This is a genomic window from Xylanibacter ruminicola, assembly GCF_900142525.1.
GTDB lineage: Bacteria > Bacteroidota > Bacteroidia > Bacteroidales > Bacteroidaceae > Prevotella > Prevotella ruminicola_A.
In genome coordinates this window covers 57,672-115,342 of record NZ_FRBD01000019.1, presented here as the reverse complement: position 1 = coordinate 115,342, position 57,671 = coordinate 57,672, and the positions used below count along the sequence as shown (strand labels likewise).

The window sequence follows — 57,671 nt, the reverse complement described above, 5'->3', positions numbered from 1 at the left end:
TAAGCAATTTGACAATGTATAACTATCAGTACCCTCTTTAGACAAAAATCTTAAAATATAATATGCCTCTTCTTGCGTAGGTGCTTTTCTAATTAAAATGTTGTAAAAAATCCTTTTATCTTCTACAGAAAGATTCACTATATAAACAACAGCCATTGAGAATTCATTAGCTTGACAATTCTTAAGGCACAATGAAATAATTCTTAATTCATGATCTCCTTTTTCCGCCATACCTAGTTTTTTACGTGCTTCTTCATAAATACAAAATGATGTGTAGAAACAACGTTGTACTAAAATAATTCGGGATATATACATGAGGTACAATTGTCTATTTTCGACATCGACAATACTTCCAAATTTAATAACAACTGGAATATGAGATATTAAACGTGACAACAATTGTCGTTCGTTTTCGGCGTATTTTTTACCATAAAAAAATCTAGATATTGATTTAGCTATAGCCTTTGCAGTATAAACTGACATCATATAGGAACACATTTTTTGAGCAACTGAATCAAAAAACGCCCAAAAATGATCAAAGTCTTCACTTTTTTTACATAATGAAGCTAAATCTGTGAACAAAAAATCCAAATCTCTATGGTTACAATCTTCATTTAGGAAATCATGATCCATTAAGGGCTTACACTGATTGTAACAATCTTCAAAACTTAATGTTTTATAATGAGAATCTATTTCATAATGTATTCTGCTTATATCGTCAAATGAAACACTATTGGTATTGTGATACTTATCTGTTTGTTCTACTAATAGATTATCAAAACCTTCAAACTGTTTTTCATCACCTGGATTTAAATGCCACGTCTTAGCAATTTTATAAAGTGAACGGATTGATTTCGCATCTGTTACCGGTAATAATTTTATAGATTGATCAATTTGCTTAATATTTACAGATCGTTCTGTTATTGCGGAAACAAGAGTTCGAAAATCTCTATCATTTGTATCCCACTTATGATTATTCTTCCATTTGTCAATTCTTCCAATTATATAATTTCGCATCACATCACAACGAGAATAATAATCATTTAATTCTTCATTACGATTCTTAAATGGCAAATTGTAGAATAGCATATAGTTATATGCTGGATTATCAAACAAGTCGCACTTATTAAAAATATTGCAAATAGCTTGGGTATCTTTTAAAGAATAAAGGTCATAAAGTATATTTTCATTGCCATCTAACCTTGTTTGCATCATTTCCCATGCCAAATCATCATAAATATTCACATTATAGTTATCCACACTTAAAAATAACTCGTATACAGTTAATTTCTCTGAAACCCCAAGATCTAAAATACTAATCCCATATTCGGGGAAAGAAAGGATATTTAACAATCGAACTATAACAGAATCATCAAAACGACCTGGGAAGATACCATTCAACAAGTTGCGAATTGATTCCAAATCATTTTTCTTCAATATTTCTTTAGCAATCTGGACTACCCGCAAAAATACACGCAATTGTCCATATATAGCATTTTCTTGATCATATTTATAGATATTATTTATCACTTTATTTTTATGAGCCCTTAGGAGTTCAACAAAGTCTGCAGCAATTTTCTTTTTATTATCATTGTTTTTATAACCGTAAACAAATTGGAACTCCCTAATTTCATCTTCAGTCAAGTCTTTTATATGCACTATTTTATAAGGCCAATCACTTATGTTAATTTTGTGAAGAAAAATATCATTATCATAAGGAGTATCTGTTCCTACGAATTTATATTGTTTACTATATATAACACTTAAAAATTTTAGTTGTTCCTCAGAAGTGAGGAAATTAAACACATCATTCACTTGGTCACAAACAAAATATAGCGATTTATTTGTGCTTGAAAACTCGAATGACGACGATTTAAACTTCATTAGTTTTTCATAGACAGGTCGAATAGTATGTCTATTCAGAACCACAACATTCTCATTTTCCATAGATGGGCTATGAAGCCATTCATATAATGCACGCGTTTTTCCAGAACCAGGTCTGCCAGAAATAAAAAGAAAAGAGTTCTCGTCTTGCATACTGGCAAAATTTGAAATTGAATTGTCAATACTACGCTTTACATAATATCGACTTCCTGCTTTGAATCCTTGTTCGCTAGAAGCACGTTTAGGATCATAAAACAATTCACCAGTAATTACATCTCTACTTTTTTTATAGAAGGGGAAAATACCTACATTAGATAGTTGTTTATATATGTATTCAATCAGACCTGACCTAAAGGTTGTATTTCCGTCTAGCTTACTATACGCATGCCCTTCACACTCACTTAAAGTATCAATACATTTTCTGGCTGTATTATCTCTTTTAAAAAATTCATTATAATTTCTAATTACTTGCAAAGAGTCAGTAAAAAGTGGCAAACAATAAACATTTTCATCATTTACCCGATTCGTGATAAGGTCAATTTCATGACAATAATAACTATATTTATCATTACCATCTTCATTCCATCCTTCTTGAAAACTATTTAGCGATTCTGGGGTTGTAAAAACGAAAAAGAATCTTGCATTTCTCAGTGCAACTTCTAATTGTTTATTCCACTTTTCGCCCCCTTTTAGTTTATCTTTATCCCAAAAAACGGAATAGCCTTCATCATGCAAAATATCATAGAGAGTTTTTGCTTCTTCTTTGTTTTCAGTCACTTTGTAACTAATAAAGATATCATAAGTGTCTTGAGAAAGCGTCTTTGCTAATTTCTCACTATTATTCGGGTTAATTTTTTTTTCCATATACTTATTTTTTAATAAATATCAAATGACATCAAAAGTTGATTTAACTTCTAAAAATTATTTGTCTAATATTCTACATAAACTTTTCATTTTTTCGTAGATAGAGGTTTCTACAACACCATAGTCAAAAGCCTTATAGTCTTTTATATAGGAAACTTGACTTGTTTCATTATCAAGTTTCTCCCACGGGCAAAGACAATTATGGAGCATCAAAGTCTCGTCGCAGCAACGCTCGGGTAATTTACCTATTGGTAAGAAAGAATAGCCCATAGCTTCATGTGAAGCATTCCACCTTAAATGCTCCAGTTTTGCAAGATTATCAATTAGTATTGCCTCATCATTAGACAATCCTATATACTGTTTTTTTTCATTACGTATACTATGAGCAGACTTTTCAGGATCAACATCTTCAAAATCAGGAAAAATCTTATTACCAATAGTCATCAAGCAATTGACTTCTGTAAGAATTCTAATCTTTGTTCCTTCATGCAAAGCATTTGATTTATCTTGCGACTCTTTTCTTCGCAATTTTTGAAGATTAGCAACACTTGGTTTAGTACGTTCTTCAACAGGAATATCTTCATATGTTTTTTTCTTTTTGTTTTCCTTTTTACTTCCTGTTAAAACACCTCTTCTTTCATCCCATGAACCCTCATCATTATCCGGATCAACTTTTAATGATCTATAGGTTTCATAATAATGTTTACCCTTATCTTCAAACTTATCATGTACGATGTTGTCATACTGGAATATTTCTTTTTTCTTTCCAAATATCACAATCCTAGTTTCATCTTCATTATAATGCTTTGCTATTTTTTCCATGTATGGCAGCAACTCTGGTTCATAAGAACGGACATATATTCTCATTTTGTTAAAATCACGTCCTTTTCTCATGGCATATTTCATAATGCGAACAGCTAATGTCATATTAGCCTCGTCATCACCTGTTGCAATGACAATATAGTTTAATTTACTTATCAAATCAGGAAGCAACTGAAGATAAAACTCCGGAGAATTAAAATTAATTTTGTGGAATTCAATTAAACCAGAATTATCCCCTCCAAACATTGAAGGAGCAGCATTAACAAATGGACTTTTCAACGTATCTATTTGACTATCCACGACATGACAACTAAAAGGACTGCGGAATGTAAATTTATCATTCGATTTACTATCAACAAAAGCGCCATATTCGTATAGGAACCGAAGAGCATCTTTTCCAGTCTCACCAAATCCAACAATAAGGCATGTAAAAGCAGATTTAACCGTTCCGATATTCTTTTCTTTATCTATATCTACGAAATTAACAGGATGCTGATTAACATCATGTTTGAGTAGTTCAATAGAAAGGTGAGATGGATCAACAATCCGAATATCTATCCCACTAATTGTATTTATATCCTCTATCGCACGATTTACACTATTATAACGGGCAAGACAGTGAATAGTAGTTTTTGCACGTTGTGCGCACTCAATTAACGTAACATCTTGTTGCAATTCCATTGCAGCAAATACATTCTCATCTCTTAGTTCATTATCATTTAAACAGAAAAGATGAATCTCACTATTATCGCCTCCCTTAATATTTTGGATAATTTTGCGTATATCACCCAGACCTAGAGCATTGAAAACATCTTGAGGACAATTTATCTCAGCCTTGAACTCACCATTCATGATAGCAAGGAAAGCATTCAGTTTGTTTACCGTATCGAACGTCTTTTTACGATGGGTAAATAAATTCACCATACTATCCCATCCGTTTTTCTCTTCTTCGTTTTGACCTTTTAGAGTTTTTTCAACGAAAATAATATGATAACTATCTTTGGCATTTCCTTCTTCACGCTCAATTATATCTTTAGCTAACAACACTGATTCCTCATTAATCCCAAAGAAAATAAAGAGACGATGATATACTGAACGACGCGCCCAAATGGCGAGCCACCAAAGAGAGATATATACCCTGAAACGAGAGAGAATCAACAATGATACAAATGCTACAGTACACCCCATAGCCAAGAATGAGACAAAAGCCAAATTACTTGAAAGCACCAAATGTCCTGTATCATGAAGTTTATCACAGACATTACTATCAACCCCACCAAAGAATAATTGAATAGAACTTGTGGCAGACCGGAATAACAATTCTGTAGTATTTGAGTTATCATACTTAAGAGCTAAATAATATAAAAGGTATCCAGAAGCCCACACGAAGAACATTATACTAGCCAACAATTTAATAGCCTGAGGCATTTTCTGACTAGGATAAGAGATGGAGGAATAGGAACTAATTTTCCATAACATAACTCCCATCGAAAGCAATGTAAACAAAGCAGGGATTATAATCCACAAATCTGTCGAAACAAGAGAATACAAATCTCTCCAAATGATTGCTATTTCCATATTACTTTTTTTATGTTTCTAGTTGGCGCAAAGATAATTGTTTTATCTGAATCTGCAAAATATAATATCCTTATTATAATACGATTATGCAATTTATACAAATTGGAACGGGCAGAAGGAGACTTTTGCTCTTCTGCGCTTATAATACTGTGATAGGTAGTATCTGATATTATAACTTTAAACATAATACTCTAGTTATAGATTATGTGGTGCAAATATAATAATATTTTACGAGCATACAAAAATTATTGCAAAAAAATTTGGTGGATTGGGGAATAATATCTATATTTGCCGGCGAAAAACGTAATTTTATCACGAACAATAAAAACAATTGAAGCAAAAATGAACAAGTTGACGAAGGTTTCTACCAGATGCCGAGCGGTTCTTAGGCGCCATCAGGTTGCCTTGTCGACTTGCGCGTTGACCTGACGGTCGGCTGCACGATCTTTGAGGCTTTGCCTCGAAGACCTTGGGCGCTCGAAAGAGCAAGAAAGCGAGCTTTCGCTCTTTACTCGCTACTGCGATCTTTGACTTACTGCTACAATTGTTTTTGAAAAAGTGATAGAGTATGCCTGAAGGATGACTCATTATGAACTAAGGGTGAGTGCGCAAGTGCTTGCCTGTTATCTCTTGCGCCCCAAAAACTGGGGTGTATACCATTATTATCATTTATTTTTTTTGATTTGATTTAGTTGACTATGACGAATTTGAATAGATTGATTAACGATTTTAAGCGACAGACTAAAGGTACTATCTGGAAACACATGGACGCTATGGCGGTGAACTACGCCGTCTACTCTAACAGACTGAAGGGCTTTGACCCTTACTACTACGACAATGATGTATATATTTACGCGAACTCGAATAACCTGGTGATCGTGGCTATAGACTGCTGCGATAAAGGCGAAAAGCAGATATACGAAGAATCTGAGGGTATCAACATGCTGATTTATCGTCCTGGCACTGAACTGCGCGAGAGCAAAGTGTGGAAGATGAAAGAGACGCTGGAAGTGATAAAAAACCGACTGAAACTGCACGAGGTGCATGCAGAGGTGTTGGGCATTTTGCTAACGGATGCTACCATCACAAACGCCGACGAGCTGGAGGACACATGGGAGGCCAACTGCATCAAGGTGATTGACGGATTTAAGACACTGAAACACCGAAAGGCTGAGGTGAACACAGACGACTACACAAGCGGAAAGATATATTTCGACACCGTCATGGACAAGAGCATAGATTTTAGAATGACTCCCAAGTGCGACGAGGGCATGGACCTGGACGAGGCTCTACTGAAGTTTGTGAACGATGCGCTGGATGGTGTAGATGAGACGCCACAGGAAGAGGATGAGCCACAACAGGAGCCTGAACAGGAGCCTGAGCCACAACAGGAGCCTGAGCCTGCCCCCTCGCCTACTACCAGCAGCGACACGATTGACCAGAATATGGGCCTGAGTGTGGAGGTGGAGATACTGAACCCAATAGACAATCCGCGCGAGGAGCTGGACAAGCTGATAGGCTGCGACGACATTAAGCGACGCATGGACGAGCTGGTGGCGCTGACCACCTACAACAAGACGATGCAAGAGCTGTTTCCCGACAGCAAGCAGCACGAGGTATCGCTGCACAGCGTGTTTCTGGGTCGCCCCGGGACGGGCAAGACTACCGTATGCAAGATATTCGGATCGCTGCTGCATCAGGCAGGCGCACTATCGAAAGGCCATGTGGTGGTGTGCGACAGAGGTACATTTATCGGCACCCTTTGGGGCGATGAGGAGCGCTCGGTGCGACAAGTGCTGGAAAAGGCCAAGGGCGGTGTGCTGATGATAGACGAGGCCTACTTGCTGAACAGCCGCAACGACAACGACCCGGGCCGACTGGTGATACAGCTGCTGATGAACATTCTGGCCGACGAAACGCAGCGCGACATAGCCGTGGTGCTGTGCGGATATAAGGACCAGATGCTGAAACTGCTTGAGACAAACCCCGGACTGCAATCGCGATTTCCCAATAGGTTCGAGTTCCAGGACTTTAGCGTGAACGAGCTGCTGGAGATAACCCAGACGCGCGTAAAGCACTATGAGTATCAGTTTACCGATCAGGCTTGGGACAAGTATCGCACCATGCTGAATCAGGCGTATCAGGTGCGTGATCCGCAGACATGGGGAAATGCCAGATTCGTGGCCAACCAGCTGGACCGCATCTACATACAGCATGCCACCAGATGCGTGAGGCAGAGGCCTGAGGACAAGCAGATGTGGCGCATGATTACGCCCGACGACATTGTGCCTATCGAGACACCACGACCAAAAGCCAAAATCGGTTTTTAAATCTATTGTTATTTATTCATTTAATATCGAGATGTACTCCTGGTACGGGATGTATCGTGCGCCCATGCTACGGAGATGCGGGGTTTCAAACTGGCAGTCGATCATACGTCCGCCATGAGCCTCCAGCACACGCGAAAGATGAATGAGAGCCAGCTTGGAGGCATTGGGTACCAGAGAGAACATGCTCTCGCCGAAGAACGACGAGCCGATGGTGATGCCGTAGAGTCCGCCTACCAGGCGATCGGCATCCCACACCTCGACGCTGGCCGCAAAGCCTTGGCGATGCATCTCGGTGTAAGCCTGAATCATAGCGGGGCCCAGCCAAGCGCCTTCTTCGCGGTTGCGGTTCTGAGCCGTAGCACACCCCTGGATAACGCCCTCGAAATGGCGATTGATAGTGACCTGATACTGGCCCTTGGCGATGAGCTGCTTCATAGAGTGGCTGACGTGAACCTCGCTGGGAAATATCACGAAGCGCTGTAATGGACAATACCACACGGGCTCATCCTGGTGCCGGAACGAGAACCAAGGGAAGAAACCATTAGAATAGGCGAGTAGCAGACGGTCGACCGACAGGTCGCCGCCTACAGCTATCATGCCGTCGGGCTCGCCCAAATGGGGATCGGGGAACCACAGATCATCGTCTAATTGATATACAGCCATTCTCAGTACCTATTTCAACCTTGCCACCTTGTTTCAGACTGCCGAAGAGTATCTCGCGCATCAGGAGCGGTTTGAGCCTCTGGGCTATCACACGATCCATCTCGCGTGCTCCATACTCGCGGGTGAAGCCCTCTTCGAGCAGTGCGTCGAATGCCTCGTCGCTCAGTGTCATCTCCACCTGTTTGGCATCCAGTTTCTGCTGCAGCTCGCCCAGTTTCTTCTTCAGAATGAGGCGGGCCATGGGCTCGTCCATATCGTTGAAGACCACTGTGCCCGAAAGGCGGTTGATAAACTCGGGTTTAAATGTTTTCTTGACTTGCTTAAGCATAGCCTCGCCACGCGAAACGTTGCCCGTAAAGCCCATATTGGCCTGACCGGCAAACTGCGCTCCGGCATTAGAGGTCATGATGAGGATGACGTTGCGGAAGTCGGCCTTGCGGCCCTTATTATCAGTAAGACGGGCATAGTCCATCACCTGCAGCAGGATGTTGTAGATATCCTGATGGGCCTTCTCAATCTCGTCGAGCAGCAGCACGCAGTTAGGCGTCTTGCGGATGGCATCGGTAAGCAGTCCGCCATCCTCATAGCCCACGTAACCTGCTGGTGAGCCTATGAGCTTGGCAACAGTATGTTTCTCGGTATACTCGCTCATATCGAAGCGCAGTAACTCAATACCTAATTCCTTGGCCAGAACACGGGCCACCTCGGTTTTACCAACACCTGTAGGACCAACAAAGAGCAGCGATGCCAGGGGTTTGTTGTCGTCGAGAAGACCGGCCTTCGACATCTGTACCGACTCTACCACCTGGCGAATGGCTTCGTCTTGTCCGTATATCTTCGAGAGCAGTCGTGGGGCTAGCGTTTCCAGTTCGCTGTTATCGTCGTCCTGGCTCATCGCCATCGCATCAACCTTACACGTTTTGGCAAGCACATCGGCTATGTCGTGTTTGTAAATCATGGAACCATGATTCACCTCCATCGCCGAACCCGCCTCGTCGATCAGGTCGATGGCCTTGTCGGGCAGGAAACGGTCGTTCACGTACTTGTAGCTGGCGTCGACGGCAAAGTCGAGCGCCTGTTCGTCGTAGCTCACGCCATGAAACTCCTCGTACTGATGGCGCAGCTGGCGCAGAATATGTTTGGTTTCCTCAGGCGTGGGCTCTGGAATGTCTATCTGCTGGAACCGACGCACAAGTCCCTTAGAACGCGAAAAATGACGGTTGTACTCCTCGTAGGTTGTAGAACCGATGAAACGAATGCTGCCCGACTCCAGATAGGGCTTGAGCATGTTCGAGGCATCCATCGAGCCCTCGCCTATAGCGCCTGCACCCACCAAGGTATGAATCTCGTCGATATAAACAATGTTCTTATCGCTCTCTTCCAGAATACCGTCCATGATCTGCTTGATGCGGTTTTCGAAATCGCCACGATACTGGGTGCCGGCCAGCAGCGTGCCGATGTCGAGCTGGTAAATTCGGCTGCCCTTCAATCGCTCGGGCACGTGGCCCTCTTCTATCATACGGGCCAAGCCCCATATCAGTGCAGTTTTACCCACACCCGGTTCGCCCACGTGCAGCGGGTTATTCTTGTCCTTTCGACAAAGCACCTGGATGGTTCTTTGCAACTCTGTTTCTCGGCCGATAAGCGGATTGTGCTTCTGATACAGCTCGTTCATACAGGTAACCAGCTTGCGCCAGGCTTCTTCTGATCTGCGTCTGCCGGTATCTTCCTCAAGGTGATCGTCTACATCATAGGCACTGATGAGTTGACTCACGAAGTCGGTTTCATTGCCGGCTAGAATCTTCTTCAACAGGTAGCCCGCCCACGAATCCTGGAGGTTCAGTATGCCCATCACCAGATGTGGAACATCTAATGCCTCGGCACTGCTGTTATAAACCTGGCTACAGGCAAACTCTATCACCTGCCCAAGCTGTGCAGAGGCCTCAGGCTCGTATGACTGGTCATCGGGCACAGGCTCCACATCCTTGAGTATCTCTTCCAGCTGCACGGCCAGTATATCTGAATCGCAGAATACGCTGAGCACTCTTTCGAAATCCTCATCCAGCAGCATAGCCAGAAGCAGATGCTCGGGCGAAACGAATTCGTGGCGATCCTGCTTGCAGTATTCCATCGCCAGATGCACCACGTGGGCAGCACGTTTTGTTTGTTTTATCTCAGCCATAGTCGTTATTCTTCTGGTTCAACAGTCAGGCGGAGTGGAAATCCTGCCTCGCGTGCCATATTAGTGGCCTTACGCACCTTCGATGTGGCTACATCGTAGCTGTAAATGCCCACAACGGCTTTATCAGAGTGATGCACCTGAAGCATCAAGGCTTCGGCCTCGGCCTCGCTCTTAAAGAATATCTGCTTCAGAATCATCACAACAAACTCCATGGTGGTGAAGTCGTCGTTGTATATCGTTACCGTATAGCGTCGCGGCTCACGCAAGTCAATACGCTGCCGTTCGCGAATGTTTGATTGTTCCTTTGCCATAATTATATTTCTCCGTGTGCAAAGTCAGCGCTCTTTGAGAACTGATTCGAAATATTCGATTGTCTTCTTCAGACCTTCATCCAGTTTAACCTTTGGCTCCCAATAAAGTTTCTCTTTAGCTAAAGATATGTCGGGACGGCGCATCTTCGGGTCGTCCTGAGGCAGAGGCTCGAAAACGATTTTACTCTTGGAACCTGTGAAATCAATCACTTTCTCGGCCAACTCCAGCATCGTGAACTCACCGGGGTTACCGATATTTACCGGTCCGGTAAAGTCGTCGCCGCTATCCATCATGCGTATCATACCCTCTACCAGGTCGCTCACATACTGGAAACTGCGCGTTTGTTTGCCATCGCCATAAATCGTGATATTCTCGCCACGAAGTGCCTGCATTATAAAGTTTGACACTACACGGCCATCGTGCTGAGCCATTCGAGGGCCATAGGTATTAAAGATGCGGATGACCTTGATTCGGACATTATGCTGACGGTGATAGTCGAAAAACATGGTCTCAGCACAGCGCTTACCCTCGTCGTAGCATGAGCGGATGCCGATGGTATTGACGTTTCCCCAATAGCTCTCAGGCTGCGGATGAACGGCAGGATCGCCATAGACCTCGCTGGTAGAACTCTGCAGAATCTTACACTTGGTTCTGCGGGCCAGTCCCAGCATGTAGTAAGCACCAAACACGCTGGTCTTTGTTGTCTGAATAGGGTCATATTGATAATGTATGGGCGATGCGGGGCATGCCAGATTATAGATCTCGTCGATTTCAGCCCAATAAGGCTGACAAACATCATGACGGACGATCTCAAAATTCGGCTTACCCAAGAGGTGCCACACATTTTCCTTGCTTCCAGTATAAAAATTGTCTAGACAAATAACATCGTGGCCATCGTTAACCAATCTTTCACATAAGTGCGAGCCTATGAACCCAGCTCCACCTGTTACCAAAATTCTTTTCATTGTAATAAGCTATATTAGTACTATTCTCTGCAAAGATATAAAAAAATCCGCAAACCAATCAAGATTTGCGGACTTTTTTATATAAGAGCGTATTTTTACTATTCAACAGCAGCCTGCGCGGCAGCTAACGGATACTTCGTTTCTCATTTTCGTAGAAACTCGCTGGGAGTGAGACCAAAGTGTTTTTTGAATACACGAGTAAAATGTTGCGGATATTCAAAGCCGAGGATTTCAGAAGTTTCTGAGATGGTTTTCCCGTCGTGCAGATAGGCGGTGGCTCGTTGCATCACGAAGTTGCGGATGATGGCTGTGGCTGTCTCGCCTGTAGCCTGACGGATAAGGTCGCCGAAGTAGTTAGGCGAAAGGAACAACTCCTGAGCACAATAGCGGACGGTGGGCAGGCCGAGCTTGCGCTGCCGTCCTTCGCTGTAATAGTGTTTCAGTAAATCATCGAAGCGTTTCAGAAGGTCGTTGTCGGCTGTAATCTCAGTCTTGAATTGACGCTCATAGAATCCAGCGCAATACTCCAGTATCAGTTCGAGGTAGGCGATGATGATGCGGCGCAGATGCTCGTTGTCTGGTTTAGAACGCAGTTCATTGCGAATCATCTTGAAGCAAACTTCTATCGTTCTTTGTTCTTCTGGCGTAGGATGCAACGACTCGCTTTCATAGTAGGAGAAGAAATGATAGTTATCTATGCGTCGTCCGAGGTCTGTGCCGTGAAGCAGTTCAGGCGAGAACAGTAGTACCCATCCTTTAATATGTATAATCTCACCATTGTCGCTCACACCTCCCGTCTGCCCTGGAGCCACGCAGAGCAACGAACCAGAACTGTGGCTATAGTGACCCTGCCCGTATGTAATGGTGTAAGGGCTTTCCTGCAACAAGAACACACCGTACACCTGATAGTTGTTCAGCGAATGGCGACAGTGCTCCAGCTCGTCGTAATGTATAATCGAGACGAGCGGATGCAACTCCTCTGCTCCGACGTAGCGGGCATAGTCGTTAACTGATTCAACATTCAAACTTTGCTTCATTTCGGGTACAAAGGTACACATTTTTTGCGAGACAAAGATGTAAAATTGGTAGAATCCGTAAATTTGGTAAAATCATCCGTAAATTGGTTAGGCGGTTGTCGGCAAAATCGCCGTACCTTTGCGCCCTGTAAACAGGTCGCAAATCAAAACAATTAGAAAATTATGGCAAAGATCGCATTAGGAACCTGGGCCTGGGGCGCAGGAGCATTTGGAGGAGACGCAGTATTCGGCAGCAAGACCGACGTAGAGAACTTGAAGCCCGTATTCGACGCGGCTATGAAGAACGGACTAAATCTCTGGGACACGGCTACCGTGTATGGCATGGGCGAGTCGGAGAAGATTCTTGGCTCGTTTGTGGCTGGCGAGAAGCGCGAGGATGTGGAGGTTTCAACTAAGTTTACCCCGCAGCTGGCAGAGGTTTATGAAAATAGCGTTGAGAAAATGGCTCTCGCTTCAATTGATCGCATGGGCATCGACTATATCGACATGTATTGGATTCACAACCCGATGGACGTGGAGCGTTGGACACCAGGACTGATTCCCCTGCTGCAGTCAGGCAAGGTGAAGCGCGTAGGCGTGTCGAACCATAACATCGCTGAGATACGTCGTGCCAACGAGATTCTGGGCGAGGCAGGTTTTAAGGTGAGTGCCGTGCAGAACCACTTCTCACTGCTCTACCGTTCGAGTGAGAAAGGTGGCGTGCTGGACTATTGCAAGGAGAACGGCATTGAGTTCTGGGCCTACATGGTACTGGAACAGGGTGCACTCTCAGGTAAATATAATAAGAAGAATCCGCTGCCTGCAGAGAGCGATCGCGGTAAGAAGTACAACCCCGTATTGTCGCAGCTGGAGGCGCTGACCAACGAGATGACCGCCATCGGACAGAAATATGGTGCATCGTGCTCGCAGATCGGCATCGCCTGGGCTATCGCCAAGGGAACACAGCCCATTATCGGAGCCACCAAAGAGCGTCACGTCATCGAGGCTGCCGAGGCCGCTAAGATTCAGTTGACCTCAGAGGAAGTTGCACGCCTCGAAGCTCTCGCAGATGCTACAGGTATTGATACTCGCGGAGGTTGGGAACACTCAATGGAATAATCAATTATGGTTGTTATCGACAAATGGATATGAGAAGAATTGTAATTCTGTTCGCCCTTGTGTTCTCCATCACGGCAGTAGCACAAGAAAATGAGACGATGATAGTCCGCCTAGCAGAAATCGAGGTTTATCCACAGCACCTCAAGGAGTATCTCGAATTTGCCAACGAGGTGGACCGTCTGAGTGTGGAACAAGAGCCGGGTGTTATCTGCCTCTACCCGATGCAGAGTGCCGAGGACTCCACAAAGATTCGCATCCTCGAAATCTATGCCTCCGAGAAAGCCTATCAGCAGCACTTGAAGACCGACCACTTCCAAAAATACAAGCAGGGCACGCTCCACATGGTGAAAGACCTGAAGCTACCCACGATGAAACCACTCGATCCAGAGACGATGAAACTGATATTCAAAAAGCAGAGATAATATGGACTACGTAAAACTTGGTAACTCAGACCTGCGTGTGTCGCGCATCTGCCTGGCCTTAGATCAACTATTCTTCTTATAGCTCTGCACAGTCCAACAGCCCATCAGTGTGCCGATGCCCGCAAGGGCTAAGACCTGGTGGGCTGTTTCGTGCAGTCCACCTCCACGGATAAAGACGGTGCGGATGGCATCGATGAAATAGTGCATGGGGTTGATGTAGGTGGTCAGATAGGCCCACTGGGGCATGGAGCGCGTGGGGGTGAAAAGTCCTGAGAGTAGCATAATACTTACCACAAAGAACCACATCACGAACATGGCCTGCTGCATGGTGTCGGAGTAGTTGGACACGATAAGTCCAAACGACGAGAAGAACAGCGCCAGCAACATGGCAAGCACGTAGATGAGCCACACGGGACCAGCAGGCGTGATGCCATAGACGAGCCACGCCAGCAGCAAGCACACGGTGATGACAAACAGCGCGATGAGCCAGTAAGGAATGAGTTTGGCAAGGATGAACGACCACTTGGAGACGGGTGTGACATTGATCTGTTCGATGGTACCAGCCTCCTTCTCACCAACGATATTAAGTGTGGGCAGGAAGCCCGTCATCAGCATCATCACAATGGCAAAGAGGGCCGGAATCATGAAGAGTTTGTAGTTCTGGCCCTTGTTGTAGAGGGTGGTTGTCGAGGAAGGAGGAAGGAGGGAAGAGGAAGATCCTCGAAGAATCTGACTCAGATAGGCGCTGCCCATTGAGCCCTTGGTGCCGTTGACGGCATTGGCAGCAATGAGATACTTACCATCTCGAATCTCGAGGATAACGTCGGCCCTACCCTTCTCGATGTCCTTTATTGCCTCAGCGTATGTAGCCTTCTGTCCACCGAAGATAAAGTAGTTGGAGGCAGCAATCTGCTGTACCAATCGCTGAGACTCCACAGTGTGGTCAATGTCCACCACATCCACCACGATGTTCTTCACCTCCATCTGCATCACCCACGGCATCACGCACATGATCACGATGGGGAACATGATGATGAGTTTGGGAAGAAACGCATTACGACGGATCTGCAGGAACTCCTTTTGTATGAGATATTTCAGTGTCATATCAGTTACTCCAATCTTACATTAAACTTCTTCAGCGCAATGGCGAGCAGCACCACCGTCATAACTGCCAGCACAGCTACCTCGTGAGCCACTTCGCCAATGCCCACGCCCATAATCATCAACTTGCGCATAGTCTCGATATAATAGCGTGGCGGCACGATAGCCGATATCCATTGCAGGAAAGTTGGCATCGATTCAACAGGAAACAGCATGCCCGACAGCATCACCACAGGCATCAACAGCACCATAGCTGACAGTAGCAGAGCCACAAGTTGCGTCTGTGCCACGTTGGAAATAAGCAGTCCCAGCGAGAGCGCCAGCAGAATATAGAGGGTACTCACAGCCAGAATCCAGAACAGCGAACCAGCCAGCGGTACTCCCAACACGAAACGTGCCATCAACAAGATGGTGATGAGGATGCCAAAGGCCAGTATCAGATAAGGCACTGCCTTAGCGATGATCACCATCAAGGGGCGCACGGGTGATACCAACAGCACCTCCATCGTACCTTTCTCTTTCTCACGGACAATCGAAATCGAGGTCATCATGGCACAGATGAGCATCAACAACATACCCATGATGGCAGGCACGAAATTATAAGCCGACTTCATCTGAGGGTTGTAGAGAAGTGAAGTGTGAATAGTGATAGGTGAATCATTCTTCGCAGCGTGAAGCGTCGCAGGTGCCGAGTGGTCTGCCGCTATGGTTTGCAGAGCATAGGTAGTCCATTGCTGTGCCATATTAGGATCGCTACCATCAACCATGATCTGCATGCCACGATTCTGTACAAACACCAGCGCCATATCGGCCTTCTGACTGCGGATGAGTTGTTCGGCTTCCCGTGGGGTGTTCACTGTCTGCGTGATGACAAAATATTCCGATTGTGCCAGTCGTTCTACGGCCTGCTGCGTACGGGGCGACATCTCTGACGTGACTACCACCGTGCGCACATTCTTCACATCAGTGGTGATGGCAAAGCCGAAAAGCAGCATCATCACCACAGGCATGCCGAAGAGTATCAGCATCGTACGCTTGTCGCGCAGAATATGCTTGGTTTCCTTGATTACAAATGCTATAAACTGTTTCATACACTTAATCGCTTGAACGAGTGGCCTGGCGGGCCAGATAGGTAAACACGTGATCCATATCGGGTTGGTGGAAACGTTGTTTCAGTTCGTCTGGTGTACCCAGTGCACTGATCTTGCCGTCCACCATGATTGAGATGCGGTCACAATACTCCGCCTCGTCCATATAATGGGTGGTCACAAAGACCGTGATGCCACGATGGGCTGCGTCGTAGATGAGCTCCCAGAACTGGCGGCGCGTAGCGGGATCAACACCACCCGTGGGTTCGTCGAGGAACACCACACCTGGGTCGTGGAATATCGAGACTGAGAAGGCCAACTTCTGCTTCCAACCTAAGGGCAACGAACCCACCAAGTCATCACGATGGTCTTCAAACTTCAACTGCCGCAGCACCTCGTCCATCTTACGCTTCACCTCGTCGGGTTTCATGCCGTAGATACCAGCAAAGAGACGAATATTCTCGGCAACAGTCAAGTCTTCGTAGAGCGAGAACCGCTGCGACATATAACCGATATGCTTCTTTATCTGCTCATATTCCGTGCGGATGTCAAAGCCTACCACCCTACCCGTTCCGCTGGTGGGCTGGTTCAGGCCTGTCAGCATGTGCATAGCCGTCGTCTTGCCGGCACCGTTGGCACCCAGGAATCCGAATATCTCACCCCTCTTTACACTGAATGAAATATCGTCGACGGCATGGAAATCGCCAAAGGCTTTAACCAGATGTTCTACTTCGATGACGTTATCTTCTTTCACTTCTGCAATCTTCTCGTGTTCAATGCCTGACGGATTGAAGATACTGGCAAACTGGGTGAGAATATCATCGGGAGTACCAATGCCGCGCACCTTACCCTGATCCAGAAAAGCGACACGCTCACAGCAGCGCACTTCATCAAGATAAGGCGTTGAAGCCAAGATACTTATTCCCCGTTCCTTCAACAAGAGCAGCATCTCCCATAACTCCTTGCGGCTCACAGGATCGACACCCGTGGTGGGCTCGTCGAGGAAGAGTACACTCGGCTGGTGTACCAATGCACACGAGAGCGCCAGCTTCTGCTTCATACCTCCCGAGAGAGCCCCTGCCTTACGGTCTTTGAAGCGTTCTATCTGCGAGTAGATGGCTTTGATGGAGTCGTAGCCTTCGTCAACAGTGGTGCCGAAAAGCGTGGCAAAGAAGTTCAAGTTCTCCTCGATAGTGAGATCCTGATAGAGCGAGAACTTGCCTGGCATATACCCTACCCGACTACGTACCTCACGCATCTGCTTCACCACATCGTGGCCATCTACCGCCGCCGTACCAGCATCAGGCAGCAACAGCGAACAGAGGATGCGAAACATCGACGTCTTGCCGGCTCCATCGGGGCCTATCAGTCCGAAGACCTCACCCTGGCCGACAGAAAACGACACATCGCTGAGCGCCAGCACCTTGCCGTACGATTTACTGATGTTCTTTACCTCTATTGCGTTCATAGCTTCAGTTCGCCATACATACCAATCTTCACGAAACCGTCGTTTTTAATAGCCACCTTGACAGCATACACCAGGTCGGCACGCTCATCGTCAGTGAGGATAGTCTTGGGTGTAAACTCCGAACGAGACGATATCCAACTGATGGTGCCAGCGTACGCTTTGCGCTGACCGTCACCATAGTCGGCAAACACCTTTACCTGTTGACCAATCTTGATGTTCTGCAACTGGGCAGAAGTGACGTAGGCACGCAGGTGCATTGACTCAGTATCGGCTATCTTAAACAACGGTTTACCCACACTCACAAACTCACCTCGCTCCACATATTTCTCGAGTACAGTACCCTTTGTGGGAGTCATGATGTGACACTTTCGTAACATATCCTGCAACTGTGCCTTCTGCACATCGGCAGCAGCCGTCTGCTTGTCGAGGGCTTGCGTGCTGGTGTTCAGCGATGATATCTGCGCATCCAGTTGTTTCTGCAGCACCTTCACCTGACTCGTGACATCGTCGAGCATCTTCGAGGGAGCTGCCCCATCGGCCACCAACTCACGGTAGCGCTGCTCGTCTTGCTGAGCCTTAGCCAACTGCTGACGCGTAGCTGCTATCTGGCGTTCCATATCGGGCTTCTGACTCTGATAAACCGCTTTCGTAGCATCCATCTGCTGAATCTTCAGCCACGTCTGTGTAGTGTCAATAAGCCCTACCTGACGAGCTGCCTCAATCATGTCACCTTCGTTCACATCGAACGACAGCAATGCCCCACTCTGTTCTGCGAACACGGTCGTCTCAGTAGCCTCGAACGTACCTGTTGCATCATACTCCTTCTCGCTTCCTCCGCAGGCAGCAAGAAAAGGTAAAAGGGTGAAAAGGTGAAAAGGTAAAGCACCTATCACCGACCCCAAATTCTTTAAACATTCGTTCTTTTCCATATTTATCATTTTTTACTTTCTTACTTTTCACCAATGGTGTATTTGTTATCGTATATCTCTTTCAGCATCTCAATCTCGTGTACCGACTGTTGCACACAAGCCGCATTCTCCTGATTAATCTCGCGCACTAAGTCGTTCACGTCGATGATGCCATGTGCCAGCTTCGATTCTGCCGCCTTTCTCACAGCCTGTCGCAGCGAGATAATCTCCCCGTCGTGGGCCATCAGTTTCTGGTAGCGCTCTATATTCTCGTTCTGCTGAATCTGTTCCAAGTTATTATTGAAGAGGAACACCTCCCGACTGCTCTCCGTCATATCACGCTGCAACTGCAGTTTTGCCTTGTCGTTCTTGCGGGTATAGAGGGCACCGATAGTCCATGTCACCCTTGCACCGACGAGGCCATTCAGGCTCCATTTGTGGCGCATCATGTCTTCGAACATATTCAGCCCCGGATAACCATAGAAGCCCTGTGCAAACACACTCACCTTCGGCATCAGTGCTGCGTTGAGCGCCTTCTCCTGAGCATTCAGCACACTGATCTGTGCATCCAGCACCTTCAGTTCTGGTCTCAGGTTTCCTGTCGCCAGATTTCTGCCATCAGACTTCACATGTGGCTTCTGTATGTTGTTGATCTCGATACCACAAAAAGTGCTCAGCATGCGTTGTAGCATCTGTTTCTGCGATACCAGCTCAGTGCCCTTCTGCACCGCATTCAGTCTCTCTGCCTTCACACTCTGCAGGTCGCTTTCGGCTGCTGTTCCGCGCTTGGTCATCGACTCCAGTTTGCGTTCGTTGCCTGCCAACAATGTCTGCAGGTCAGTGTTCAACTTGATTTGTTCGTCAATCAGCAACAGCCCGAAATACATCTCATTCACACGCTTGCGGACATTATAAATATTGACTTCGTTCTGTGCCGCCTGCACCTTGCCCTGTTCACGGGCTATACGCTTCTGGCTACCTATGACACCACCGTCGTAGATAGTCTGCTGCACATCGATACCCACTCGGTACTGATCCTTCGTCAGTCCTCTCATGTCGATGCCCATACCGCTCATCATCACTTTCATCTCACTGGGCCACGCCGTCACATCACTCTGATACGTGGCCTGTGCCTGAGCCGACACTTGCGGTAGCCACCCCTTCTGAATGTTGGCAACCGTCAGCTGGGTGGTCTTCTCGATGAGACCATACTGCTGTATCAACGGGTAATTCTTCTCTGCAGCCTGCTGACAATCGTCCAATGTCTGTCCCTGAGCCAGCATCGGCAACATTGTCAAAACTAAAAACAATTTCTTCATATTTTAATTATCATTGAATTCTGGGTGCAAAAGTACGATGTTATTTTCATATATGCGTTATCTACAGGAACGAAAAAATGTCCTTTTTGTTCGATTTATATAAAAAATAGAACATTATTTTGCAGAAAATGATTATCTTTGCCAACAAAAAAGGGACGTATGATAAATAAACAACCGCAACTCATGGACGTCACACGAATGCGCGACATCCTTATACCACACCTCTCGCAAATCCGCGAACATGCCTTTCTGAACAGCGAAATTGGAATGGTTCGTGGCGACCACACGGTATTCAGTCTGCTGATGCGCCAAAGGCCTCCTTTCACCATCAACGACCACCGTCTGGGCATCATCATGAGCGGCGAGGCTGAAATCAACTTCAACCTGCAAGACCGCCACCTCAAAAGCGGCACACTCGTCTATATCGGCCCAGGCACCATCATTCATCCCAAGCGTCTCTCGCCCGACCTCCGCATCTTCGGCATGGCCCTCTTCACTAATTTCCCCATGCCCTTTGCACAGGGACAGATGCCGTCGGCCTTCAATGGACAGGTGCGCGACTTCCAATTACCCGTCAGCGAAGAGGATATCGCTACTGCCACACATATTATGGACACCATCTGGCAAACGGTTCATGCCTCAGACGACTATCATCGTCCCACCGTCACGGCCCTCGTAGCAGCCCAGATGCACCACTACGACCATCTGTTTCATCAGCAGGCCGACCAGCTGGCAAGCAGCCGTTCGCGCGAGCAGACTATCTTCGACCGTTTCCTTCAACTGGTCACCCAGCATTGTGCCGAACAACACCAGATAGGCTACTATGCCGAGCGTATGTGCCTCACTGAGCGCTACCTGACCACTGTCATCCGCCAAACCAGCGGCACCACCGCCAAAGACTGGATAGACCGTGCCCTCATCACTCGCATCAAAATAGAACTGCGCCACACGGACAAATCTTCGGCACAGATAGCTGAGGAGATGCACTTTGCCAACCCCTCGTTCTTCTCCAAGTATTTCCGCCGTCTCACGGGGATGACACCTGGAGAGTATAAAAACTACGGTTGATTTTTTCCTAAGAACTCGCTGGGAGTAAGCCCCGTGATGCGCTTGAAGAGACGAGTAAAATGGTGGGGGAAATCGAATCCGAGCAGGCGGGAGGTCTCGCTGATGTTGTGACCCTGCATCAACAGAATTTTCGCCTGATTGATAACGTAGTTGTGGATGTAGCCAATAGCTGTGCCACCAGTTGCCTTGTGGACAATATCGCCAAAATAACGAGGCGAATAAGCCAGTTCGAAAGCGCACCAAGCGACGGTAGGCAAACCCTGCATCAGCTGACGGTTCTCACGAAAATAGGTTTGAAGCAAGTTGTGAAAGCGCTTCAGCAGGTCAGCCTCTCCCCTGTCCTCTTCGAAAAGCTGGCGCTGATAGATACGATTACAGTATTCCAGTATCAGGTGCAGATAGCCAAGCAGCACATTTCTCAAAGACGGGGAGTCCTCGTGTGTCTGCAACTCTTGTCGCATCTGGGTCACCAGTTGCGTGATACAGAGCCATTCGTCGGGCTCCATGCGCAGCGAACCATCAAAGAAATACGAGAAGAACTGATAGCGGTCTATCTGGCGTTCCAGTTCAGTGCCGTGCAACAGTTCAGGCGACCACAGCAATACCCAACCACACAACGAGATACGCTCGCCATTGTCTTCCAATCCGCCTATCTGTCCTGGTTCTACAGCTATGATGGAGGCATCGCTTACCTGCAGCGTCTTCATACCGTAAGAGAGCGTATTGGGAAACTGTCGCTGGATGAACAGACCATACACGCCATAGTTGTTCAGGCTATGACGGAAGGGCGCCAACTCGTCATAATGGATAATACTGATCAATGGGTGCAATACGGGTGCATCCACAAAACGGGCGTAGTCGTTAGGACAATCAACCTTCAAAATATTCCTCATATCGGGAACAAAGATACATAAAATAATCTAATAATGGTAGAAAATTAATACTTTTTTAGCGCTTTCTGCGAAATTGGTATATAATCAGCCAATTTGTGTAATAGCTATATAATATATAATGTGTACCTTTGCACCCAGAAACTTAAAACAGAATAATTATGTTAGGCAATTTTACATTCCACAATCCTACGAAGTTGCACTTTGGTGAGGATTCTTTAAGCAAACTGAGTGAAGAACTGAAAAACTATGGCAAGAAGGTGATGCTCTGCTATGGTGGTGGTAGTATTAAGCGCAATGGCATCTACGATCAGGTGATGGCCGAGCTGAAGAGGGCTGGCTGCGAAGTGGTAGAGATGGCGGGTGTGATGCCCAATCCTACTATAGAGAAGGTATTAGAGGGAGCCCACATGGCTCGGCAGGAGAATGTGGATTTCATCCTTGGCGTGGGCGGTGGCTCTACCGTTGACTACTGCAAGGCCGTAGCCGGAAGTGCTTGGTACGATGGTGACCCTTGGGAGTATTACTTCAAGAACTGGCAACCGATGACCTGCCGTTGGATTCCTGTGGGTTGTGTGCTCACAATGGCTGGCACAGGCTCTGAGATGGACAGCTGTTCGGTTATCTCCAGTCACTCGGAAAACCGCAAGTTGTTCTATAACTTCCGCAACCCAGATTTCTCCATTCTCAACCCTCGCTTCACCTTCACCGTTCCCAAGTATCAGATGGTGGCTGGTATCTACGACATCATGAGTCATATTCTGGAGCAGTATCTCTCGGGCACAGACGACAACACCAGCGACTATATCGCCGAAGGACTGATGCGCTCACTTATCGTCAGCAGCCGCAAGGCTAACGTGAATTCTGAGGACTACGAGGCTCGCTCGAACATCATGTGGACAGCCACTTGGGCACTCAACACACTCATCGACCGCGCTAAGGCCACCGACTGGATGGTGCACATGCTGGGTCAGGCTGTGGCTGCCTATACCGATGCCACTCACGGTCATACGCTCGCTGCCGTCAGCGGTGCCTATTACCGTCTGCTCATCAGCAAGTCGCCCGATGCCGTGCAGAAGTTCAAGCGTCTGGCCATGAACGTATGGGGCGTTTCTGCCAAGGTTAAGACCGACGAGCAGGTTGCGATGGAAGGTCTGGAGACGATGGAGCAGTGGATGCGCGAACTGGGATTGGCGATGAATATCACCGAATGTGGTGCCAAGCCAGAGCTGATTGAGGGAATGGCTGATGCCTGCCCCATCTGTCAGGGTGGTTACTACATTCTGAATCGCGACGAGGTTGTACAAGTTTTGAAAGATAGTCTTTAGAATATGAAACAGATATATTTCAAGAACCATAAAAAAGTTATCCTATGAACGTCAACAAACCTATCAGTCGAAGAAAAGCACTCAAGGTCATGGGCCTTGGAATGCTTGCAGCCTGCGTTCCGACGCTTCCGTCGTTTGGAGAGTCCCCAAAGGAAAATGAGAAGAAGATCAAACGTCTGATCTTCTATTTCTCTGCAACCGGCAATAGCCTTTATATAGCCAGGCAGTTGGGCGGAGATGAAGCGACCTTGCTGAGCATCTCACAGGAAATTCACAACGAGCATCCTGATTATGAGGCAGAAGAAATAGGATTCGTGTGTCCCGTCTACTGTTTCATTCCTCCTGCCATTGTCCAGGATTTCATTGCTCGTTCATCTTTCAAGGCCGATTATTTCTTTACAGTGGGCACTTATGGAGCCCATAGCACGATATTCCCAGAGTTCGTTGATGACCTTGCCAAGAAGCACGGTTTTCAGATGAATTATATCTCCACCATCCAGATGGTCGATACTTACCTGCCGTATTTCGACATGGAAAGGGAATTGGCCGACCCCAAGCTTCAGCGTATTCCCGAAAGAGTTGCCACAGTTCTTGCTTCTATCAACAATCGCGAAAACTATATTCAGGAGGTTACAGAGCAGGACAGGATGATATGTGACGGATATTACCGCATGTCGGGACGCGACCGCCAGCGCCCGACTGTGACAAGATCGGAGAAGATTGTCTTTGCCACGGATGACTGCATCGGATGTGGAGTTTGTACTTCGGTTTGTCCGCATGGCTCCTGGAAAGTGATTGATGGTCATTCGGTTGCCAATGGGGAATGCGAAAATTGTCTGGCATGTGTTCACAACTGCCCGAAGAAAGCAATTTCAATCATTCCCACGCCTCCTGAACCCGAAGAGGCAAACAGGAATGCACGATATCGTAATCCGAATGTCAGCTTAGCTGATCTCATCAAGGCCAATAGTCAAAAATAATATGAAAGTAATTTTAGCCGCAGTACTGATGGGCGGATTGCTCACAGCCTGCACAAACCAAGAACAAAATAAAAAAGAAGAGAATATGACAACATTGAATCTGACACAGGAGTGGGACAAGGTGTTCCCGCTGAGAGAGAAAGTGAACCACTGCAAGGTGACGTTCGAAACACAGTACGGCTTGACGCTGGCAGCTGACCTCTATACGCCAAAGGATGCCAAGGGCAAAATGGCCGCCATTGCCGTGAGTGGCCCATTCGGCGCCACCAAGGAGCAGTCGAGCGGACTCTATGCCATGCAGATGGCCGAGCGCGGCTTTGTAGCATTGGCTTTCGACCCGTCATTTACTGGCGAGAGCAGTGGAGAGCCTCGTCGCACAGCTTCACCCGACATCAATACCGAGGACTTTATGGCTGCTGTCGATTTCCTCTCAAAGCAGGACAATGTGGATGCCGAACGTATTGGCATCATCGGCATTTGCGGTTGGGGTGGCATCGCACTGAATGCTGCCGCTACCGACACACGCATCAAGGCTACTGTTGTCTCGACGATGTACGACATGACCCGCGTCAGTGGCAACGGCTATTTCGACAGCGAGGACAAGGAAGAGTCGCGCCATGCTGCCCGTGAGGCACTTGCCAAGCAGCGCCTGGCCGACCCGATGGCGATGGCCGGTGGCGTCGTCGATCCTCTGCCCGACGAGGCTCCTCAGTTCGTGAAGGACTACTACGATTATTACAAGACCGAGCGCGGATATCATGCCCGCAGCGGCAATTCGAACGACGGTTGGCGCGTCATCGGCACTCAGGCTTATGCCAACGCCCGTTTCCTTTATTATATCAACGAGATTCGTTCGGCAGTCCTTGTGATGCATGGTGAGAAGGCTCACTCGCGCTATTTCGGCGAAGCTGCCTACAAATATATGGTCGAAGGGAAGGCCGAAGGTTACAACACCGTCGGCAAACCTAATCCTAATCCTGAGAACAAGCAGCTGCTCATCATCCCCGGTGCCTCGCACTGCGACCTCTACGACGGCGGCTATACGGAGCTTGTGGGCAAGGGCGAGCCGAAGAATCTGATTCCTTGGGACAAGTTGGCTGATTTCTTTAAAGAGAATCTGAAATGAAGAGATTGAAGATAACGATTATCTCAATGACTTTAGCTACAACAGCAATTGCTCAGGGTGTGATGGATGTGCATAGCCACCTCATCACGCCTGAGTTTGCGTCATCACTTGAAAAAGAAGGACGATTGATGGACGAGGGATTTCCTCTGCCGAAATACGATGTGTACAATCATCTGAAATGGATGGATGAAGCCGGCGTTGAGACTTCCGTGCTGACGCTGGCAGCTCCACAGCCGACATCTGCCCAAACAGTCAGACAAACCAACGAGGCTGCCGCCCGCATCAAGAAGGAGCACCCTGAACGATTCATGTTCTGTGCTGCCCTACCCCTGCCCGATGTATCGAAAGCTATTGAGGAGGCGAAATATGCGCTCGATGTGCTGAAGGCTGATGGCATTAAACTGGCAACGAATGTTGACGGACAGTATCTTGGCGCACCTGAACTCGATACGCTTTTCTCGGTCTTGAACGAGCGTAAGGCAGTGGTAATCCTACATCCCCATCGCCCTGAACCAGTGAACAAGCAGGTGATGCAGCAGACACCGCTCGCCATGCAGGAATATCTCTCGGAGACCACTCGCGCCGTATCGAACATGATCAGTCGCAACGTGTTGGCCCGCTATAATAATATAAAGGTAATAGTGCCCCATTGCGGTGCCTATCTGCCTTTGGCTATCCCTCGCATGAAGTCATTGACTCCCGTGATGCAGGCCAACAAGATGGTGGGCGAGATTGACTACGAGGCCAACCTCCGAACCCTCTACTACGACCTTGCAGGGGCACACTCTCCAGAGGTCATCCGCATGCTGCTCACCATCACCACACCTGACCATCTGCTTTATGGTTCCGACTATCCCTACGTCGCTCCGCAAGTGCTCACACAGAGTCTGGCAAGGATGAAGGACTATCTCTCGAAAGAACCCGATCTGGCACCATTCAAGGAAATGATTCTGTGGAAAAATGCGAAGTGGCTGTTGGGACAAACAGGGGAAAAGCCATCAGCAGCAACTGCTACAGCAAACATGATTGTCCGCATTGCAGAGATTGAGGTATTCCCACAGTATCTGGAGGAATACTTAGCCTTTGCCAACGAGGTGGATCGTCTGAGTATAGAGCGCGAGCCAGGTGTCATCTGCCTCTACCCCATGCAGAGTGCCGAGGACTCATGCCAGATTCGCATCCTTGAGATCTATGCTTCTGAGGAAGCCTATCAGCAGCACCTGAAGACCCCTCACTTCCTGAAGTACAAGCAGGGCACGCTCCACATGGTGAAAGACCTGAAACTGCCCACGATGAAGCCGCTCGACCAAGAGACGATGAAACTGATATTTAAAAAAAGAGATAAATGAAAAGAATCGTTTTATTTTTAATCGCAATATTGACTATGTCTACAATAGATGCAAAGACGCTGACAGAGCGTCAGCAGGGATTGGCTGCATGTGCCTGCCTGATGGCACAGGGTGATTTGGAACGGTTGGAGCCTGCCGTGAAGATGGCACTCGACAACGGCGTGACTATCAATGAGCTGAAGGAGGCTTTTTCACAGCTCTATGCCTACACGGGCTTTCCACGCTCGCTGAATGCATTAGGCGTTCTAAATAAGGTGTTGGATAACAAACAGCCCTCATGGCAGGAAGGAAAGCCTTGGAAACGTCCTGAAATATGGGATGACGCTGCAAAAGCTCTGAAGCAAGGTACAGAGGTGCAGACGAAACTCTCTGGCCGTTCTTTCGATTACAACTTCTGTCCGCAGGATGACTACTATCTGAAATCGCACCTCTTCGGTGACATCTTCGCCAGCGACCAACTCTCTGCTGCCGACCGCGAGATAGTGACCGTTGCTGCCCTGAGTGGTCTCGAAGGTGTTGCTCCACAACTGGCTGCCCACAAGCAGGGCGCCGTGAATATGGGCAATAGTCAGGAACTGGTTGATGAACTCTGTGCCTGGCTCGACAGCGAGGGGTATACCTTGCGCAGCAAATGGCCGAAAGGCGAACCGAACCCTTACGGCAAGTATTTCATCGGTCAGAGTTATCTGGCTGACGTTGGCGGTGGTGTTATGAACGTCACCTTCGAGCCTCGCTGCCGTAACAACTGGCATATCCACCACAAAGCAGTACAAGTACTCATCTGTGTCAGTGGTCGTGGCTGGTATCAGGAATGGGGCAAGGCTCCCGTTGAGATGACTCCTGGCACAGTCATCGCCATTCCTGCAGAGGTAAAACACTGGCACGGTGCCGCCAAAGATTCATGGTTCCAACACCTTACTTATCACCGTGATGCTCAGGAAGGAGCCTCGAATGAGTGGCTTGAGCCTGTGACTGACGAAGTGTATAACAAACTGAAATAAGATCATTAGTGTCCACTAAATAAAATTAAGAGTCAATTGACCATCATCTGCAACATACTCAGGTTCCTTGGTAAAGAGTTCCTTGATAGGAGTCTTATCCAACAACGAAGCACTCAAAATTCTCAACACTTCGTAGGTGCTCCTGTGCAGCTTGAGGTCGTGCTCAACGATAGCCACCATGCAATATGCGGTGATGGCAGAGTATATCTGAATCCTGACAGCAGTCTCTGTCGTACCCCAAAAGGACTTAATCTTAAGATGCTGCTTAATCCATTTAAAGAAGAGTTCTACACGCCAACGATATTTCATTGATATGATAGAGTCTCTTCAGGTCAAAGTATCCTCGGTCAAACACGTAGTAAGCCCCTTGTTCATAAGGAATCTCGTCCATTGCGCGTTGGTCATTGACTTTCGCCTCAGTAATGTGGATGAACGTAGGAATATCCGTCTGAATTTCATAGAGCGTATGCATCTTGATGCCCGCCTTGGTTCTTCGAAACTTTGCCCACCAGAAGACGCTCAGACAAAGATCGATGGTAGTCGAGTCGAAGGCAAACACCTTCCCTTCTATCTCAAACTCTTTGTAGATTCTCTTTCGTCTCGCAATGTCTATCATATGGTAGGCAAACTCTTCGAAGATACGAGGTTCTCGTCTTTCGTTGACCTTTGCGAGATTGCTTCTCGTTACGTTCTTGCCAAAGCCAAGATGATAGGCCTTGTTGGAATGCGCAGAAATAATACTAGTCAGATCACGAAGGCTGTCACGGTTGCTCAGCTGCCCGAACATCATGACAAGCAACTGGTTCCAGCATGTGAAATGCTTCACGTATTTGTTCCCTTCGTATTTCATTACAATTCTATCAAAGATTCTCTGTGGCAAGAACTCTATAAGTTGAGCGAAGATATATTTTCCGGTGTTCATCGAATGACTGATTTGCTTTTGAATTGCAAAGGTAGTCAATTCAAATCGTCACCGTCAATTTTACGCTCTAAAACTCTATATTTAAGTAACTTACAAACATCTCCGCTAATTTTTAGTGGACACTAGTGTAAAAAAATATAAATCTCACTTCCACAAGCCTTGCGGACGCATTTTTGCTTGCATTATCCGTGAGAATTGCATATTTTTGCAATCAAAAAGAAAGATTATGGCAACACGTGAACAGATTGAGGCACTGAAAATTGACGAAAACGTCTTTGAATTGGCAGAGGATGCCGAGTTGGAATACCTTGTGCATTTTGCAGCCCCTTTACAGGTGGTGACAAATGCATAGTTCCCAAAGGAACAGTTTTTGCACCGCACAGCCCGATGCGAGGCGATGCACTATATATGCATCTAGTAGATGAGAACAATGAAGAATTGTATGCGAAGATGGAGGCACAAGTAAAAATCAACTACGAAAACCTCTTCACTCGTCTGCAAGGCTTCTCGTTCTTCATAACAGAAGAGCAACTCAAAACACTCCCTCTTAAATTTCGTAGCGGCAGTGCAAAGCGACTGCTTGACATCATGCGCCAGTTGCGCTCCCCCCTTTACCCCATGTTTCCATAAGTCAATAGGGCTTCCTTTTGATATTTATAGGTGTATGCCATATTTTACAAGTTTATCTACTAACTCCTTACAGTTCCTAAAACCCTCCGCTTCCTGCACCTTGGCTGCCCTGCTTTGGTTTTCGCCTTTCTCAATTTGCTCCCCTCGCAACATTTCGTAGGTGACAAAAGTCTTCATCTCACTATTACCGTCAGGCAACTCTCTCCCCAAAGCGACACCACTTGGATAAACGCAGAAGATGCCATCGGGGTATTTCTCATTGCCTTGTGCATCCGAATTAAGATGCAGATTCTTCATGATCCAATCCTTCATCACGTCCATCTTTGGCATATCCATCGGCAAGCCCGTCCTCTCCCTGTACCTATCAAAGAAGTGAGGCGTAAAGAATGCTTTCTCCGGCTTTGCCAAAGGATTGGAATCAAGATACATGAAACCTACGAGATGGAAGCCATCCGTCAGGCGGTACACCCCGAAATACATGTAGTCGAGCAACCGTTGTTTCTTTGTTATCTGCCAGTCTCGACTCAGCATGTATATCATATAGTCGATGCCCCTATTGCCGTTCACCATCACAGGTGCGAAAATCTTCAATCCCTTGGGTTTCGTCTTTATCACAATGCGCCAATACTTCGGCTGAAGCGCATCAATCTGATGATGCACAAACGCTTCATCAAGGTCAAGCACCCTGACAATATCGTCGTAGTCGAATGTATCTGTAATAATAGCAGGCATCTGTCAGAAGACTATTTGTTTTTTACAACCTCCCAATAACCATCTTTTCGACCATCTTTGCGGACCACAATCCCCATCGCCTGGAGCTGGGAGATATGTCGCTGGAGGGTTCTGAACTTTATACCAGTCTTTTGCGCCATTTCACTGGTCGTAATAGACGAATCGAATTGCATTTCTTTTATAATAACATCCTGAATATCAGATAGTTCTTTTGTGCCACCTTTTACGCCGCCTTTTACGCCACTTTCGGTATGTTGCTATTGTTCAGTACCATTCTCTATCACTTCCCAATAGCCGCCCTTGTCGCCTCCTATGCGGCGAATGACACCATTTTCGCGCAAAGTTTTAATACGTTTTTCCACTGCACGCGAGGACACCCCAAGCTTCATGGCAATTTCAGCCGCAGTAACTTTGGGATTTAGCCTAATAGCAGAGATGATTGCTTGGTTTTTCTCCGAACTTTTCTCCGAACCAGAACCATTTTTCTCCGAACCTATGGCACTTTTCTCCGTAGTAATCACCGTAGTTTTCTCAGTAGCGGGTTTATTGCCACATCCAGCATGAACAGGGATATGAATCAGGAAGGTCAAGCGGTCTTCAGTAGTCTCAAAAGTGGCACGGGGAGAACCATTATCAGCAAGTTTCTCTTGGATGGTGGGTACACCTGTAGAGCGGCCTTCTGTCAGATCCAATTCCTTCAAGAAGTCTCCAAGGCGGCGATTCCTATAACGGCGGCTCTTCAAGATGTCACCTTTCTCAATGGCCGACATAGGAATACTTCGGTCAGGCCCAGGACAGTTCAGTATGGATATTCCTTCAGGCTCAATGGTAATCTCCACGGGTTCGTGTTGGGCATAATCTCTGTGATAAAGAGAGTTGACCACAGCCTCCTCCAGCGCATCGTAAGGATAGTTCCAGTAGCGGTTGGCTTCTTGCTTTCCAGAAACCTTCTCCACTGTTTCATAGAGAATATTGGTGCTGAAAAAGTCCATGGTCTGCTTAATAATCTGCGGTATGCTGCCCTTGAATGTCTTTTCTGTAAAGTTCTGAGGATTCTTCACCTTCCCATCAGGGAACACCACAATCTCTACCTGGGTATAAGGGAAGAACTTCTCCGGATGCTCGCAGAACATCATCGCCGCCACATTCTTAATCATGCGGTTCTCAGTCGGGCCGGCCATCAGTTCCATCTGCTCCAAGGTCTCCACCAAAGGCTGTGTAAACAGTGAAGCCTCCAGTTTGCTGCCAATTGTAGCCAGATAGTCCCTCAGCAGCACCATCGAAATGTCGCTCATGGCGATGTTCGGATTGGGCCGTTCGTCAAAAGGCACGCGGTTAGCCATGTCCCTCAACTCGTCCAGTACCTCGCCTTTGGCAATGATACTGCTCGAACCGCTGCGAACATAATACCTCATCTGCTTCACCTTGGCCTGCACATCCATCGGTATCGCATACGGACGGTTCACGCCCGACGGTGCCCATATCACCAGCACTTGCTGCCCGTCCACCTCCTCCACCGACGTCCTCGGCAGATAGTATGGGTCAAACATGTTGTTAAATCCCACCATCTGTTTCAGGATGCCATCCACCTCTTCGATGTTAATCCCTGCTACAGGCCGCTTGGCGAGTCCGTTGTCATGTTGCTCCACGCCCACAAGGATGTAGCCGCCTCCGAGGTTATCGAAGTCGTTGGCAAACGCACAGATACTGTGATAGATGTCCGCAGGGTTCCAGCCCTTCTTAAACTCTATCCTGTTGCCTTCGATCTTCCGCTTATTCAGCAGATCTTCTATGTTAATCGGTAGTGCCATATATTCTTATAACGTTTTCGATTTCTGTTCTATTATCCTATATCACATCTTACTTCTTTCCTTAGACTTCTTGCATCAATCACCCCAGATCAGTCAAGACGAAATCGAGCATGCGGTGCTTGACGCCATCGACGCGTCCGAGGAGGTCCCATATGGCATCCTCGCTCAGAACGCCGCGTTTTAGGTCCTGGGGCAGGAGACCTAATTCGTCGGATCTGAAATCTGCTTTCCATTCGTCGCCGGAATAGTAGGTGTCGAGTTTCAGGATGTCGTCCTCAAGGCTCGTGATTGTATCCACAGCTTCCTCCAATGCCCGCAGCGCCCTGTCCACGCGGTCAAAGCATTGTTCCATGTCGGTTATACGTTCAATGTCTGTCATATTCTGCTACTGTATTTTTGACTTTATAACTTCCACCACTCCCACATCCGCTGGCAGCCACTTCACGCTGTCCAACTCATTCTTCGCCAGCCACTTCGCAGCCTCGTGCTCATTCAAATATAGCGCCTCACCAATGAGCGAGCACAAATAGCAATGCATCTTTAAATGAAAGGCTGGATAATCATGTTCCACCGTACAAAGAAACTCATCCACGTTGATCCCCGCAGACAGCTCCTCGCGAATCTCCCTCACAAGCGCCTCTTCTGGTGTCTCCCCAGTTTCCACCTTCCCGCCAGGAAACTCCCACCAGTCTTTCCACTCGCCATATCCCCGCTGCGTGGCAAATATCTTATCACCCTTGCGAATAATCGCTGCTACAACTTCTATCTGTTTCATTATCTATTTTCTTCCGCAGCTTTTAAGCAACCTTCAACATCTTTAATGAATTTCGTAATGTCATCAATGATTACAGCAGTAATTCGTAGGCGAAAACTATCATCGATAAGACGGAAGGTAGCATCATTATTAATATCCCAAGAATCTATATACTCGTCTTCTGGTATTGAAGGGTATTTCCATATATACCAATTCTCATCATCTTCGTATTCCTCATTATTCGCTACCAGCGTTGCAAAAGTCTTAACATATTGTTTGGGCAGCTTCTGTTCCTTCGTTACGCCAAAGTACAACTCATCAGGATATTCTTCAATCAGAATATTAAATGGCGACGACGTTTTGATTACAATCGAAAGACTTGCATTATTCCTCTTTCTACTGCTACCGTGAACGATGTCAGAAAAGTCCTCTTCCGTTGGATTCTGCAATACCTCATAGCCATTTTTTTCTAAAGCCATTACTAAGCCATCCCAGAAATCGGCTATAGTATGCCAATGTAAATGTTTGACGTTGTCAATGAGGAGCTTGGCGCTTTCTAAATTGCTCTTTGACTCGCCAATCAATTTCTTTATTTCAACTCTCTCTTCTATATCAACATTATTAGTCATATCATCAATCAATTTAATGTATTGTATAATAGTTTCTCGTTGAAAGGGTTTATCATAAACAAATGGCATACATCCTTGCAACCATCTGACGATTTCATTGGGATAAGAGATGCACTGGACCTTCTCGCCCAACTTAGGATACTTATTTTTTGTGGAAACACTATCCGTAGAAGGTTCATGCCCATCGAGAGAAAGATAATACACTTCGATGTTGTCTTCAGGTATCTTTTCCTCTTCAATAACTATCCTGTAGTACTTTTCTAACTGCCCTTCATTCTCATGATTACTGTCGGAGGCATAGATTTTATTCTCAATAATGACAGCTCGCTTCGTTGACTTGTCCATCAGCAAGATGTCAATATCATGCAACTCCTTATGAATTTCCAACGAATTCAAGTTGTATTCGAAAGAGCTATCAACACATTTCAGAAAAGCATTTAGATAGCGATATTCATTGCCTGTTTTGAAATTGAGAAGTGAGAAGATAAACTGAGAATGTAAATTCACCTCGTCTGATGCATCAAGCATTGCTGTGAAGATATTGAACTGGTCTTTTCGAGCCTCGATATCCTCATATCGTTTCCTGATAACATCAAGTTTCTCAAGAAAATTCCTTAGATGGACTATTTTTTCATTTATCATCATTGTCATTGACTAGTTTCCCAGTAGATTATCGATTTATCATAAAGCAGTATTATTGAGGCGTGTTTCTTCAGTAGAATTTTTATTTTTAGACAAGACTACATTCGCCAAACAAACAGCATATTCTACATTTGAGTCTTGTGGTTTCCAAGCCAAAGTATAACTTACCCTTACACTAATGACTTCATAACCCTTATCCGTCCACGCTTTCAATTTGTCTTTACCTGATGCAGACAAAGCTGCAACATTGATATCTTGTTCATTCATTAGGTATCCGTCTTTGTATTGTAGATTATCACCGCTTCTAAGATGAAGCACATGCTCCTTGATTCCTCTAAAGAAATCAAGCCATACATCTTTCATATTGAGTGGTAAAGATACAGAAGAACATTCTGTTTGAGGATTAGTTACAAGATACAGGGTTCGCTTTGCACGAGTGAGTCCCACGTAATAGGAACGCATATCATCTACACTTCTTCCATCTGGTATGGCAGACATAAGATAGACATTATCGAATTCTCGTCCTTTTGCTTTGTGGATAGTACTTACAAACACAGACCTTTCATCAGCAGCAATGAAATCCTCAATTTTCGACTCAAAGATGTATTCACGCAAGTCACTGCGATAGTAGGATTGATGAGTTATCTCAAAGTCAGAAATAAAATGCTGCATGATGTTGAGACAAGTACTAGACGCATAAGTCTCAAATGTACGTTGTTTGGCCTCATTCCACTTTTCTTTCGTTATAGTCACACCATCTTTGCCACCAAGTTGTTTAAGGAAATAGCGTACTTCTGCTAGATTGCCAAAACGAAAACCACCCATAGACTGAGCAACAGTAGCATGTAAGCCACGCTGTTCCAATTCGTAGGCTACCTGCATCGTTTCCTCATTGGTACGTGTAAGTATTGCGGTACTTCCTTCCACTTTAATTTCAGCATCCAGAAGCGACTTCAAGGTCATCACTTTGCCATCTTTTCCTGTTGCAGACTGGATGGAAGTATGCTTCAGGCGACCAGGAATACGCTGTACATAGCGATTGGCGCAATCAACTATCGCTTTTGCAGAGCGGTAGTTATCTGTCATCTCGTACAGTTTCGCACCATCCTGTTCAACGAGTGACTGCATATATTTTGAATTGGAGCCACGGAAACCATAGATATTCTGATCATCATCACCCACAGCAATGACGCGCATTTCTTCATTCTGTTGCATCAGCGCTTGAACTAGTCGGAAGTCATCTTCGCCCATATCCTGAGCCTCGTCAATGACAAGCACACTCTTGGCTATCTTAGATGCTTCCACCTCTCCGTTTTCAATCATCTCTGCAGCAATACGTACCACATCCTTAGCCTCATCAAGACTTCCTTGTTTACCAACAAGGTCAAAACTATATGAATGGAATGTCTTGATGTCTACGTAGTGAGCTGCATTGCCCACCAAATCTATGAGTCGTTTCTTAAACTCCGTTGCTGCAGCTCTTGAGAACGTAAGCATCAGCAATTGTTCATGCTTTACATCTTCCAACAACAGCAATGATGCCAACTTATGCACTAACACGCGCGTCTTACCGCTCCCTGGTCCTGCTGCCACCACAATATATTTCGACTCCTTGTCATCAATAATCTCCCATTGGCGGTTGGAGAGCTCACCGAAGAGTTTGTTGTATTTGGCAGGAGTGATATTCTGATCTATCTGCGCCCGACGTTCCTCCTTGAAATACTGATTGATGAACTTGCGGAAATCCATTGTAAAATAGTCATTGACGAAACGAAGTGCAGCATTGTAGTCACGAACCATCAGGTTGGCATATTCACCAACAATGTGTATCTGGCGGATTCGCTGCTTATAGAATTCGTCTAGCAAACGGTATTGTTCCTTACCATATCGTGTACGTGTAGCAACGAGGCGACCTATCTGCATAGTATTATAGAGGACGATAAAGCCGCCCTCTATCTTCACCATTTCTGTTTTAGTAAGATACAACAATGCTTCCTCAATATCAGCGATTGTGGGCTTTTCATTGTCAGAAAACATCATTTCTTGTCGACTGGCAATGAATTGCTGGAGGAGTTCTACAACGGAAAAGTTAACAAGCGCCGTATCCTTACTATCATCCTTCTGAGCACTCAAACAATCAACAATAAACCTACTAATATCCATACGTCGTTCGAATCGGCTCTTTGTCGCCTCTCTGGAAGACTGAAGCCGTACATTGACGAAACCCGAAATGCTGTGCTCTTGTTTATAGATATATCCTTTCAGCGTCATGAAGTGAAGCAACATCCTCATCCGTTTGACATTGGAGTAATTCATGCCAGCCTTCTGAACTTCCTCATTTAGTTCCTTATAGCTAAAACGACGTGACTCTTCTGAGAATTGCTGTAACATAAACTGTTCAAGTCTCAGCATGGCATCAAGGTTCCTCACTGTTGTACTCTTAGTAATCCATGCTTGCATGTCGCGGCTATCTGCCAACAAGCCATCTTGACGCATCAGGTTAATATTCCTGATGACGGTTGCCTTATTCATTCCAAGAATGTCAGCAAGATAATCCACGCGACTCTCTGCTTCTGCTCCTCTACCTTCAGCTGTGGCACGAGCACTGATAAGCGATTTGATAATTCGCGCTGCTTCCTCACGCGACTGTTCATCAAAGAGAGGTGAGATCATCAGTTTGCGACGAGCCTCATCCATATTCTTCACAGCAATACCCGTAGCAAATACATGCGGCGAGTTACTGCCACGTTGTATGAATCCTGCATCCTCGAGAGCTGCTATTGCTGCTTTAACACGCGTCTCAATGTCGTCTATTTCATCTCCCCATCCAGCCTGACGTGCTATGTCCAAAGGCGAACAACTTACCTTGTCTCGTTTAGCAGTAAGATCCTTGATGGCTTTCCATACTTGCTGAATCTCGCTGATACTGAGTTTCGTTTGATTAAGGAGAATAAAGTGCTTATCAAGGTCGCTGTCAGCATACAGTACAAAGCATTCTGCCTGCATTTGTGGATCACGTCCTGCACGGCCAGCCTCTTGCACATAGTTCTCCAATGAGTCGCTGATGTTATAGTGTACCACCAGTCCCACATCTTTCTTGTCAACGCCCATACCGAAAGCAGACGTTGCCACAATCACCTGAGCCTCGCCACTCATAAAAGCATTCTGGTTCTTCACTTTGTCGGCAGCCTCCATCTTTCCATTGAATGGTAAGGCCCGTATGCCGTCGTTGACCAAATGTTGTGCTAATTCGCGCGTCCGTTTGGTACGTGATACATATACAATTGATGGGCAATTGTGCCCAAGTATCAATGAGCGCAACAAGTTGTATTTTTCATCAGCAGTATCGGCATGAAGCACGGAGTAACGCAGGTTCTTACGCTCAGCATTGGCGGCAAACACTTTCAGTTCCAAGCCCAACTTTACTCTGAAGTAGTCGCATATGTCACTAATTACTTTTTGTTTTGCTGTCGCTGTAAAACAAGATACTGCAATGGGCTGTTCCAATTGTTTTTTCTCCTGCAACTGTCGAATGAAATCACCGATATACAGATAGTCTACACGAAAGTCATGGCCCCAAGCAGAGAAACAGTGTGCCTCGTCTATCACAAAACGAACAACATAGCGTCCCATCAACAGTCGCTCTATAGTCTTACTACGCAGCATTTCTGGAGCGATATAAAGCAGATTGGCTGTTCCATCAGCCACCTGTTCTATGGCTGTTGCTCGTTCGATAGGGTCTAACAATCCATTGATGGTCACTGCGTCACTAATTCCACGAGCTGCAAGATTATCCACCTGATCCTTCATCAACGACTGCAAAGGCGAAATAACAACAGTAAGTCCATGTGTATTCCGTCCTGCCATCAAAGCAGGTAGCTGGAAGGTAAGACTCTTTCCGCCACCCGTTGGAAATATCGTCAGCAGTGATTCTCCTCGAATAGCAGATTCTACCGCTTGCTGTTGCATTGGTACGCCATCGAAGATACGGAACTCATCATAACCAAAGAACTCCTTCAATCCATTGTGGGCATCCAACCGCTGATGACAATACTCGCAATCACCACAAGACTTATTGCAAAGCATGTTCATCACATTCACCACCTGCGGGTAGTTCCGTATTACCCATGCTGGAGTAATAGAAAAAATGTCGTCAGCACCAATCACAGCCAAGCAATACGCCAACTCTATAGGATACTGCTTAACCAAGGTCTCGAAGTCTGCATGACTGCATACCTTCCCATCATATTCCTCGACAATCAATTGCTTCCAATTCAGTTTGGATGAAAATATTGATGATATCCAACTGACATTTGGCGAATATCCAAGATACTTGAAGAATCCTCCGAACTCTTGTGTTTCATTCAACAGATAATAGTAGATCTCCTTTCTGTGATCCGTCAACTGATTCCAAGCTGCCACTTCGTCATTTAATAAGTCGCGAGCCTTCATAGAGTCATTTACAGGATTGTTCAGTTCATCTACCTGCAACTTATCATCCTTGACCAGATGATGATACGGTCGCTTGGGAAACAACAAGGGCGAAAGAAACAGCGTATCAATAATCGTAGGATTACCCCTCAAAGAGGTATATTTCAGGTCGAAATTGATAATATTGTGTCCACACACCGTATCGCATTTTGACACAAAAGCATCGAAGTCAGCCTTGGAACTAGAGTGCAACACTGCACCATCCTCCCTGACTGCTCCGTAATCCGCCACCTTCTTCGTCTGCGGATTCACCTCTGTATCAATAAATGCAATCATATCTTCGTTTTTGTTTTTATACTCTTGTTTACTTCTTACTATCTTCTATCCATCTTCTTGGGGCATTCTTACCCTATTCTTACCCTAACGAAAGACTCGGTTTGGTTCCTCGAAGGCCTCTCGAACCTCTCCCAAAGGTCTCGGCTTGCTCTTGGCCACCTCTATCCTCGGTCTAAGCAACGCCTATCCTACGCCCTTGCTACGATATAGCTACGACCTACGAACGACGGAGGAACGACCTTGCTACGATAGTACATTATTCATTTTAACTCCTGAGAAAGGAGATATTGTTTGTACTCTCTCACAAAGAGTTCTTTTAAGTCAACTTCCAGTAGATCTGCAATCTTTAATATACATGCAAGGTCTGGTTGGGAAGAGTTCGTACACCACTTGCTAACAGTCGAGGGGTTAACACCGAGCTGTTCTGCCAGCCATTTGCTGGTACGTTTTTTCTCCACAAGAACCAATTTAATTCTGTTTACATCTTCCATACGATAAATTTTTTATGCTACAAAGATAATGAAAATTTTTCATTTTCTGCCGAATATCTTGGTTTTTCTTCTAAAATTATGTTTTTTTACGAGTTTAGGTCTGACGACACGTTAACATTGGCACGATTGACAACGGTCAAAACATCTGTCCCACATATATAATAAGGTGGGACAGCAGTTTAGTGGTTTCTTTATATCTCAATGGGGGACTGTCTGCCATTGTATTAGAATACTGAAGAATTATTTGGTGATTTCGAGGAAAATGATTACCTTTGCATCAGATATTTGACATATTGAAACAAAGCAGAACGACGCAGACAGGAAGTTTCTAGACCGTTACCTATTATAATTTTGCCTGTCTGTAAGTGATTGATAATTAAAAGAGTAGCCATTAGGCTCGCGGATATAAGTGGTATTAAACTATCGAATGATGAAACTGAAGAAACGGGAAATCAAGTATTCGGCAATATTCTTTCTCTGCTGGTTTGCCTTTCTGGTCTTTCTGATAGATGGAGTCCTGAAATTCCAGACATTGGTGGACTACTTCGGGTCGTACGCATTGTTAGAGGTTGCGTTGCTGCTATTGGTTATCCTTCCTACGTTAACAATTTACAAGTTTACAAAAGAACATAAAAATAAAGAATAATGACAATACAAGAATTTCGTGATTACATGGCATCGGGCAAACCCGTCGTTGGCGGTGGTGATGTCCACATGATGTTCCATCAGCTGTCGCAGGAGGCACTGAAGATAACAGCAGAGATTAACGGCAAGTATCATACTCCAGAGCAGTTGCACGATTTGCTGGAACAGCTTTGGGGACGTGAAGTGCCCAAGACGGTAGGCATGTTTCCTCCGTTTCATACCGATTGCGGCAAGAACACCATCGTTGGTGAACGGGTCTTCATCAACATGGGCTGTAAGTTCCAGGATCAGGGCGGTATCACCATCGACGAGGGCGCTCTCATCGGTCACAACGTCGTGCTGGCAACCATCAACCACGACCTTGACCCGGCCAAGCGCCAGAGCATGAGTTATGCACCAATTCACATCGGCAAAAACGTATGGATTGGAGCCAATGCCACCGTTCTTGCTGGAGTAACCATCGGCGATGGAGCCGTAGTGGCTGCTGGTGCAGTAGTGACAAAGGACGTTGAACCGAATACCATTGTTGGTGGCGTTCCAGCCAAGGTAATAAAAAAGATAGAGATAAAAGACAGATAAACAAGGAATTTATGGAAAAGATAACATTCAGTCGTACAGATATTAGTGAAGATGTGCTATTACAGTTAACCAAAACATCTGAGCTTATCAAGCGATTAAACAGTCTGTCTTTGGTCAATCATATCCAGAAGCAAGAAATTGTCAAGGAATTGTTCGGATCTTCTGGTAGTAATCCTTTCGTTGGTGATAATTTCCATTGCGACTTTGGCAAGAATATCCATGTCGGCGACAATTTCCATGCTGATTATAATTGTACGATGCTCGACGTTGCAGAAATACACATCGGCAATAACTGTCTGATTGGGCCTGATGTGGGAATTTATACAGCTGGTCATCGTCTCCAACCCGAAGGTAGAACGCTTGATGGCTATGGAATTCCAATTACTATTGGCAATGATGTTTGGGTTGGTGGCCATTCCGTGATACTGCCTGGTGTCGTAATTGGTGATGGTGCAGTCATTGCTGCAGGTTCTGTGGTAACCAGTAATGTCGCTCCACGGACCTTAGTGGCTGGTAATCCCGCAAAATTCAAAAAAGAAATCATATAAATTCCAATTTAGCAAACAAACACATAATATAATTCACTTAAAAAGGTCTTGGTAGAGACCAGAGCCGCGACTCGAAACACTCCAAGGAAATATGAAGAAAGTAATGTTTTTGCTGGCAGTAGGAGTGATGTGCCTGACAGCCTGCGCCCAGAAGAAGAAGGGCGGTGAACGTGGTCCTCGCCAAGGTGGCCACATGGTGATTAACAAAGATTCTGACAGTGTTTTCGCGGCATTGAAGCAAGAGACACTAGGAAAGTTCAAGCAACTGACGTACAACGACAAACAGACAGGCAAGACAATGGAGTATAATCTGCTGGTTCCCGAAGGTGCCGAGGCAGGTCAGAAACTCCCCTTAGTGCTCTTCATGGCTGATGCCAGTACTGCAGGAAAGGAAGTGACGGCTCCGCTCACGCAAGGGTATGGTGCCTTGGAGTTCGCTTCAAATAGAGACCAGCAGAAGCATCCTTCATTCGTGTTGGTGCCACAATATACTGACTGGGCTGTGCAGGATGATTGGAGTACGACGGACGAGGTGGAAATGACAATCCGACTGCTTCAGACCGTCTGCAAGGAATACAATGTAGATACCAACCGCCTATACACCACAGGACAGTCAATGGGCGGCATGATGTCGTTCTACTTCAACATCACATATCCCGATCTTTTTGCGGCCTCATTGTTTGTCAGCAGTCAGTGGGACACTTCGAAAATGCAAGACTTCGGCAAGAAGCATTTCTTCTACATCGTGGCTGGCGGCGACCAGAAAGCATCGGGTGGCATGAAAGATTTGGCTGAGGTGCTGAAGGAGAACAATGCCCGTGTTGACTCCACATCATGGAGTGCAAAGCTTCCAAGCGAAGAACAGGAACGATTGGCCGAGGAACTGATAGCCAAGGGCGGCAATATCAACTTCATCAAGTGGGAGGCAGGCAGTGTACTCCCTGAATCAGGCAAGGGTATGGAGCACATGGCATCTTTTGACTACGGCTATAAGATTGCAGCAGTGCGCGACTGGCTGTTCATGCAGAGTAAATAGACTTTGACAAATCTAAACCGACCGATGCAGAGATTATATATTGAGCGTTTCTACTTGAATAGGGCCGATGACGAGTACCCTATGACGGTGCGCATCGTTCTTCAGATGAAAGATGATGTGGATAGGCATCTGCTCGAAGAAGCAGTTGCAGCAGCACAGACGAGATACCCTTACCTGTGTGTCAAACTTGGTGTCGAACGCGATGCTGACGGCAGCGAGCACTATGTCTATCACGACAATCCACAGCCTTGGAAAGTCACGGGCTGCCGACAGCCGGTATGCTTGTGCAGTGAAGAAGCCAACGAACATCTGATGGCTTTTTCATGGTGGGACGATTGCGTGGCATTGGATTTCTTTCATGCACTCATCGACGGGACTGCCGCCTATCGCATCCTCCGGACATTGCTCTATGAATACTGCCGGCGACGCTACGATAGTGAGTTAGACCCTGCAGGAGTCTGGGTTGCAGGTGACATCATCGACGAGGCAGAATGGACTGATCCCACCACACTGCCAAGACCAACGAGCATCCACCCGCAGCAGCTGCCTGAACGTCCTAAGGTTATCAATCTGGCCACCGATGCCATCGTACCCCTTGCTGATAAGAAAGAAGTGGTACAGATACGCATCTCTGAGGAGCAGATGATGAAGCGTGTGCGGGCATGCGGTGCCACGCCTACTTCTTTCCTAACCCTGCTTCTGGCAAGAGCCATCGCCCGTCTGCATCCAGAGAGTGCGCCTCTGGCACCAACCGTTACAGTAGCAGTTGATTTGAGAAAGACACTCGGAACCACAGCGGCACACCATTCACAAGTAGGCGGACTGTTCCTGCCACTGGGGCAAGATATGCAGCAGGCGGACTTTGATACTCAGATAGCAGCTTTCCGCAAGATGATAGCCGAGCAGACTTATCCAGACAACCTGCAAGACTATTTCTGGCAGACCCAAGACCGGATGGAAAGGGTGGAACAACTGCCCACGCTTCAAGCCCGCTATCAGGCCTTTGCTCCAACAAACCAACTGAGCCAGCAGTACGGTTCGTGCATGTTCAGCTATGTAGGGAAGGCTGGTCTTGGTGCTGCCGAACAATATATCAGGGAGATGCGCACAGAGACCGACTCTGCCTATATGATTGTAGTGGAAGTCAGTGCTGCCGCAGGTGTTTTCAGCATCAGTTTCATGCAGCGTTTTGCAACCGATGTATATCTTGATACGTTCCTCGACGAGCTGCATCAGCAGGGGCTGACTTACGAGATTCCAGACCGTCATCCGCTACAGATAGCCCCCATTGCCGATTATCGAAATGCTAAGCCGAAATGAACATAGAAGACTATCGCGAGTATTGCCTGTCGCTAGGCGAAGACATTGAGGAGAAACTTCCTTTCCAGAAGTTCAAGAACGGAGAGGGAGTATTGGTGTTCTACGTAATGGGCCACATGTTCTCATTCTTCGACTGCAATGATTTCTCAGTCATCTCGCTGAAATGCCAGCCAGAGCGCATCGAAGACCTGAAGGCACAGTACGAGTGCATCGGCAATCCGTATAACGAATCGCCCAAGCATTGGATAGGCATCAACCCCTTGACTGCCCCTGATGACCTGCTAAAGGAACTGACCCGAAACTCTTTTGAGATTGTAAAGATTAAATATGCGAGTAAGCGAGAGCAGAAACAAACTCGTTTGGATTCTGCCGAGCGTGAGCATATTCAACCGAAGGTTAAATATACGAAAACGAAGAAGATATAATTCTAAAACCACAAAAATTATGAAAGCATTATTTATCAACGGAAGTCCGCGTAAGAACGGCAATACGGCACAGCTGCTGAAGCGTGCCATGGATGGTGCCAGAGAGGCTGGTGCTGAGGTGGAACTGGTGAACCTCTATGACCGCAGTATGAACTACAAGGGCTGCATGTCGTGTTTTGCCTGTAAGCTGAAGGGAGGCAAGAAGGGTGTCTGCTCTTTCAAGGACGACCTGCAGCCCATACTCCAGAAGGCTGTGGAGGCCGACGTACTGGTGTGCGGTTCGCCCAACTATTGTGGCTACCCCTCAGCCGCCCTTCGTGCCTTTATGGAACGAATGGAGTTTCCTGCAGTCAACTATTCTGACTACTCCAAACCCGTCGTGCTAAAGCGCATCTGTTCGGCTACGATCTATACGATGAACTGTCCCAACGAAGAGGTGTACCGTCAGATGAACTACCCTATCCTCATGGACACCTCTGCCAAGCAACTCGCTGTGTTCGGTCCTACAGAGATATTATGCAGCTATGACACTTATCAGTTCTCGAACTACGACCGCTACGATGCCGCCACGTTCAGCGAGGCTCACAAGGCCGAGGTACGCGACACACAATTCCCCATCGACCTCGAAAAAGCCTACGAACTGGGCAAGCGACTGGTGGCAAAGGCCAAGGAATAACAAACTAAAACAAAGAAGAAATAATCATGTACAGTTTGAATTATAAGGTAACGACAAGTGCCTGTGACAGCGAGGGACGGCTGAAGCTCTACTCTGCCCTCCAGATGATGCAGGACTGCTCCGAAATGTGGATTGATTCAGAGCCTGGCGTAAAACAGTACTTTACGGAGCAGAACATGGCTCAGCTGTTGGCAACCCGGCAGGTTGAAATTATTCGAGTACCTGAATACAAAGAGGAACTGAAGGTGACGACCTCCGTCTATGGCATGAAACCCATGTTCGGATTCCGTAACACGTTCATCTACGATTCACAGGGCAATCCCTGCTACAAGACATGGAGCATGGGAGCATTCGTTGATAAGGTGGCAGGAAAACTGAAACGCGTGAATGATGCAACCATTCAGTCCATGACACTGGAACCCCAGTTGGAGATGAACTATAAGGACCGACGCATCATCCTGCCCAAAAGCGATGGTGAGGTGTTGGAGCCTATCAGAGTACTCCGTGCCGACATCGACTACAACAAGCACGTGAACAATGCCAACTATGTCCGCATGGCGATGGAACTGTTGCCGGAGGATTACGTTGTAAGCAGTTTGAGGGTAGAGTACCGAGTGGCTGCCAAACTCGGTGAGATGCTAGTTCCTACCATCTACAAGAATGATAACGTGATTATAGTTTCCCTTTCAATAGGAGAAGATGTGAGTGCAATTATTGAATTTTCTTAACTATCGTAATATATGAAAGTATTATTAGCCGCAATGCTGCTGAGCGGAATGCTGGCAGGCTGCACAAGCAACAGACAAACTACTAATAACAACATGGAACAAGAGTTAGATTTGACGCAGGAGTGGGACAAGGTGTTCCCGCCGAGCGAGAAGGTGAACCACAAGAAGGTGACGTTTAAAACACAGTATGGACTGACGCTGGCGGCAGACCTCTATACACCAGCCTTCCCCGACCCCTCCAAAGAGAGGGGAGAAAAGTTACCTGCCATTGCGGTCTCTGGTCCCTTTGGTGCCGTGAAGGAGCAGTGCAGTGGTCTCTATGCCATGAAGATGGCAGAGTGTGGTTTCGTGGCACTGGCTTTCGACCCTTCCTATACAGGTGAAAGCAGCGGTGAACCGCGTCGCACGGCATCGCCCGACATCAATACCGAGGACTTTATGGCTGCAGTCGATTTCCTGTCGAAGCAGGACAATGTGGATGCCGAACGGATTGGCATCATCGGCATTTGCGGTTGGGGAGGCATCGCGCTGAATGTTGCCGCTACCGATACTCGCATCAAGGCTACCGTAGCCTCTACGATGTATGATATGACTCGTGTCAGTGGCAACGACTATAACGATGCTTTCGACAACGAGCAGTGGCGTCATAGGAACCGCGAAAACCTTTCAAAGCAACGCCTCACCGACCCCAACGCGATGGCAGGAGGTGTGCTGGATACCGTTCCACCACAGGCGCCCAACTTTGTGCACGACTACTACGACTATTACAAGACCCCACGCGGCTACCACAAGCGCTCCGGCAACTCTAACGACGGCTGGCGCGTCATCGGAACACAGGCCTATGCCAACAGCCGCTTCCTCTATTATATCAACGAAATCCGCTCTGCCGTTCTCGTGATGCACGGTGCTGACGCCCACTCACGCTACTTTGGCGAGGCTGCTTATCACTATATGGTGGATGGCAAAGCTGAGGGTTATAAGTTTGTTGGCGAGCCAAATCCCAACCCAGAGAACAAGCAACTGCTCATCATACCAGATGCCTCTCACTGCGACCTCTACGATGGCGGCTACGAGGAAAAGGCAGGTCAGGGTCAGCCCAAGAACATGATTCCGTGGGATAAGCTGGCAGAGTTTTTCACCAAGAATATGAAGTAATAAGAAAAGATTATTTTTTGCTATATTAATCATGATGATGACAATATGAAGATGCATTATAGGCAGCATCATCTACAGGCTCGCACCACTCGTTACCAGCTCCTTCCTGAACATCCTTATGATAGGTCAGGTGTTGAAACCATGAGTCTTTCTGTGCTCCGTGCCAATGTTTGACATCTGCGGGTACGGCGATGACAGTGCCGGGAGTCATCTCAACGGGAGCCTTGCCCCATTCCTGATACCAGCCGCGCCCAGCAATGCAGATGAGCACTTGTACCTGCTTGTGGTGAAATCACACCACCACCGACATCTGCCAATTACATGCTCTCCTTAAGAATCTCTGTCACGTCTGACTTCGTCAGATTCAGATAACCGGCGGGATAGCAGATGGTGCCCTCGGTGATGCCAGCAATCATATCGTCAGTAGCACCCAACTCGCTGATGGTCAGTGGCAGACCTATCTCCAGCATCCATGCCTTCAGGGCCTGCAGACCAGCTTCGGCTATCTGTTCGTCGGTCATTCCGTTGCTCTGGATATTCCACACGTTCTTGGCGAAGCGCACAAACTTAGATAGACCGTTCTGCATGGCGCGGCGATAGTAGGCCATTGAGACAGATGCCAGCGCATAGCCGTGTGGGGCATGTGTCCAAGCACCCACGCTGTGACCAATCATGTGAACCATCCAGTCCTGCTGCTTGCCCAGCCCGATAAGGGTGTTCAGTGCCCATGTGGCTGTCCACATGATGTTCGAGCGTGCCTCGTAGTCCTGAGGATTCTTTACAGCGATGCGGCTGCTGTGGATGACAGAGCGCATCAGTCCTTCAGAGAGGTAGTCGCTGGTGTTGTCATCGAAGTCCGAGAAGTACTGCTCCATGATGTGATTCATGATATCGTAGATGCCGGCTTTCATTTGGTTCTCAGGCACGGTCATCGTGAATTTCGGATTGAGGATAGAGAACTTTGGCATCAGGCGGTTGTCGAACACATGGCCCACCTTAAACGTGTGCTCGGCATCGGTAATCACCGTGCCTGCATTCATCTCAGAGCCTGTGCCTGCCATCGTCAGGATACAGCCCACAGGCAGCAGTCTCTGGTCCTTAGCGGGATTTTCCTGCTTCAGCCAGAACTTGTCCCAGTAGTCGCCTTCATAATAGACAGATGCAGCCACGGCCTTCGAGTAGTCGCAAACGCTGCCGCCGCCAAGGGCAAGGATCAAGTCTACCTCGTTCTCGCGGGCAATCTTGACGCCCTCATGCAGTTTCTCTAAGGTGGGATTGGTCATCACGCCAGAGTTCTCAACGATGGTCTTGCCTGCCTCTTTGAGGATAGCCACCACCTGGTCGTAGATGCCGTTACGCTTTACGCTGCCACTGCCGTAGTTGAGCAGCACCACTGGGCCGTAGCCCTTCAGTTCGTCCTTGAGGAAGTTCAAAGACTCATCACCAAAATACAGTTTGGTTGGGTTGTAATAAGAAAAGTTTCCTAACATAGTTGTTTTTTTTATTATCCGTAATTTTGACTTCGTCGAACATACTCACGCTCGGCGGAATTCATGCAAGCATGATTCTGCCCTCACTTAACCGTATGTTTCAATTAAGTATTTCACGAACTGTGGGTCGCCGAAATCTCTGGTGCCTGCGTCGTGCTGGTTCATCTTGGCAATCTGAGCCATCTCCTCGTTACTCAGCGTGAAGTCGAAGATGTCGATATTCTGCGCCATGCGCTCCTTATGGCTCGACTTGGGAATAGCCACGATGCCACGCTGGGTGAGCCAACGAAGGGCTATCTGTGCGGCAGTCTTACCATATTTGGCTCCGATAGTAGCCAATAACTCACTCTTTACGATGCCGTCTGTGCCTTGTCCGCCAAGTGGATACCAAGCCATCATCTTGGTGCCAAACTCGCCATGAATGGGTTCGATGCCCGTCTGCTGAGAGAGGGTGTTGCATTCCAACTGGTTCACCATCGGTTTCACATCTACATAGTGGGCGAAGTCGAAGAAACGGCCTGCCTGGAAATTGCTGACGCCGATGGCGCGAACCTTGCCAGCACGATAAGCCTTTTCCATCGCCCGCCAAGTACCGAACACGTCGCCGTAGGCTTGGTGGATAAGCAGCAGGTCAATATACTCCGTCTGCAACTTGCGCAGGCTCTCGTCGATACTCTTGGCGGCCTTTTCCTCACCAGCATTGGATATCCATATTTTTGTCACGAGGAATAAATCTTCGCGTTTGATGCCACTCTTGCGCCAGGCAGTGCCAACGGCTTCCTCGTTCTGGTAGGCCTGTGCCGTATCAATCAGGCGATAGCCCACGCTCAAAGCATCACTCACACAACGCTCACACTCGTCAGGGCTTACGAGAAACACACCGTAGCCCAATGTCGGCATCTTGACGCCGTTTGATAATGTAATGTACTCCATATTATTTCAATCCATTAATCCATTTTTCTACTTTCGCTTTCTCTGTGCGCACCTCGTGACCGTAGATGCTAAAGCCCTTTGTGACATTTGCACCAGGGAAGGCATCCTTCACATCCTCCACGCAGTTGGCCAATCCCGAGCCTTCGTGAGTGGTGAAAGGAATGACGGTCTTGTCCTTCAGATCGTTTGCATGCTTCTTGAAGAAGGTGAACATCACTTGCGGATAGGTTCCCCACCATACGGGACCACCTATGAAAACGGTGTCGTACTTTGACAAATCGATGTCGCCCTCATACTCAGGCAGTTCACCGTTCTTGGTCTCTTCCTTCGCCAGATTAATGAGTGGTGTATAAGCCATACCGTCATACTTGTGGGTGACGATTTCAAACTGTTCTGCGCCAGTTAACTCAGTGATGTAGTCGGCAACAATCTTCGTGTTGCCCACCTCAATGTTTCCTACTGCGTAGTTGTCTCCAGCATGTGAGAAGAACACTACAATTGCCTTTGAATCCTTATCCATGACTTTCTCCTGTTTTGAGCCACCGCTGCAAGCCGTGGAAACCAACAATGCTATGGCGGCTGTGATGATACTTTTAATATTCATTTTAAATATACTTTTGAATCTGGGTGCAAAGGTACGACGATTTTTCGATACTGCGGTTTCACAAATCACCTCACAATTTTCACTTTTTGCCGAAATCGTTCTTTTATATATAAAATAATGTGTAATTTTGCACAGTAAACTGCGCGAACTTGCTCATGCTCGGCAAAAAGCAAGCTTCCTGCGCTCGCTTAATCGCAACTTTCGCAGCCATGAAGGAAGATTTTCTATATTCAACAGACTTCTACGGGATGAATGCCCGTGAGTTGAGTCACACCTGCATGCATCTGCTTTGCTTAGCAGGCGAGGCAAGTTTTGTATTCAACGAGCATTGCTACCACATTGTCAAAAACGACCTGGTTGTGATACCGATGCCCGATAGGGTAAAGAACCTTGCGGCACATGCAGACTTGCAGGTGGAGTGGTTTGCTGCCGATTACAAGTTCCTGCAGAACCTGTTGCCGTCGAACAACTACAGCATCGGTGGCAGTATCTCGCTGAACCAAGACCCTGTCATCAAACTGACAGATGAACAAGCACAACATCTGCTTGATGACTTCCATCGTCTTCGTGACCGCAAGGATGACCGCCATCTGCAGTTCTATCGCGAACTGATGGGCAGTCTCTGCCTGACGATGATGTACGACATCTTCGAGGCCCATGCCCAACGAGAATCCACAGATAGCCATACCGACCGCACAGCCTACATCGCGAAACAACTGATGACATTACTTTCCACCGGCATCAGCCGAACGGAGCGTGATGTGAGCTACTATGCCGAGCGACTGAATGTATCGCCAAAGTATCTATCTGCCACCATCAAGCGCGTGACGGGACACAGTGTAACCTCATACATCGACCGCCATACCATACCTATATTAAAAGACTATCTGAATGATGAACGCCTGTCGCTCACTCAGATAGCCGACCTGATGAACTTCACGTCGCTCTCTTACTTCAGCCGTTACTGCACCAAGCATCTCGGCCAGTCGCCCAGCGATTACCGCCTGAGTCTTCAACCGAAGTAAAGCGATCTGCACGAATATTAGCAAAAGAACCATCACACCGAGATTGCCCGACTGATAAAGGACTTTCTTGCTACAACTCTATCACATGCGGTTTGATGTCTGTATCGTGAGTGGCAAGGCTCTCGATGCAATTGGCATCCATTGACTGTTCGCGAATCCACTGGAGCGACTTGCGCTGCATCTCCTTGTCGAGCGACACACCGCTGGTAATCATCTCCTTCCACGACTTCGTGGCATAACCGCCATCTGAGAACAGTAGCACGTAGTGTCCGTCCTCGCGGGTAATCTTCACGGCACAAAGTCCGTCGCAGTGACCGGGTATGTTGATCATCTGCCGAGGCCTGTGCAGCGATAGCATTATATATTTTGTGAGGGCTTGCAACTTTTCACTACGTTCAAACGTCTGATGGACAACAAAGCCTATCAGACGATGAGTGGTCTGACGCGCTACATGGATCGCTACTATCTGGATGCACTCATTGGCATCATCCCTGGCTGGGGCGATGCCCTTGTGTTACTCTGTGTAGTGCCGTTCGTATATTTCTCGTCGAGAGTCATCAAGAGCATACCTTTGACGCTGGCCGTCCTCAATAATGCCCTGCGTGACGTGCTCTTGGGCATGATTCCCTTCTTCGTCGGTGACGTTATCGACATCTTCCATCGTGCCAACACAAAGAATATGGCAATGATTCAGGGCTTTGTTGACGGTGATGAAACCATCATCAAGCAAGTGAACCAACGAACTTGGCAGTCAGCCATCGTCCTCATTGTCCTACTATTGCTCATAGCCTTGATGATATGGGCACTCATCAGCTTTGGCAGCTACCTGTATTCATTGGTAGCATCCATCTTCTAAAGGGTACACGAAGAAAACATCGCAGACGATATATTGTTAAACTCTCTTAAAGTTTTTGATAAATCGCTTGCGATATAAAGTATTCTTCTTACCTTTGCATCGCGAACGATATAAACAGATAAAAGATATGGCAAAGATTTATGATTTCAAGGCTCTTACGAGCAAAGGTAAGGAGATAGATTTCTCACAGTTTCAGGATAAGGTATTGCTGATTGTCAACACTGCCAGCAAGTGTGGATTCACACCTCAGTTCGCAGGACTGGAGGAACTGAACCAGAAGTACAAGGACAAAGGACTGGTGATTGTCGGCTTCCCCTGCAACCAGTTCAAGGAGCAGGATCCTGAGGGCGATGCAAAGATTGAGGAGTTCTGCCAACTGAACTACGGTGTTACATTTCAGATTATGAAGAAGGGTGATGTCAACGGCCCCGATGCGCAGCCCATCTTCGAGTATTTGAAGAGCGTAGCTCCCACAGAGGAGTACAACGGCCTGAAAGCCAAAGCTGCCAAGACGCTCTTCAAGGCCATCAGCAAGAGCGTGGAGAAGGACAGTGACATCAAGTGGAATTTCACCAAGTTCCTGATCTCAAAGGATGGTGAGACCATCAAGCGCTTTGCGCCCACCACAGAGCCCAAAGACTTCGAGAAGGACGTGGAAGCCATGCTGGCTTAATTGACAATTGAGAATTGAAAATTATGCACACAGAATTACAGCTTGACAACCAGATATGCTTCCGTCTGCTACTTGGTCTCTTCATGACCTACGCAGGCATCAGTCATCTGACGATAGCTCGTCAGGAGTTCGTAGCACAGGTGCCTACATGGCTTCAGTTCAGTCCGGGCTTTACAGATTTCGTCGTATTGGCATCGGGCGTGATTGAGATTGCCCTCGGCCTTGGCATGTTGTTCCTTTGGAAAAAGAAAGCACTCGTCGGTGCGCTGCTCGCACTCTTCTATGTGCTCATCTTCCCAGGCAACATCAACCAGTATGTGAACCATATCGATGCCTTCGGTCTCAACACCGATCAGGCCCGTCTCATCCGACTGTTCTTCCAGCCGGTACTCATCTTCCTCGCCCTTTGGTCAACAGGTGGCTGGAAGTATTGCAAGAAACTCTGTAACAGCTGCAGGAAAGGATAACTTCGAATGGGCATGAAGATCAAAGAGTGGCTGCAATCCCTTTCGTTCAGGACTGGTGTCATTGTCCTGATGTGCTGCATACCCTTCTATATCCTGTCCTTTGCCCAGATGTTGCTGCCCATCAGTGCCACAATAAAGGGCGTGCTTTGGGCTGTGCTCTTCGGACTGGCCAAGACCTGCCAGTATGGAGGACTGACGATCCTGGGCGTTGAAGGCTATAAACGACTACGGAATAAATTCAGAAAGCAATAAAAAAATACAATATGATTTACGGACTTACAAAAGGAACAGATTTTGAGAAATTATGCGACGGAGCCGCCAAGGCTGAAGCCGCAGAAGTGATGACGTACTATGCCCTCGCACGTATGGCAAAGGAGCAAGGCTATCCCGAAGAGGTCTCGGAAACCTTCATAGAGATGGCCAATCAGGAGGCCGTCCATGCAGGATTCTATGCCACGCTCAACGGCAAGTATAATGCCGACATCTGGCAGATCGCAGAGAACTATGCAGCCGGAGAGGAAAAGGGAGAGGAACAGGTGAACCAGTTTGCCCAGGCATTCCGGGCTGCAGGCATGAACGAGGCTGCCGACGAGATGGAGATTTTTGCCAAGCAGGAAGGTCATCATGGTGCCACCTTGCGGGCTATGATCGAAAAATACAAGAAATAAAAGAATAAAGGTATGAAGAATTTTATGAAATCATCAGCCTTCGTGCTGACAGGCGCACTGCTCATTGCCGCCTGTGGAAATAAGGAGCAGAAGAGTGAGGCAAACGTCAATGAGAATCCTACTCAGGAGAAAGTCGAGGTAAAGGCAGTTGAGGGTCGCAAGAACTTCAGCGACAAGGCTGTTATCACACCACTGCCCGCCATCATGATTGCTACATGGGACGAAAACAAGAATCCCGACGTGATGATGGCTGCTTGGGGAGGCCAGTGCGGACCTAAACACATCACCTTCGAACTCTCCAAGCACAAGACCACAGACAATATCCGTCTGAAGAAGGCTTTCACCATCAGTTTTGCCACGAAGGGTGATATTGTCCAGAGCGACTATTTCGGCATCGTGTCCGGCAACGACGTGCCCGACAAGGTGGCTAAAGCGGGATTCACCATCACACCAAGTCCCAATGTCGATGCACCTATCATCAACGAGTACAAGCTGACGTTGGAGTGCAAGGTCGTGACCTTCGATGAAGACGAGAACGGTGGTGCCCGTGTCGTTGGCGAGATTGTCAACATGAGTGCTGACGAGAGCATCCTCGACGAGGAGGGTAACATCGACCTCGGCAAGCTTCAGCCCGTCATCTTCGATTCTGCCAAGAACGAATACCGTGTAGTCGGCGAGAAAGTCGGCACGGCTTGGGGATCTGGCAAGACCATTCAGGAACGTGAGGTGAAGTGATCAATTCTTGAACAACCTTCGATACTGCCGTCTGTAATAGATGGCAGTTTTTGTGCTGTCAAAATCGAGACAATGTTTAAAGGAGTTTAAGATAGCGTCAGCATTGTTTAAGCGAGTTTAAATTCCGTACCATAATGACCTTCTCCGATTGACATTTTGTCACTTGAGCCACCTGTCGGCATGTACTTTGCTTATCTGTTAGTGAAAGCTGAAGCGAAAGCAGAGGCGATCAAGAACAAACAAGTTAAACTAAAAGTATAATTAGGAGGTATTGATTATGTTGAACGGATTAATGAAAAGCAACGGTTGGTTCCCAACAATGTTTGATGATTTCTTTAACACTGATTTCATGCCTCGTGCCAACAGTACAGCACCCGCAGTCAATGTCAAGGAGACAGACAAGAGCTATGTAATGGAACTTGCAACTCCAGGCATCAAGAAAGAATATTGCCGCGTAGCCATCAACGACGAGGGCAACCTCACCATCGCCATTGAGAACAAACAGGAACACAAGCATGAGGACAAGCACCATCACTATCTGCGCCGCGAGTTCAGCTACTCAAACTACGAGCAGAACTACGTGCTGCCAGACGATGTGGTGAAGGATCAGATTTCTGCTAAGGTGGAGGACGGCATCCTGACCATCACCATGCCGAAGACTGAACCGAAGGAGAAAGTCACCAAGGCCATCGAGGTATCATAAGCCTCGCAGGGCTTTGTCTAAATAAGATTGAAACATCTAAAAACAGTTGGGAGCAGCATCCATTGCGGTGTTGCTCCTCTTTATTTATTTCTCTGGCCATGGCTCAAATTCCAATTCCAACTCAATCCATTGATTTTCTTCATGTGGTGTGGCAATCTTTTGATTGGAAACGCCCAATCCTAACAGTCGGATGGGGTGTGAGTGGAATTCCACTTGCTGCATCAGTTGTTTCGCCAACGGCAGGATCTCATCTTTGGTGCGGAGAATATGGTCAACGGTGATGCTGCGGGTGATTTGCTGGAAGTCTAAGAATTTTACTTTCAATGTCAACGTCCGACCTTCGAAATCGTTCTTCTCTATGCGCCTGACCAGTTCGAGCACCGTGTGATACAGATGAATGGTGACGGCAGCATTCTCGCTGATGTCCGATTCAAAGGTCTGCTCACAGCTGACACTCTTCCGTTCCCACTCACTGATAATAGGACGGTTGTCGATGCCTCGCGAGAAATCGTAGAACACCTGTCCCATCTTGCCGAACTCCTGCGTCAGTCGGCTCAGTGACATGTTTCTCAGGTCAAGTCCCGTGAAGATTCCCATTCGGTGCATTTTCTCAGCGGTCTTTTGACCTACTCCCCAAATCTTCTCCACCTTCAGTTGTGCGATGAAGTCCAAAGCCCTGTCTGGGTGAATCACCGTCAGTCCGTCGGGTTTTCGCCAATCGGAAGCAATCTTTGCCAGGAACTTGCAGTAGCTCACGCCTGCCGATGCCGTCAGTCCCGTCGTCTCACGGATGCGCTGCTTGATTTCTCGCGCAATATCCACGCCCAACTCAATTCCCTTCTTATTCTCCGTCACATCAAGAAAGGCTTCGTCGAGGGATATAGGCTCTATCAGGTCGGTATAGTCGTGGAATATCTTGTGCAACCGTGCCGACACCTCCTTATACTTTTGGAAATGCGGCTCCACGATGATGAGTTGCGGACACAGCCGCTTGGCAACCTGAATGGACTGTGCAGAATGCACGCCAAACCGCCGTGCCTCGTAACTGGCCGTTGACACCACACCCCGCTCCGCATCGTGTCCTACCGCTATCGGCTTGCCACGAAGCTCCGGCTGGTCACGCTGCTCTACAGCTGCGAAAAACTGATCCATGTCCACATGTATGACCTTCATAAGCTAATTCTTTGCCTATTTCGCTTCGATGTTAATCACTCCGTCATAGTCGCTGATGGCCTTGCGCCATTCGTCGGGAAACGGCATGGACAGCTTCTGTTCCAAGTCATATAGCACCAATATCGACAGGCAGCGGCTCTTCACCTCCTGCGTGTCAGTGTCAAAGATTTCCTGTTCCAGATGGAAACTCTTGTTGCCGAGTTTGGCAGTACGGGTGCGGACGGCAATACGGTCAGTGCCTTTTATCTGGGCAAAGAACTCCACTTCTATCTTCACCACGAAGATAGCATAGCGATCCCAGTCAAAACCTTTGCATACGGTGGAGACATAGTCAGTCTTACCAGAGTCGTAGAACTGAAAATATATGGTATTGTTCACGTGCCCGAACTTGTCAACGTCGTTGAAACGTATCTGCAGCGGCACCACATTGTGAAACTCGTTATTACTTTCTTCTGCCATCTTATTAGGCTTAATCTCTGTATAAATCGGCTGCAAAGATACAAAAAGTTTTGGAAAGTTATACGCATTTACAACATTTTTCGTATCTTTGCAATCAGATTAGAAAATCGTTCCTTCAAAAACGGAGGGGGATAGGCATTCTCAAGCGAAGAGGATGTTTCTAAATTTTAAATTATGTAAATTACAACTCTGCGAAAATTCGTCGCAAAATTGGCGCAAAAGCAAAATGCAGAAACGCTGAAATGCCGATAAATACAGGGGTCCTAGGCAATTAGACAACTTGCTTGTGGTTCTGAATGTCGTGGGTTCGAGTCCCACCAGGCACCCCAAAGAGTTTAAAACTCGCGTAAATCCCTGTAAGTAAACAACTTACGGGGACTTTCTTTTTTACCTCTGTTTTTGAAATATTTCTACGTTAGGTGTACATTGGGTGTACACTTTGAAATTAGCATTTCTCATCATTTATCAACTGACGTAATTCAACAATGAAAGATTTAATATCCGATCTGTGCTCACCAAACTTTTCCAATCCTTCAAGTAGGCTCTTTCTTAGTAGTACTAAATTACGAATGCGCTACATTATTTTTGAATTCATTGCAAGAATATGCCAACTACCATCGTCACGTCGGTCCACATAGCCTTTCTTCCTGAATCCCTCAATCTGCTTTTGCACTGCTGAACGATTTACTGATATACGATCTGCCATTTCGGAGAAGGTTATAAAAGGCTTATCATGCATAAGTGTAAGCAACAGACTACCATTCTCGCTTCTGAAGTTAATTCTCTGTCCATCGTACCACCAAGTGTCTTTATCTGCATTCTTTACGATGTCTATCTCACATTGCATTTCCTCGCATACTGTCTGACGAAAGAAAGCGAGGAATGATGTTATCTTACCTATTGTGGCGTGAGCACCATCAGAAGGTACTTTACCGATTTTCTGGTCAGAACGATGTAAAGCCTCTAAGTATTCAGCCTTTTTGCGATTGCGGATAACAATCATGGGCCAACCATGACGAGCCATAATGTAGTTCACCATCAAACGAGCAATACGTCCGTTACCATCTTCGAATGGGTGAATACGGATGTAGCGGTAATGAAACAAAGCTGCCAACTCAACAGGCGATAACTTACCATCTTGCTCAGCAGAGTTATACCAATCCACAAGATCCCCCATCAGTGATGCCGTTTCTTCAGGCGATGCATATTCAAAGCGGTCGCCATATCGAGTTATAACACTGTTGGGACGTGTTTTATACTGTCCTGCATGAACGGTATAACTTGTCTGTCCACCTCCAGGAAGATCTCGATAGACGGTATAGTCTTCGCGCAGAAGCACTTTGTGTAACTGACGGATAAAATTCTGTGTCAGTGGCATGTTTTTGTCACGTACAGCTTCCATAACCATCTCTACACCCACCTGACTGGCTTTCATATCAACAAAGTCCTTTAGGTTTCCTTCGCCACTCACCTTGCCAAACATTAAAAGCAACTCTGTCTGTCCATAGGTCAGCGTGTTGCCTTCAATGTGGTTACTGTTGTAGTTATACTCAGTCGTAAACTTGTTACGCAAAAGCTCCACGTGCGCTTCCGAAAGTGGGAAGAGCGACTT

The 57,671-nt window shown here is 46.9% G+C and carries 55 protein-coding genes and 2 pseudogenes (2 of these 57 cut by a window edge); 27 read left to right on the top strand and 30 right to left on the bottom strand.

Features of this window, described 5'->3' with window-relative positions:
• Both BUB86_RS12900 and BUB86_RS12895 read right to left on the bottom strand, forming a co-directional pair.
• A protein-coding gene (locus BUB86_RS12900; RefSeq protein WP_073210175.1) for a toll/interleukin-1 receptor domain-containing protein crosses the window boundary here: on the bottom strand, positions 1-2,748 show its 5' portion. Its footprint begins 246 nt before the window's first position; the window shows 2,748 of its 2,994 coding nt (coding positions 1-2,748); the start codon lies at positions 2,746-2,748; the stop codon falls past the left edge of the window.
• A gap of 57 nt (positions 2,749-2,805) precedes the next feature.
• Entirely contained in the window at positions 2,806-5,148 is a 2,343-nt protein-coding gene (locus tag BUB86_RS12895; protein WP_073210173.1) for a hypothetical protein, read from the bottom strand.
• A gap of 707 nt (positions 5,149-5,855) precedes the next feature.
• Between BUB86_RS12895 and BUB86_RS12885 the strand changes: the two genes are divergently transcribed.
• The gene (locus tag BUB86_RS12885) at positions 5,856-7,478 is read left to right on the top strand and encodes an AAA family ATPase (protein WP_175549503.1); all 1,623 of its coding nucleotides are present in this window, start codon (positions 5,856-5,858) and stop codon (positions 7,476-7,478) included.
• 12 nt (positions 7,479-7,490) lie between these two features.
• On the opposite strand, the gene aat is transcribed toward BUB86_RS12885, so the two are convergent.
• The 5 genes from aat to BUB86_RS12860 form a co-directional block, all read right to left on the bottom strand.
• On the bottom strand, positions 7,491-8,141 hold the full coding sequence (gene aat, locus BUB86_RS12880) for a leucyl/phenylalanyl-tRNA--protein transferase (protein WP_073210167.1): 651 nt from the start codon (positions 8,139-8,141) through the stop codon (positions 7,491-7,493).
• Positions 8,116-10,323: an ATP-dependent Clp protease ATP-binding subunit ClpA gene (gene clpA, locus BUB86_RS12875; RefSeq protein ID WP_073210165.1), complete on the bottom strand. Its 2,208-nt coding sequence runs from the start codon at positions 10,321-10,323 to the stop codon at positions 8,116-8,118. The genes aat and clpA overlap by 26 nt, the downstream gene beginning before the upstream one ends.
• 5 nt (positions 10,324-10,328) lie before the next feature.
• Positions 10,329-10,634, bottom strand: coding sequence for an ATP-dependent Clp protease adaptor ClpS (locus BUB86_RS12870; RefSeq protein ID WP_073210163.1), 306 nt, complete (start codon positions 10,632-10,634; stop codon positions 10,329-10,331).
• Positions 10,635-10,658: 24 nt separating this feature from the next.
• Positions 10,659-11,600 (bottom strand): UDP-glucuronic acid decarboxylase family protein, encoded by a 942-nt coding sequence (locus BUB86_RS12865; RefSeq protein WP_073210160.1) that lies wholly within the window; start codon positions 11,598-11,600, stop codon positions 10,659-10,661.
• A gap of 143 nt (positions 11,601-11,743) precedes the next feature.
• Complete coding sequence (locus BUB86_RS12860; protein ID WP_073210158.1) at positions 11,744-12,637, bottom strand: helix-turn-helix domain-containing protein; 894 nt, start codon at positions 12,635-12,637, stop codon at positions 11,744-11,746.
• A 162-nt stretch (positions 12,638-12,799) separates the two neighbouring features.
• On the opposite strand from BUB86_RS12860, the gene BUB86_RS12855 reads away from it, so the two are divergent.
• Positions 12,800-13,735, top strand: a complete 936-nt coding sequence (locus BUB86_RS12855) for an aldo/keto reductase (protein WP_073210156.1) — start codon at positions 12,800-12,802, stop codon at positions 13,733-13,735.
• Between the two features lie 29 nt (positions 13,736-13,764).
• Positions 13,765-14,157 carry a putative quinol monooxygenase gene (locus BUB86_RS12850; protein ID WP_237824525.1) on the top strand — a complete coding sequence of 131 codons (393 nt, stop codon included), beginning with the start codon at positions 13,765-13,767 and terminating at the stop codon, positions 14,155-14,157.
• 63 nt (positions 14,158-14,220) lie between these two features.
• Here BUB86_RS12850 and BUB86_RS12845 read toward each other — a convergent pair whose 3' ends face one another.
• Genes BUB86_RS12845 through BUB86_RS12825 form a run of 5 tightly spaced genes read right to left on the bottom strand, consistent with a single transcriptional unit; the run spans position 14,221 to position 20,041 of the window.
• Positions 14,221-15,261 carry an ABC transporter permease gene (locus BUB86_RS12845; protein WP_073210152.1) on the bottom strand — a complete coding sequence of 347 codons (1,041 nt, stop codon included), beginning with the start codon at positions 15,259-15,261 and terminating at the stop codon, positions 14,221-14,223.
• A 5-nt stretch (positions 15,262-15,266) separates the two neighbouring features.
• A complete protein-coding gene (locus BUB86_RS12840; RefSeq protein WP_073210150.1) occupies positions 15,267-16,349 on the bottom strand; it encodes an ABC transporter permease in 1,083 nt (360 codons plus the stop codon).
• Positions 16,350-16,353: 4 nt separating this feature from the next.
• Positions 16,354-17,814, bottom strand: a complete 1,461-nt coding sequence (locus BUB86_RS12835) for an ATP-binding cassette domain-containing protein (RefSeq protein WP_073210149.1) — start codon at positions 17,812-17,814, stop codon at positions 16,354-16,356.
• Entirely contained in the window at positions 17,811-18,743 is a 933-nt protein-coding gene (locus BUB86_RS12830) for an HlyD family secretion protein (RefSeq protein ID WP_254795166.1), read from the bottom strand. The genes BUB86_RS12835 and BUB86_RS12830 overlap by 4 nt, the downstream gene beginning before the upstream one ends.
• 20 nt (positions 18,744-18,763) lie before the next feature.
• On the bottom strand, positions 18,764-20,041 hold the full coding sequence (locus tag BUB86_RS12825; RefSeq protein ID WP_073210147.1) for a TolC family protein: 1,278 nt from the start codon (positions 20,039-20,041) through the stop codon (positions 18,764-18,766).
• 159 nt (positions 20,042-20,200) lie between these two features.
• On the opposite strand from BUB86_RS12825, the gene BUB86_RS12820 reads away from it, so the two are divergent.
• Complete coding sequence (locus BUB86_RS12820; RefSeq protein ID WP_073210145.1) at positions 20,201-21,109, top strand: helix-turn-helix domain-containing protein; 909 nt, start codon at positions 20,201-20,203, stop codon at positions 21,107-21,109.
• Here the strand turns inward: BUB86_RS12820 and BUB86_RS12815 are convergent.
• Positions 21,100-22,002 (bottom strand): helix-turn-helix transcriptional regulator, encoded by a 903-nt coding sequence (locus BUB86_RS12815; protein ID WP_073210142.1) that lies wholly within the window; start codon positions 22,000-22,002, stop codon positions 21,100-21,102. The genes BUB86_RS12820 and BUB86_RS12815 overlap by 10 nt on opposite strands.
• 158 nt (positions 22,003-22,160) lie before the next feature.
• Between BUB86_RS12815 and BUB86_RS12810 the strand changes: the two genes are divergently transcribed.
• The 5 genes from BUB86_RS12810 to BUB86_RS12790 are packed head-to-tail and all read left to right on the top strand — an operon-like array spanning position 22,161 to position 27,783.
• Complete coding sequence (locus BUB86_RS12810; RefSeq protein WP_073210140.1) at positions 22,161-23,327, top strand: iron-containing alcohol dehydrogenase; 1,167 nt, start codon at positions 22,161-22,163, stop codon at positions 23,325-23,327.
• A 44-nt stretch (positions 23,328-23,371) separates the two neighbouring features.
• Positions 23,372-24,307, top strand: coding sequence for an EFR1 family ferrodoxin (locus BUB86_RS12805; protein ID WP_028903636.1), 936 nt, complete (start codon positions 23,372-23,374; stop codon positions 24,305-24,307).
• Between the two features lies 1 nt (position 24,308).
• The gene (locus BUB86_RS12800; RefSeq protein ID WP_410543945.1) at positions 24,309-25,433 is read left to right on the top strand and encodes an alpha/beta hydrolase; all 1,125 of its coding nucleotides are present in this window, start codon (positions 24,309-24,311) and stop codon (positions 25,431-25,433) included.
• The gene (locus tag BUB86_RS12795) at positions 25,430-26,782 is read left to right on the top strand and encodes an amidohydrolase family protein (protein WP_073210136.1); all 1,353 of its coding nucleotides are present in this window, start codon (positions 25,430-25,432) and stop codon (positions 26,780-26,782) included. The genes BUB86_RS12800 and BUB86_RS12795 overlap by 4 nt, the downstream gene beginning before the upstream one ends.
• A 35-nt stretch (positions 26,783-26,817) precedes the next feature.
• Complete coding sequence (locus BUB86_RS12790; RefSeq protein WP_175549501.1) at positions 26,818-27,783, top strand: carboxymuconolactone decarboxylase family protein; 966 nt, start codon at positions 26,818-26,820, stop codon at positions 27,781-27,783.
• Between the two features lie 15 nt (positions 27,784-27,798).
• On the opposite strand, the pseudogene BUB86_RS12785 reads toward BUB86_RS12790, so the two are convergent.
• A pseudogene (locus BUB86_RS12785) lies at positions 27,799-28,705 on the bottom strand (IS4 family transposase).
• 226 nt (positions 28,706-28,931) lie between these two features.
• Between BUB86_RS12785 and BUB86_RS18155 the strand changes: the two are divergent.
• Positions 28,932-29,057, top strand: a complete 126-nt coding sequence (locus tag BUB86_RS18155) for a hypothetical protein (protein WP_262503399.1) — start codon at positions 28,932-28,934, stop codon at positions 29,055-29,057.
• Between the two features lie 56 nt (positions 29,058-29,113).
• The gene (locus BUB86_RS12780; RefSeq protein ID WP_139261612.1) at positions 29,114-29,335 is read left to right on the top strand and encodes a hypothetical protein; all 222 of its coding nucleotides are present in this window, start codon (positions 29,114-29,116) and stop codon (positions 29,333-29,335) included.
• Between the two features lie 24 nt (positions 29,336-29,359).
• On the opposite strand, the gene BUB86_RS12775 is transcribed toward BUB86_RS12780, so the two are convergent.
• The 8 genes from BUB86_RS12775 to BUB86_RS12740 form a co-directional block, all read right to left on the bottom strand.
• Complete coding sequence (locus tag BUB86_RS12775) at positions 29,360-30,067, bottom strand: hypothetical protein (protein WP_073210130.1); 708 nt, start codon at positions 30,065-30,067, stop codon at positions 29,360-29,362.
• 11 nt (positions 30,068-30,078) lie between these two features.
• Entirely contained in the window at positions 30,079-30,240 is a 162-nt protein-coding gene (locus BUB86_RS18320; RefSeq protein WP_073210128.1) for a helix-turn-helix domain-containing protein, read from the bottom strand.
• A gap of 84 nt (positions 30,241-30,324) precedes the next feature.
• Positions 30,325-31,878 (bottom strand): RNA-binding domain-containing protein, encoded by a 1,554-nt coding sequence (locus tag BUB86_RS12765; protein WP_073210126.1) that lies wholly within the window; start codon positions 31,876-31,878, stop codon positions 30,325-30,327.
• A 79-nt stretch (positions 31,879-31,957) separates the two neighbouring features.
• The gene (locus tag BUB86_RS12760; RefSeq protein ID WP_073210124.1) at positions 31,958-32,257 is read right to left on the bottom strand and encodes a DUF4298 domain-containing protein; all 300 of its coding nucleotides are present in this window, start codon (positions 32,255-32,257) and stop codon (positions 31,958-31,960) included.
• Positions 32,258-32,263: 6 nt separating this feature from the next.
• Positions 32,264-32,653, bottom strand: a complete 390-nt coding sequence (locus BUB86_RS12755; RefSeq protein ID WP_073210122.1) for a (deoxy)nucleoside triphosphate pyrophosphohydrolase — start codon at positions 32,651-32,653, stop codon at positions 32,264-32,266.
• Positions 32,653-33,906: a PD-(D/E)XK nuclease family protein gene (locus BUB86_RS12750; protein ID WP_175549499.1), complete on the bottom strand. Its 1,254-nt coding sequence runs from the start codon at positions 33,904-33,906 to the stop codon at positions 32,653-32,655. The genes BUB86_RS12755 and BUB86_RS12750 overlap by 1 nt, the downstream gene beginning before the upstream one ends.
• A gap of 36 nt (positions 33,907-33,942) precedes the next feature.
• Entirely contained in the window at positions 33,943-38,670 is a 4,728-nt protein-coding gene (locus tag BUB86_RS12745; protein WP_073210118.1) for a RecQ family ATP-dependent DNA helicase, read from the bottom strand.
• A 260-nt stretch (positions 38,671-38,930) separates the two neighbouring features.
• Complete coding sequence (locus BUB86_RS12740) at positions 38,931-39,161, bottom strand: helix-turn-helix transcriptional regulator (protein ID WP_073210116.1); 231 nt, start codon at positions 39,159-39,161, stop codon at positions 38,931-38,933.
• A 645-nt stretch (positions 39,162-39,806) separates the two neighbouring features.
• On the opposite strand from BUB86_RS12740, the gene BUB86_RS12730 reads away from it, so the two are divergent.
• From BUB86_RS12730 to BUB86_RS12695, 8 genes and pseudogenes are all read left to right on the top strand, one after another.
• On the top strand, positions 39,807-40,385 hold the full coding sequence (locus tag BUB86_RS12730; protein WP_073210112.1) for a DapH/DapD/GlmU-related protein: 579 nt from the start codon (positions 39,807-39,809) through the stop codon (positions 40,383-40,385).
• A 380-nt stretch (positions 40,386-40,765) separates the two neighbouring features.
• A pseudogene (locus BUB86_RS18315) lies at positions 40,766-40,915 on the top strand (DapH/DapD/GlmU-related protein); the annotation flags it as partial.
• Between the two features lie 109 nt (positions 40,916-41,024).
• Positions 41,025-41,969, top strand: a complete 945-nt coding sequence (locus BUB86_RS12720; RefSeq protein ID WP_073210108.1) for an alpha/beta hydrolase-fold protein — start codon at positions 41,025-41,027, stop codon at positions 41,967-41,969.
• Between the two features lie 24 nt (positions 41,970-41,993).
• The gene (locus BUB86_RS12715; protein ID WP_073210106.1) at positions 41,994-43,289 is read left to right on the top strand and encodes a hypothetical protein; all 1,296 of its coding nucleotides are present in this window, start codon (positions 41,994-41,996) and stop codon (positions 43,287-43,289) included.
• Entirely contained in the window at positions 43,286-43,714 is a 429-nt protein-coding gene (locus BUB86_RS12710; RefSeq protein WP_073210104.1) for an MmcQ/YjbR family DNA-binding protein, read from the top strand. Before BUB86_RS12715 ends, BUB86_RS12710 begins: the two co-directional genes overlap by 4 nt.
• A 19-nt stretch (positions 43,715-43,733) precedes the next feature.
• Positions 43,734-44,390, top strand: coding sequence for a flavodoxin family protein (locus BUB86_RS12705; RefSeq protein WP_073210101.1), 657 nt, complete (start codon positions 43,734-43,736; stop codon positions 44,388-44,390).
• Between the two features lie 26 nt (positions 44,391-44,416).
• The gene (locus BUB86_RS12700; RefSeq protein ID WP_073210099.1) at positions 44,417-45,118 is read left to right on the top strand and encodes an acyl-[acyl-carrier-protein] thioesterase; all 702 of its coding nucleotides are present in this window, start codon (positions 44,417-44,419) and stop codon (positions 45,116-45,118) included.
• Between the two features lie 12 nt (positions 45,119-45,130).
• The gene (locus BUB86_RS12695; RefSeq protein WP_410543944.1) at positions 45,131-46,273 is read left to right on the top strand and encodes an alpha/beta hydrolase; all 1,143 of its coding nucleotides are present in this window, start codon (positions 45,131-45,133) and stop codon (positions 46,271-46,273) included.
• A 25-nt stretch (positions 46,274-46,298) separates the two neighbouring features.
• Here the strand turns inward: BUB86_RS12695 and BUB86_RS12690 are convergent, their stop codons facing one another.
• The 4 genes from BUB86_RS12690 to BUB86_RS12675 form a co-directional block, all read right to left on the bottom strand.
• The gene (locus BUB86_RS12690; protein ID WP_073210098.1) at positions 46,299-46,544 is read right to left on the bottom strand and encodes a hypothetical protein; all 246 of its coding nucleotides are present in this window, start codon (positions 46,542-46,544) and stop codon (positions 46,299-46,301) included.
• Between the two features lie 46 nt (positions 46,545-46,590).
• Positions 46,591-47,763: an iron-containing alcohol dehydrogenase gene (locus BUB86_RS12685; RefSeq protein ID WP_073210096.1), complete on the bottom strand. Its 1,173-nt coding sequence runs from the start codon at positions 47,761-47,763 to the stop codon at positions 46,591-46,593.
• Between the two features lie 87 nt (positions 47,764-47,850).
• A complete protein-coding gene (locus BUB86_RS12680; RefSeq protein ID WP_073210093.1) occupies positions 47,851-48,696 on the bottom strand; it encodes an aldo/keto reductase in 846 nt (281 codons plus the stop codon).
• Position 48,697: 1 nt separating this feature from the next.
• Positions 48,698-49,300, bottom strand: coding sequence for a flavodoxin (locus BUB86_RS12675; RefSeq protein WP_073210090.1), 603 nt, complete (start codon positions 49,298-49,300; stop codon positions 48,698-48,700).
• A 209-nt stretch (positions 49,301-49,509) separates the two neighbouring features.
• Between BUB86_RS12675 and BUB86_RS12670 the strand changes: the two genes are divergently transcribed.
• A complete protein-coding gene (locus tag BUB86_RS12670; protein ID WP_073210191.1) occupies positions 49,510-50,325 on the top strand; it encodes a helix-turn-helix domain-containing protein in 816 nt (271 codons plus the stop codon).
• Between the two features lie 70 nt (positions 50,326-50,395).
• Here BUB86_RS12670 and BUB86_RS12665 read toward each other — a convergent pair whose 3' ends face one another.
• The gene (locus BUB86_RS12665) at positions 50,396-50,656 is read right to left on the bottom strand and encodes a hypothetical protein (protein WP_139261611.1); all 261 of its coding nucleotides are present in this window, start codon (positions 50,654-50,656) and stop codon (positions 50,396-50,398) included.
• Positions 50,657-50,731: 75 nt separating this feature from the next.
• Here BUB86_RS12665 and BUB86_RS12660 point away from each other — a divergent pair, with 75 nt between their 5' ends.
• The 7 genes from BUB86_RS12660 (at position 50,732) to BUB86_RS12630 (ending at position 54,427) form a co-directional block, all read left to right on the top strand.
• The gene (locus tag BUB86_RS12660; RefSeq protein ID WP_073210086.1) at positions 50,732-51,181 is read left to right on the top strand and encodes a DUF4112 domain-containing protein; all 450 of its coding nucleotides are present in this window, start codon (positions 50,732-50,734) and stop codon (positions 51,179-51,181) included.
• A 127-nt stretch (positions 51,182-51,308) separates the two neighbouring features.
• Positions 51,309-51,854: a glutathione peroxidase gene (locus tag BUB86_RS12655; RefSeq protein ID WP_073210084.1), complete on the top strand. Its 546-nt coding sequence runs from the start codon at positions 51,309-51,311 to the stop codon at positions 51,852-51,854.
• Between the two features lie 23 nt (positions 51,855-51,877).
• Positions 51,878-52,321, top strand: a complete 444-nt coding sequence (locus tag BUB86_RS12650) for a hypothetical protein (RefSeq protein WP_073210082.1) — start codon at positions 51,878-51,880, stop codon at positions 52,319-52,321.
• Positions 52,322-52,333: 12 nt separating this feature from the next.
• Positions 52,334-52,573, top strand: coding sequence for a hypothetical protein (locus BUB86_RS12645; RefSeq protein WP_081373242.1), 240 nt, complete (start codon positions 52,334-52,336; stop codon positions 52,571-52,573).
• A gap of 11 nt (positions 52,574-52,584) precedes the next feature.
• Positions 52,585-52,989: a ferritin family protein gene (locus BUB86_RS12640; RefSeq protein WP_073210078.1), complete on the top strand. Its 405-nt coding sequence runs from the start codon at positions 52,585-52,587 to the stop codon at positions 52,987-52,989.
• Between the two features lie 12 nt (positions 52,990-53,001).
• Positions 53,002-53,724 (top strand): flavin reductase family protein, encoded by a 723-nt coding sequence (locus tag BUB86_RS12635; RefSeq protein ID WP_254795165.1) that lies wholly within the window; start codon positions 53,002-53,004, stop codon positions 53,722-53,724.
• A gap of 277 nt (positions 53,725-54,001) precedes the next feature.
• Positions 54,002-54,427: an Hsp20/alpha crystallin family protein gene (locus tag BUB86_RS12630; RefSeq protein WP_073210075.1), complete on the top strand. Its 426-nt coding sequence runs from the start codon at positions 54,002-54,004 to the stop codon at positions 54,425-54,427.
• Positions 54,428-54,511: 84 nt separating this feature from the next.
• On the opposite strand, the gene dinB is transcribed toward BUB86_RS12630, so the two are convergent.
• The 3 genes from dinB to BUB86_RS12615 all read right to left on the bottom strand — a co-directional run.
• A complete protein-coding gene (dinB, locus tag BUB86_RS12625; RefSeq protein ID WP_073210073.1) occupies positions 54,512-55,600 on the bottom strand; it encodes a DNA polymerase IV in 1,089 nt (362 codons plus the stop codon).
• Between the two features lie 15 nt (positions 55,601-55,615).
• Positions 55,616-56,059, bottom strand: a complete 444-nt coding sequence (locus tag BUB86_RS12620; RefSeq protein WP_073210071.1) for an acyl-CoA thioesterase — start codon at positions 56,057-56,059, stop codon at positions 55,616-55,618.
• Positions 56,060-56,633: 574 nt separating this feature from the next.
• Positions 56,634-57,671, bottom strand: partial view of a Fic family protein gene (locus BUB86_RS12615; RefSeq protein ID WP_073210069.1) — the 3' portion only. The gene runs 30 nt beyond the window's last position; the window shows 1,038 of its 1,068 coding nt (coding positions 31-1,068); its start codon lies off the right edge, out of view; it ends in the stop codon at positions 56,634-56,636.

What these genes read in the sequence shown, in the direction of transcription:
- BUB86_RS12895 (WP_073210173.1), bottom strand. Translation starts at nt 5,148, where the DNA reads ATGGAAATAGCAATCATTTGGAGAGATTTGTATTCTCTTGTTTCGACA.
- aat (WP_073210167.1), bottom strand. Translation starts at nt 8,141, where the DNA reads ATGGCTGTATATCAATTAGACGATGATCTGTGGTTCCCCGATCCCCAT.
- clpA (WP_073210165.1), bottom strand. Translation starts at nt 10,323, where the DNA reads ATGGCTGAGATAAAACAAACAAAACGTGCTGCCCACGTGGTGCATCTG.
- BUB86_RS12870 (WP_073210163.1), bottom strand. Translation starts at nt 10,634, where the DNA reads ATGGCAAAGGAACAATCAAACATTCGCGAACGGCAGCGTATTGACTTG.
- BUB86_RS12865 (WP_073210160.1), bottom strand. Translation starts at nt 11,600, where the DNA reads ATGAAAAGAATTTTGGTAACAGGTGGAGCTGGGTTCATAGGCTCGCAC.
- BUB86_RS12860 (WP_073210158.1), bottom strand. Translation starts at nt 12,637, where the DNA reads ATGAAGCAAAGTTTGAATGTTGAATCAGTTAACGACTATGCCCGCTAC.
- BUB86_RS12855 (WP_073210156.1), top strand. Translation starts at nt 12,800, where the DNA reads ATGGCAAAGATCGCATTAGGAACCTGGGCCTGGGGCGCAGGAGCATTT.
- BUB86_RS12850 (WP_237824525.1), top strand. Translation starts at nt 13,765, where the DNA reads ATGAGAAGAATTGTAATTCTGTTCGCCCTTGTGTTCTCCATCACGGCA.
- BUB86_RS12845 (WP_073210152.1), bottom strand. Translation starts at nt 15,261, where the DNA reads ATGACACTGAAATATCTCATACAAAAGGAGTTCCTGCAGATCCGTCGT.
- BUB86_RS12840 (WP_073210150.1), bottom strand. Translation starts at nt 16,349, where the DNA reads ATGAAACAGTTTATAGCATTTGTAATCAAGGAAACCAAGCATATTCTG.
- BUB86_RS12835 (WP_073210149.1), bottom strand. Translation starts at nt 17,814, where the DNA reads ATGAACGCAATAGAGGTAAAGAACATCAGTAAATCGTACGGCAAGGTG.
- BUB86_RS12830 (WP_254795166.1), bottom strand. Translation starts at nt 18,743, where the DNA reads ATGGAAAAGAACGAATGTTTAAAGAATTTGGGGTCGGTGATAGGTGCT.
- BUB86_RS12825 (WP_073210147.1), bottom strand. Translation starts at nt 20,041, where the DNA reads ATGAAGAAATTGTTTTTAGTTTTGACAATGTTGCCGATGCTGGCTCAG.
- BUB86_RS12820 (WP_073210145.1), top strand. Translation starts at nt 20,201, where the DNA reads ATGATAAATAAACAACCGCAACTCATGGACGTCACACGAATGCGCGAC.
- BUB86_RS12815 (WP_073210142.1), bottom strand. Translation starts at nt 22,002, where the DNA reads ATGAGGAATATTTTGAAGGTTGATTGTCCTAACGACTACGCCCGTTTT.
- BUB86_RS12810 (WP_073210140.1), top strand. Translation starts at nt 22,161, where the DNA reads ATGTTAGGCAATTTTACATTCCACAATCCTACGAAGTTGCACTTTGGT.
- BUB86_RS12805 (WP_028903636.1), top strand. Translation starts at nt 23,372, where the DNA reads ATGAACGTCAACAAACCTATCAGTCGAAGAAAAGCACTCAAGGTCATG.
- BUB86_RS12800 (WP_410543945.1), top strand. Translation starts at nt 24,309, where the DNA reads ATGAAAGTAATTTTAGCCGCAGTACTGATGGGCGGATTGCTCACAGCC.
- BUB86_RS12795 (WP_073210136.1), top strand. Translation starts at nt 25,430, where the DNA reads ATGAAGAGATTGAAGATAACGATTATCTCAATGACTTTAGCTACAACA.
- BUB86_RS12790 (WP_175549501.1), top strand. Translation starts at nt 26,818, where the DNA reads ATGTCTACAATAGATGCAAAGACGCTGACAGAGCGTCAGCAGGGATTG.
- BUB86_RS18155 (WP_262503399.1), top strand. Translation starts at nt 28,932, where the DNA reads ATGGCAACACGTGAACAGATTGAGGCACTGAAAATTGACGAAAACGTC.
- BUB86_RS12780 (WP_139261612.1), top strand. Translation starts at nt 29,114, where the DNA reads ATGCATCTAGTAGATGAGAACAATGAAGAATTGTATGCGAAGATGGAG.
- BUB86_RS12775 (WP_073210130.1), bottom strand. Translation starts at nt 30,067, where the DNA reads ATGCCTGCTATTATTACAGATACATTCGACTACGACGATATTGTCAGG.
- BUB86_RS18320 (WP_073210128.1), bottom strand. Translation starts at nt 30,240, where the DNA reads ATGCAATTCGATTCGTCTATTACGACCAGTGAAATGGCGCAAAAGACT.
- BUB86_RS12765 (WP_073210126.1), bottom strand. Translation starts at nt 31,878, where the DNA reads ATGGCACTACCGATTAACATAGAAGATCTGCTGAATAAGCGGAAGATC.
- BUB86_RS12760 (WP_073210124.1), bottom strand. Translation starts at nt 32,257, where the DNA reads ATGACAGACATTGAACGTATAACCGACATGGAACAATGCTTTGACCGC.
- BUB86_RS12755 (WP_073210122.1), bottom strand. Translation starts at nt 32,653, where the DNA reads ATGAAACAGATAGAAGTTGTAGCAGCGATTATTCGCAAGGGTGATAAG.
- BUB86_RS12750 (WP_175549499.1), bottom strand. Translation starts at nt 33,906, where the DNA reads ATGATGATAAATGAAAAAATAGTCCATCTAAGGAATTTTCTTGAGAAA.
- BUB86_RS12745 (WP_073210118.1), bottom strand. Translation starts at nt 38,670, where the DNA reads ATGATTGCATTTATTGATACAGAGGTGAATCCGCAGACGAAGAAGGTG.
- BUB86_RS12740 (WP_073210116.1), bottom strand. Translation starts at nt 39,161, where the DNA reads ATGGAAGATGTAAACAGAATTAAATTGGTTCTTGTGGAGAAAAAACGT.
- BUB86_RS12730 (WP_073210112.1), top strand. Translation starts at nt 39,807, where the DNA reads ATGACAATACAAGAATTTCGTGATTACATGGCATCGGGCAAACCCGTC.
- BUB86_RS12720 (WP_073210108.1), top strand. Translation starts at nt 41,025, where the DNA reads ATGAAGAAAGTAATGTTTTTGCTGGCAGTAGGAGTGATGTGCCTGACA.
- BUB86_RS12715 (WP_073210106.1), top strand. Translation starts at nt 41,994, where the DNA reads ATGCAGAGATTATATATTGAGCGTTTCTACTTGAATAGGGCCGATGAC.
- BUB86_RS12710 (WP_073210104.1), top strand. Translation starts at nt 43,286, where the DNA reads ATGAACATAGAAGACTATCGCGAGTATTGCCTGTCGCTAGGCGAAGAC.
- BUB86_RS12705 (WP_073210101.1), top strand. Translation starts at nt 43,734, where the DNA reads ATGAAAGCATTATTTATCAACGGAAGTCCGCGTAAGAACGGCAATACG.
- BUB86_RS12700 (WP_073210099.1), top strand. Translation starts at nt 44,417, where the DNA reads ATGTACAGTTTGAATTATAAGGTAACGACAAGTGCCTGTGACAGCGAG.
- BUB86_RS12695 (WP_410543944.1), top strand. Translation starts at nt 45,131, where the DNA reads ATGAAAGTATTATTAGCCGCAATGCTGCTGAGCGGAATGCTGGCAGGC.
- BUB86_RS12685 (WP_073210096.1), bottom strand. Translation starts at nt 47,763, where the DNA reads ATGTTAGGAAACTTTTCTTATTACAACCCAACCAAACTGTATTTTGGT.
- BUB86_RS12680 (WP_073210093.1), bottom strand. Translation starts at nt 48,696, where the DNA reads ATGGAGTACATTACATTATCAAACGGCGTCAAGATGCCGACATTGGGC.
- BUB86_RS12675 (WP_073210090.1), bottom strand. Translation starts at nt 49,300, where the DNA reads ATGAATATTAAAAGTATCATCACAGCCGCCATAGCATTGTTGGTTTCC.
- BUB86_RS12670 (WP_073210191.1), top strand. Translation starts at nt 49,510, where the DNA reads ATGAAGGAAGATTTTCTATATTCAACAGACTTCTACGGGATGAATGCC.
- BUB86_RS12665 (WP_139261611.1), bottom strand. Translation starts at nt 50,656, where the DNA reads ATGATCAACATACCCGGTCACTGCGACGGACTTTGTGCCGTGAAGATT.
- BUB86_RS12660 (WP_073210086.1), top strand. Translation starts at nt 50,732, where the DNA reads ATGGACAACAAAGCCTATCAGACGATGAGTGGTCTGACGCGCTACATG.
- BUB86_RS12655 (WP_073210084.1), top strand. Translation starts at nt 51,309, where the DNA reads ATGGCAAAGATTTATGATTTCAAGGCTCTTACGAGCAAAGGTAAGGAG.
- BUB86_RS12650 (WP_073210082.1), top strand. Translation starts at nt 51,878, where the DNA reads ATGCACACAGAATTACAGCTTGACAACCAGATATGCTTCCGTCTGCTA.
- BUB86_RS12645 (WP_081373242.1), top strand. Translation starts at nt 52,334, where the DNA reads ATGAAGATCAAAGAGTGGCTGCAATCCCTTTCGTTCAGGACTGGTGTC.
- BUB86_RS12640 (WP_073210078.1), top strand. Translation starts at nt 52,585, where the DNA reads ATGATTTACGGACTTACAAAAGGAACAGATTTTGAGAAATTATGCGAC.
- BUB86_RS12635 (WP_254795165.1), top strand. Translation starts at nt 53,002, where the DNA reads ATGAAGAATTTTATGAAATCATCAGCCTTCGTGCTGACAGGCGCACTG.
- BUB86_RS12630 (WP_073210075.1), top strand. Translation starts at nt 54,002, where the DNA reads ATGTTGAACGGATTAATGAAAAGCAACGGTTGGTTCCCAACAATGTTT.
- dinB (WP_073210073.1), bottom strand. Translation starts at nt 55,600, where the DNA reads ATGAAGGTCATACATGTGGACATGGATCAGTTTTTCGCAGCTGTAGAG.
- BUB86_RS12620 (WP_073210071.1), bottom strand. Translation starts at nt 56,059, where the DNA reads ATGGCAGAAGAAAGTAATAACGAGTTTCACAATGTGGTGCCGCTGCAG.